The sequence below is a fragment of the Halegenticoccus tardaugens genome, assembly GCF_004116405.1.
GTDB classification, from domain to species: Archaea; Halobacteriota; Halobacteria; order Halobacteriales; family Haloferacaceae; genus Halegenticoccus; species Halegenticoccus tardaugens.
This window is the reverse complement of sequence record NZ_SDIC01000012.1, coordinates 55,717-109,591: the sequence shown is the minus strand read 5'-3', so window position 1 is coordinate 109,591 and position 53,875 is coordinate 55,717. Positions and strand designations below refer to the sequence as shown.

Below are 53,875 nucleotides of genomic sequence, written 5' to 3'. Positions count from 1 at the left end.
AGACGTCGAGTCCCGTGCCGCCCAGCGTGGTGTACTCCATGGGGTCGGATCGACGGGACGCCACAAAAAGACACGCGCCGCGACAGTTCCTCGCGCGCGCCTGACGGTTTAGTCTCTCGCCCTGCCCATCAGTCACCCGACGGGAGCGCGCTCGCACAGGAGGCCCGAACGGGCGGCGTCGGGACGGTTGAAGCGGGCGAAACGCACGTCGGCGACTTCGAGGCCGCGGCCGGCGAGGACCCCTGCGAGGAGTCGCCGGCGCTCTGACCCCTCATCGCCCGCCTTTTTCACGTCCCGTGACTCAAATGATTAACCGGGATCTTCTCGATTCCCTCTGCATGGCACTCTCGCACGAGGACGCTGCCGCGTCGTTCGAGTGGGATATTCCGGAGGAATACAACCTCCCCGCGACGATCGAATCGCACGCCGAATCGTTCGGGGACAGGGTCGCCCTCCGGTTCCTGAGCGACGACGGCCTCGTGGCCGAGATCCAGACGTTCATGAAGGAGGAGACGGCGCCGTACAAGTACCCGCGGCGGATCGAGTTCGTCGACGAGCTCCCGAAGACGTCAGGCGGAAAGATACGCCGGGTCGAACTCCGCGGGCGCGAGGTCGACCGCTTCGGACGGTAGCGACGGGCGGTTCGAGCCCGCTGCGGCGCCGTTCACCCGTCTACGAGCGCCGGGTGGCGATCTTCGCAGAGGCGGACGGTACGGCCGATCGCCTCCCCGTCGCTTCACGCGGATGTGACTTCCGCGGCGACGTGACAGAAGCCGGCGGTGCTCTACTCCGCGTAGCGTTCGCTGTCGGGCGTCGTAGACCGGACGCGAGAATCCGTGACGTGCGTTACAGCCGCTGGAGGTTCTTCGCGCGCGGGCCCTTGTCGGCCTGTTCGATCTCGAATTCGACCTCCTGACCCTCTTCCAGGTCGGGGCCGCCGACGTCCTCCATGTGGAAGAACACGTCGTCGTCCGCGTCGTCGGTCTCGATGAATCCGTAGCCGCCGGTGTCGTTGAAGAAGGCAACCGTCCCTTTCGCCATACGACTTGAGACACGTGAACATCGTGCATAAACGTTGCGGGCGGTCAGGGGTGCGAGAGCGAGAGCACCGACACCCGGCGGACGGCGTCGAAATCGCGGAGTCGGTAGACGAGCGCGCGAACTCGGTCAGCCTCCCCCGCGCAGAACACCGACTCCAGGCACCACTCGCCTTTGTGCACGTGGCTCGTCGTGGTGATCACGTCCTGAAACTCGTGCTGGACGGCGTGCAGTTCGCGGATGACCGGATCGTGCTCGTAGTCGAACGCGACGACGGCGGCGATCGGTCCCTCGGCGGCCTCCAGGCGCGTGTGCGACTCGATGTACTCTTGCATCGCCTCGCGGACCGCCCGCGAGCGGGAGGCCAGCCCCTCCGCTTGCCACACCTCGTCAAACTCGGCGAGCACGTCGTCGGGGACGTTCAGACTCGTTCGCATGCCGCGACGTTGGGGAACCGGCAGCATAACCCCGTTTATTATGTCTTCCGAGGTGTCATCATAACAACCGCTATACGTCGCATCGGCCTACCCTCCGACGCGAATGCTCCACAACGAGTCGCTCGCCGTGCTGCTCGGTGCGATCGCCCTCGGGTTCGTCCACGGCGTCGAACCCGGGCACGGGTGGCCCGTCGCCGCCAGCTACGCGCTTGATCGGTCGAACAAGTGGCTGTACGGCTTCGCGGCCAGCCTCATCCTCGGGGTCGGCCACCTCGTGAGCAGCATCGCGATGGTTCTTGTCTTCTTCCTCGCGAAGGATTACTTCGGGCTCACGCAGGTGAACGACCCGATCGCGCTCGCGCCGGGGGTACGGATCGGCGGCCCCGTCGGCATCGTCGCCGGTCTGCTGCTCATCGCGCTGGGCGTCCGGGAGTATTTCCACGGTCACTCGCACGACCACGGGGAGGGCGCTCACTCCCACGACGGCGGTCGCGAGCACGACCACGATCACGGTCACGCACACGGTCACGACGACCGTGGCGGCCACGACGCCGAGCGCGGATCGGCTCACACGGCGAGCGGATCGACCCGCGGAGGATGGCTCGCACGCGCGAGATCGGTCCTCCCGTTCGTCGGCGGTCGCTCGAACGCGAGCGAGTCCCCCCTCGTCGACGACGCCGAGCCGGCGGACGACGAGCGCGGACTCTGGGAGATCGCGGGGTTCGCGTTCGTCCTCGGGTTCGCCCACGAGGAGGAGTTCGAGATCATCGCGCTCTGTGCCGGGTCGGACCACTGCCTCGAACTGATGCTCGCGTACGCGCTCACGGTCATCGTCGGCCTCGTCGGGCTGACGATGCTTCTCATCGCGGGATACGCACGGTCGGAGGAGCGGGTCGAACGCTACACGGCGTATCTCCCCGCATTCTCCGCGGCGGTCCTGATCGTCATGGGTCTCGGCTTCATCACCGGGGTGCTCTGAGCGACGTCACGCGTTGCGCTGGATGCGATCGAACCGCTCTTCGAAGTTCGAGGAACACGACCCGCAGCAGAAGTGGTACCGCTCGTCGTCGATCAGGAGCGACTCGCCCTCGCTGGTGACGGTGTTTCCGCACTCGACGCACGTCAGCGCGAGGCCGGCGTCGCCGATCGTCGGCGTCCACCGCTCTTCGACGAGGAGGTCGACGTCGACGCGTCGGATCTCGTCGAGGTCGATCGCGTCGGCCAACAGTCCCGTCACGTCGTCGCCGTCGACGAGCGCGCGGACGAGGAGCCGTCCGTCGGCGGTCTGAAAGACGTGCTCGACGCGGTCGAGTTCGGCCAACGCGTTCCGCATCTCGCCCGCCCGCGCCACCGGAACGTCGAGATCGACGAGCACGGGCGTACCGCCGTCGAGCAGCGAGCGGTCGAGGTCGAGCGTGAACGAACGGATGACGCCGATCTCGCGGAGGCGATCGACGCGATCCGAGACGGCCGGCGCGGAGAGGCCGACGCGGTCGGCGAGGTCGCTGTACGGCCGCCGGGCGTCTTCGAGGAGCAGACGGATTATCTGCCGATCCGTCTCGTCGAGGTCGCGCATGGTCTCCGTTTCTCGCCGGCGCGGGAAGGGGTTTTCGACGGCGCTTTGGATTCGAAACTACAGCGGCGTCAGACTTTCTCTCGAAAAGAGAAACCGGAAAAAACGGCGAGCCCGTAGCGTTCGTATGAGCACGACCCTGACCGTCGAGGGGATGCACTGTGGCGGCTGCGAGGGGACCGTCGTCGAAGCACTCGAACGCGTCGACGGCGTCGAGCGGGCGAGCGCCGACCGCGAGTCCGCCACGGCGACCGTCGAGGGGGACGCCGACGCGCGCGACCTCGTGGCCGCGGTGGAGGACGCGGGTTACGAAGCCCGCGCCTGAGAGGGGCGGGAAGGCCTCCGCCCGAGCGAGGTTGCGAGAGGTGGAAGAACGATCAAGGAGGAAACGCGATCAGGAACCCCCTTCGACGCGGACGTCGAACGGGACCGTGATCAAGCGCCCTTCCGGTTTCACCTGGAGGAAGAGCCGGTACCGACCTGCCGTCGGGAACGTCGTTGCGAACCGGACGAGTCCGCTCTCGGGGTCGGTCGCCTCCGGGTGAACGTGCAGGTACGCGAGGTCGCCGTCGCGGAGGGCGACGAGGTGGCCGAGCGCGCCGAGGTACGGATCCAGCCGGGAGGCGGCCTCGCCGCCGCGTCGCGCTTCGAACTCGAGTACGATCTCCTCGCCGGCCGCGATCTCGCCGGCCGCGAGCGACACCGCGTACGCGTCGGCGGCCGCTTCGCGCGTCGAATCGGGAATCGAGTCCACGTCGACCGTTCCCGGGACGAACAGATCGACGCCGAGCGTCGTCGACCGACCGTCGACGCGAACGTCCACGAACGCCCGGTAGACGCCGGGGTCGGGGAGCGTTATCCGCTGGGACCACGTCCCGTCCGGGGCCAGTTCGGGGTGAAGGTGCTGGAAGCGGGTGAGATCCCGCCTGACGAGGATCAGGTGGCTCGACTCGCCGTGCGTCTCTTCGAAGTCCGCGACCGCGCTTCCGTCGCCGTCGCGGATGTGGTACGTCAGCGTCCGCTCGACGCCGGGGTCGAAACGCGTCTCGTCGACGTCCAGCCGAAGCCCGTTCGCGGCCATCGAGAGCCCTCCCGGGAGGGCGTGACCGCCGCGGTCGTCGCCCCGTCGTCGTTCGCGACCGCGGTGCGAGGCCGCTTCTGTCCCATCTTCTCGTCGGTGTCGTGCCGTGTCGTTCATGAGTACGCTATGGACGGCCGCGGTTTCCCCCGTTTCGCCTCTCATCGAAAGGAAATCGGGCGGGGAATTCTTCGGAACGAAAGCGGAAGGGGCGAAGCGGCCGCCTCGAAGCCGCCGAGGCTCGACCGGCGTCTTCGGACCCACCTTCTCACTCGGCCCCCGCGCCGGCCCGAAACCGCTCGTACCGCGCTTCGAACTCGTCCCTGCACGACGGACAGCACAGGTAGTAGCGCTCGCCGTCGAGCCGGAGGGTCTCACCCTCCCGGTCCACCTCGTTCCCGCACTGCGCGCAGGTGAGCGCGAGATCCGTGCCGCCGGTTCCGGGCGTCCACTCGACGTCAGTGAGCACGGTGACGTCGTAATCGACGATCGCCTCCGGCGGCGCGCCGAACGTCTCGGCGAGGAACGCCCGGACGTCGGCCCTCGGCAGCCGGGCCTGGAAGAACACCCGCGGGTCGGAGGCGACGAAGACGTGTTCGACCCCGTCGGCCGCCGCGAGCGCCTCGTGCATCTCGGCCGCGGCGTCGGGCCGCACCGCGAGTTCGACGAGGACCGGGACGCCCCCGCGGAGCTTCGAGCGGTCGAGTTCCAGCGTGAACCGGCGGACGATCCCGAGATCCTGCAGGCGAGTCACCCGATCGGAGACCGCCGGCGAGCTGAGACCGACTCGTTCCGCGATCTCCCGGTACGGCCGGCGCGCGTCTTCGGTCAGCAGCCGGAGTATCTCCACGTCCGTCTCGTCCAGCGTGCGCATACACCTCGTACGCCGGGGAAAGCAAAATCGATTCCGGATATCACCTTATCTCGTGGAGTTAGTCCCGAAGATCACCTAATTATCGAAGGCGAAATCGGCATAACCGTACCGGCCGTTAGTTCGTACGTCGACGCCACGCGAGAGCGACGCGTCGCCGAAGGAGGACCTGGCGCCGACGGGGCGCGCGGCCACGGAGGGACATCATGACAGAAGACGAACACGGACGCGATCGCGGACACGATCACCGCACCGAACGCGAAGCCGAACGTCCGCCGGACGAGGACGAAGGCGAAGGAAACCCGACCGACGGCGATCCCGGAAATCCCGGCGAGCCAGGGCGCGCGGAGGAATCGATGCTCCGCGAGGAGGCGACGGGATCCGACTCACGGGTGGGGTCAGAGCACGGGGGGCGCGACGATCGCGGCCGCCACGCCGGCGCGCACGCCGGCCGCGGGGACCACGCAGGGGACGAGGGCGGAGAACACGCCGGTCACGGCGGCATGCACGCCGGTCACGAGGAGCTGTTCCGGCGGCGCTTTTTCGTCTCGCTCCTCCTTTCGATCCCGGTCCTCGTCTACAGCGAGATGTTGCAGGAGCTTCTCGGCTTCTCCGCGCCGGGGATTCCGGGCGCGGCGTTCGTGAGTCCGCTCTTCGCCGTGATCGTCTTCGCGTACGGGGGCGCGCCGTTTCTGAAGATGGCGGTGCCGGAGGTTCGCGCCCGCGAGCCCGGGATGATGACGCTCATCTCGATGGCGATCACGGTCGCGTTCGCCTACAGCCTCGCGAGCCTCGTCGTCCCGGGGGCGACGGAGTTCTTCTGGGAACTGGTGACGCTCATCGACATCATGCTCCTCGGGCACTGGATCGAGATGCGGAGCGTCCGCCGGGCGTCGGGCGCGCTCGACGAACTGGCGAAACTCCTGCCCGACACCGCCGAACGGCTCACGGACGACGGCAACACCGAGGAGGTGCCCGTGAGCGAGCTGGTCGACGGCGACCTCGTCCTCGTCCGCCCCGGGGCGAGCGTGCCCGCCGACGGCGTGGTCGAGGAGGGCGACTCGGAGGTGAACGAGGCGATGATCACCGGCGAGTCGCGCCCGGTCGGAAAGGAGCCCGGCGACGAGGTCATCGGTGGGACGATAAACGGGGACGGCAGCCTCCGCGTACGCGTCACCGCGACCGGCGACGACACCGCCCTCGCGGGGATCATGCGCCTCGTCGAGGAGGCGCAGTCGAGCAAGTCGCGAACGCAGGTGCTCGCCGACCGCGCGGCGGGGTGGCTGTTCTACGCCGCGCTCGCGTCCGCCGCGGTCACCGCCGTCGCGTGGACGCTGGCCGTCTCGTTCGACGTGACCGTGGTGGAGCGGGTCGTCACGGTGCTCGTCATCGCCTGCCCCCACGCGCTCGGCCTCGCCGTCCCGCTCGTCGTCGCCATCAACACCACCCTCGCCGCCCGAAACGGGATGCTCGTCCGCGATCGGATCGCCATGGAGCGCGCGCGCGACCTCGACGTCGTCGTCTTCGACAAAACGGGGACGCTGACGAAGGGCGAACAGGGCGTCGTGGACGTCGCGACTGCGCCCGGAATCGACGAGAACGAGGCGCTGGCGCTCGCGGCGGCCGCGGAGCGCGATTCCGAGCACATGATCGCCCGGGCGATCCGCGAGGCGGCCGCCGCGCGCGACCTCACGCCGCCCTCGTCGAGCGGCTTCGAGGCGATCAAGGGGCGGGGCGTCCGGGCGACGATCGACGGGGAGGAGGTGTACGTCGGCGGGCCGAACCTGCTCTCGCGGCTCGAACGCGAGCCGTCGCCCGAACTCACGGCTTTCGCGCGCGAGGCCGGTTCGAACGCCCAGAGCGTCGTCTACCTCGTCCGCGGCGGCGAGGCCGTCGCCGCGATCGCGCTCGCGGACGTGATCCGCGAGGAGAGCAGGCGCGCGATCGCGGCGCTACACGACCTCGGCATCGAGGTCGCCATGCTGACGGGCGACTCCGCGGACGTCGCCCGCGCCGTCGCCGCGGACCTCGGCATCGACACCTACTTCGCGGAGGTGCTGCCCGAGGACAAGGACGAGAAGATCGCCGAACTCCAGTCGCGGGGGAGGCTGGTGGCCATGGTCGGCGACGGCGTCAACGACGCCCCCGCGCTCACCCGCGCCGACATCGGCATCGCGATCGGCAGCGGCACCGACGTGGCGGTCGAGTCGGCCGAGATCGTCCTCGTCCAGAACAACCCGCTGGACGTGGTCCGCCTCGTGAAGCTCAGCCGCGCCAGCTACCGGAAGATGCAGGAGAACCTCGTCTGGGCCGCGGGGTACAACGTGTTCGCCATCCCGCTCGCCGCGGGGATCCTCGCCCCGATCGGAATCCTGCTGTCGCCCGCCGTCGGCGCGGCGCTCATGTCGCTCAGCACGGTGATCGTCGCGATCAACGCGCAGTTCCTCCGCCGGGTGGACTTGAGCTTTCCGAGCCTCCCCGGCGCGTCCGGGCGGACGGAGCGCGTGGAGCCGAAGCCGGCGGACTGAGCGACCGCCGGCTTACCCCCGGCTCAACCCTACTCCCGACCCAGCGCGTGAAATTCGTCGTTCGGTCGCACGTCGGCGAACATCGCCATCCGGTTCGAGAGGTTGTAGAAGGCGGTTACGGCGGCGATGTCCCAGATCGCCTCGTCGTCGTAGCCGACCTCCCGGAGCCGGTCGAGGTCTTCCTCGCTCACCTCTGTCGGGCGTTCGGTCAGCTTCACGGCGACGTCGAGCATCGCCATGCGCGTTTCGTCGACGTCGGCGGTCCGGTAGTTGGCGACGAGCTGGTCCGCGAGCGTGGGGTCATTCGCGTAGATCCGACAGAGCGCGCCGTGGGCGACGTTGCAGTAGTAGCAGTGGTTCACGCCCGAGACGGCGACGACGATCATCTCGATCTCCTCGCGGTCCAGCGCCGAGTCCTCGACGAGCGCGTCGTGGTAGCCGAAGAAGGCGCGGAAGTGCGAGGGCTTGTAGGCGAACGCCGAGAAGACGTTCGGCGTGAACCCGGCGCGCTCCGTCTCCTCGTCGATCCGCTCGCGCAGGTCGTCGGGGAGGTCGTCGTAGTCGGGGACGGGAAACCGTCGCATCGCGTCGTCGTCGAGCACCGGTTCGGTCATGCGACGAAGTAGCGCGAGAAGCGACATAAGCGTAGCCGCGGGCGGGTCGTCGAACGGGCGTAGGTTCGCTCGGAGCAACGGCGATTTACCGCGGCGGTTCGAACCGACCGACGAATGCTCTCGAAGGGCTGGCTCGGACGATATCAGATCGGCGTCTACGCGGCCGCGATCCTGCTCGCGATCGGCATCGGAACCGGCAGTCCCGGCTCCGCGTCGCTCTTCGAACCGCTCATCACCCCGGTGTTGGCCGTCATGCTGTACGCGACGTTTCTCGAAATTCCGTTCGTCCGGCTCCGTCGCGCGTTCGCCGGCGGACGGTTCGTAGCCGCAGCGCTCGGGATGAACTTCCTCGTCGTCCCGATCGTCGTCTGGTGTCTTACGCGGCCGCTCTCCGGAGAACCCGCCGTCCTCGTCGGCGCGCTCATGGTTCTTCTGACCCCGTGTATCGACTACGTCATCGCCTTCACCGACCTCGCGGACGGCGACGCGGAGCGGGTCACCGCGGCGACGCCGGTACTCATGCTCGGCCAGTTGCTCTTGCTTCCGGCGTATCTCTGGCTGTTCGTAGGGCCGAACGTCGCGGCGTCGATCGAGGCGGGTCCGTTCGTCGAGGCGTTTTTCCTGCTCATCGCGCTGCCGCTCTCGCTCGCATGGCTCACCGAAATCTGGGCCGAGCGATCCGCGACGGGCGCGCGCTGGCGGGGGACCGTGGGGTGGCTTCCCGTGCCGACGATGGCCGCGACGCTCCTCGTCGTTATCACTTCGCAGCTTCCCAGAGTGCAGGATTCCATCGAGACGATCGTGGCAGTCGTCCCGACGTACGTCGCGTTCCTCGCCGTGATGCCGCTGCTCGGGCGACTGGCCGCCGGTCGGTTACGAATGGACGTCGGCGAGGGCCGTGCGCTCGTGTTCACTGCTACCACCCGAAACTCGCTCGTCGTCCTGCCGCTCGCGCTCGCGTTGCCGGCGGGGTACGAACTCGCGCCGGCCGTCGTCGTAACGCAGACGATCGTCGAACTGGCGGGGATGGTCGTCCTCACGCGGGCGGTGCCGGCGTGGCTCCTGTCGGATCCGCCGAGACCCCTCTCGATTCCGGCTCTCGCGCGGGACGACTGAATCCCCTCGTCGGCGAGGCGGTTTTCGGTCAATCGGTCGGATACGCCCGCTCGAATCGATCGGCCGGCAGCCGGAGTTCGTCGAGGTGCGGCAGGTGCTTGACGTTGTAGACGATCTTCATCTCCTCCGTGGTCGGGGTGCTGACGCAGGAAAGCTGGATCCCGCGGTCGGTCATGTCCGACGGGAGGATGTGGTCGCCGGGCATGTCCAGCCCGCCGTCCACGACCGCGATCGCGCAGTTGGCGCACGCGCCGCCGCGGCAGGCGTACGGCCACGCGAACCCGCGGTTCTCCGCGGCCTCCAACAGCGATTCGTGGGGTTGAACCGACATTCGGCCCCTGTCGGCAGGATCGAGCCCCGCGGCCGAGGCCTTCTCGAAGAGGTTCTCGTCGTCGAGATCCCACCCGTGGTCGTCGAGCACTTCGTAGTTGAGGTACTCGACCCGAGAGACCACCTCGTCGTCGGGGTTCTCGACGCTTTCCGGTCCGACGTCGCGCCCCTCGGGCCGGTATCCGTTGCGAATCTCGTCGTACGCCGCCCGAACCAACTGAAACTCCTGCAACGATCCGCCGTGGTCCGGATGGGCCTCCTTCACCCGCCGTCTGTACGCCTGATCGACCTCCTCGTCGACCGCGTCCTCGTCGATCCCGAGAATGTCGAACGGGGAATCCACACGAGACGATAGGAAAGCGGGAACATAAATCCCCTTCGTCGGCGGCTAAACGATGCCGAGGGCGAGCGCCATCGACGCCGAGGCGACGAACACGCCCAGCGCGAAGAGCAGGTAGTTCGCGACGGGGCTCTTCGCCGGCGTCAGCGAGATCGTGTACCGCTTCCGCGAGACGGGCCAGAGGTAGTTCACGCCCATCGGCGTGAGCGTGTCCGCGAGGAGGTGCGAAAGCACCGTCACGCTCCCGAGGAAGAAGCCGAAGGCGATCGGGTCGACCCCCGGGTCGAACGGGAGCGACGGCGCGAGGACGTGCCCCGCGGCGGCGAAGGTCGCGCCGACGAACCCGGCGAAGAGGAGCGAGTGCGTCGGACCGCGGTGGTCGCAGAAGGGAAGCCGGTGGTCGCAGTCCGGGAGCATCGCCAGCCCCAGCATCACCGCGCCGGTCACGAACGCGAGCGCGATTTCGCCGCGCGTCACGAACAGGTAGCCCACGGGCGCGTAGACGAGAAGGGAGACGCCGTAGTGGCCCAACTGGTACATGCCGGTCGTTTCGCGGACGAGCGACAAAAGCTGGCGGATTCGATTCGGCCGACCCCGCCCGACGGGGGGTCAGTCCGCCTTCGTCTCCGTCCCGCCGACGAACCGGTCGTAGGCGGAGTCGAACTCCTCGTCCGTCTCGGCGGCCGCCTCCCACTCGTCGAGCCCGCGCTCCTCGCGCGTCCCCCGGATGGTGTTGTCGAGGACGAACGCGCTCAGGCCGCCGACGGCCATGCCGGTGCTGCCGATGACGTAGACGACGTCCGAGACGAGCTGCGTCCCGAGGACGGGACCGACCACCGCGACGGTCGCCATCCCCTCGCGGAACGCCTCGGCGCTGCCGACCTCGCCCATGTACGCCGGGATCGCGAGCCCCGCGAACATCGCGAAACCGATGACGAAGACGTTGCGCGAGGAGTCAAGGTCGACGTACCGAAGCTGCGCGAGGCCGACGGCGACGATCTGGCCGAACATGGCGACGAACAGCCCGCCGACGATCGGGTCGGGGATCGTCGCCACGAGCTGCCCGAAGTAGCCGACGAAGCCGACGACGAGCATCACGACCGCGCCGATCTGGACGACGTACCGCGAGGCGACGCCGGTGAGGCCGATCGCGCCGATGTTCTCGGAGTAGGAGGTCGACCCGCCGGTGCCCATGACGCCGGCGAAGACGTTCATGATCCCCTCCATGCCGATGCCGTGGTTGATTCGCTTTTCGCTCGGCGCGCCCAGCCCCGAGAGCCGCGCGACGGCGTGGTAGTCGCCGAAGCTCTCGACCATGGAGGCGGCGACGCCGGCCAGCATCCCGATGACGAACGAGAGTTCGAAGCCGGGCGTCCCCCACTGGAACGGGTAGATGGCGACGACCGCGGGCGCGTCGGCGATCGAGAGCAGATCGACGTAGCCCGGCGTGTCGGGTCCGTAGACGCCCGCGACCGACAGGCCGGCGGCGACGGCGTACGCGGCGACGACGCCGAGGAGCACCGGGAAGAGCTTGAACGCCTCGTGGGTCGTGTCGAGGTACTGCGAGAAGAGCAGGATGAGGAGGACGGTCAGCCCGAGCAGCCACCAGTTGTTCGTCGCGGCCGTCACCTGCGGGACGTTAAAGAGCGACAGGCCGATGAGGGCGATCGTCGGGGCGATGACGACCGGCGAGATGAAGCGCCGGACGCGCCCGAGCAGGCCGAGGTAGCCGATCGCGATCTCCGCGAGCGCGGCGACGATGATCGCGCCCTGTAGCTGGAGCAGCGCGGCCTCCCACGCCGGACCGGCCGGATCGCTCGCCTGCACGACGCCGACGACGGCGAGCGCCGGCGCGAGCATCGAAAACGGCGCGCCCTGCACGATCGGGTAGCGGTTGCCGAACGTCGTCTGCGCGAGCGTCGCGATCCCGGAGACGACGAAGAACGTCCCGACGAACCGCGGGATCACCGACTCGGGCATCCCGAGCGCGCCGGCGAGGATCAACGGGACGGCGATGTTCGCCCCGACCATCGTCAGGTAGTGCTGGACGCCGAGCAACAGCGACGTGCCCAGCGGCGGTCTGTCCTCGATGCCGAACTCCACGAAATCCGATCTCCCCCTGTCGCTCATGGCTGCCCCCGCATTGCCCGATGGTGTTCGACGCGCGGTATAAACTGCTCCGTTCTCCGCCGACGGTGTCAAACGATCGAGAGGCGGCCGGGTGAGCGGCGACGCGGCCGACCGCGTGGGTCACTCCCTCGACCCGACATCCTCGTCGAGATCGGCGGATTCGACGAAGTCCGCGACCTCCTCGCGGGTCGGCAGCGCCGTCATCGCCCCCGCCGCGGTGGTCGTGAGCGCGGCGACGGCGTTGCCGAACGCGAGCGCGTCGGCCAGCGTCTCGCCCCCGGCGAGGCCGGCGACGACGCCGGCGGTGAAGGCGTCGCCCGCGCCGGTCGTGTCGACGGAGTCGACGTCGTAGCCGCCGTGCGTCGCCTCCGTCGTTTCCGTCGCCCACGGCGCGTCGGCCGTCGCGTAGGCGTAGGACCCCTCGCCGCCGAGCGTGACGAGCGCGGTGTGCGGACCGCGTTCGCAGACGGCCCGCGCGAGTTTGGGCGCGTCGCCGTCGAAGCCGGCCTCGCGCAGGTCCTCGGGCGTCGCCTTCACCACGTCGGCGAGCGCGAATCCCTCGCGCGCCGACTCGGCGTAGGAAAACTCGCGCCACCGCTCGGGGCGGGCGTTGGGGTCGAACGACACCGTCGCGCCGGCCTCGCGGGCGCGCTTTGCGAGGTCGAGCGCGGCGCTCCGGGACGGTTCGGCGTCGAGCGAGAGCACGTCGAAGTGGACCCAGTCGAACGCGGCGAGGTCGTCGTCCGGGATCGTCCCCGGTTCCATCCGGGTCTCCGCGGCGCGGTCGCGGTAGAAGCAGAACTCGCGGTCGGCGTCCTCGCCGAGGCTGACGAACGCGAGCGTCGTCTTCGCGTCCGAGTCGCGCTCGACGTAGGCGGTCGACACGCCGCGCTCGGAGAGGGCCCCCGCGAGGAAGTCCCCGAACGGGTCGCCGCCGATCCGGGTCCAAAATTCGAGATCCGCGTCGAGGCGGGCGAGGCCGACGGCGACGTTGGCGGGCGCGCCGCCGGGTCTCCGGGCGAACGACTCGACCGCGGAGAGCGACCCGGTCGAGTCCGGCAGGAAGTCGACGATCGTCTCGCCGGCGACGAGGATGCGTGCCATACGCAGGGACCTCCTCGCCGACGAAAAAGCGTTACCCTTCGAGCAGGGCGTCGAGGCGCTCCTTGCTCGCGCCGACGTAGTCGTACGCGAACGTGAACACTTCGAGCGAGAGCGTCCCGCTCCAGTCGTCCGGCAGGGCGGCGAAGATGCGCTCGAAGTCCACGTCGCCCGCCCCGAACGGGAGGTGCTCGTCCTGCGGACCGCGGGTGTCGTTGAGGTGGACGTGGCTGATGCGGTCGGCGTGCTCCTCGGCGAACGCGGCGATGCCGGCCGAATCGCGACCGTCCATCCGGGCGTGGCCCGTGTCGAGCGTCAGCGAGGCGTCCGTCCCGTCGAGGAGCGCCCCGACGTCGTGGGTGCGAAACAGGCTGCGGGGCAGGTTCTCCGCGCAGATCTCGACGTCTCGCGCTCCGGCGTGCGCGTCGATCCGGCGGACCGAGTCGACGGCGTTCGCGCGCAGGTCGTCGTCGTCCCACGCCGGCGACCACGCGTTCGTGTCGGGGTGCAACACGGCCTTCTCGGCGCCGAGCGCCGCCGCGGTCTCGACGGCGGCTTCGATCTCCCCGATCGATCCCTCGCGGACGTGCTCGAACGGCGATCCGAGGTCGATCCCCCCGAACGGGAGGTGGACGAGCAGGTCGAGGTCGCGCTCCGCGAGCGCGTCGGCGAACGCGTCGCCGTCGGCCGCGAGCCGCCGCCGCTCGCCCGCGCCGTCCATCATCAGCTCGACGAAGTCGAACCCGCGATCGGCCGCGAACGCGGCCGTCTCGATTCGATCCATCCCCAGCTGCGTGACGAAGCCGATCCGCGCGTCCATGACGGTGCTCGGTGCGGGGGCGGCTTAACTCCGCGGGCGCGTTTTCGACCGTCGCCGCGTCGCCCTCGCAACCCGACGCGGCGTCAGTCGCACCCACCGAAGCCTCGGGCGATCCCGACGGATACCTAGAACCGCGAACGGCGCGGAGAAAGTACTATTGTTCGTCGCACATGTTCACCGTGCGATGAAATACGACGAGCTTCAGCGGCTGTACGCCCGCGACGAGTACTACTGAGGGACTGAGCCGAACGAACTCGCGAAACGAGCCCTGGAGTTCGCCTCCGAGGACGCCGCGGTCGCGGTCGACGTCGGCGCGGGCGAGGGCCGCGACGCGGTGTTCTTCGCGGAGCGCGGTCTCGACGTGCTGGCGGTCGACGTCGCACCCAACGGGTTGGAGAAGGCGGATCGACTCGCCCGCGAGCGGGGCGTCGACATCCGGACCGAGCGGGCCGACGTCAACGCGTTCGAACTGGACGAACGGGTCGACCTCGTCTACTCCATCGGCACGATCCAGTACCTCGAACCGGCGAACCGCGAGGAGCGGTTCGAGCACCTCCGGGCGCAGACCGCCCCCGGCGGCGTCCACGCACTATTCGCGTTCGTCGATCACCCGGAGGTTCCGCCCGCGCCCGACTGGGGCGAGAACGAGCACTTCTACGAACCGGGCGAACTCCGCGGGTACTACGCCGACTGGAACGCGCTGTACTCGCGGAAGTTCGTCTTCGACGACGAGTCCGGGGGCGAACCGCACCGCCACGCCGCGGAGGAGTACGTCTTCGAGCGGCCGTGATCCGGACGTTGCCACCGATTCGCACGGCACGGAAGCGTTGATGTCGACCGAGAGCCATCACGTCGCAGTGACATGCCCGGACCAGCCTTCCTCCGCGGCGAGCGGGTCGAACTGCGGACGATCGAACGCGAGGACGTCGCCTTCCTCCAGCGCCTGATCAACGATCCGGATGTGTGGGCCACCATCGGATCGGCGACGCCGAAGAACGGCCCGCAGGAGGAAGCGTGGATCGAGTCGCTCGGCGAGGACGACGGGAGCGTTCGCCTCCTCGTCGCCGTGGACGGCGATCCGGTCGGCACCATCGACCTCGACCTGAACGAGACGTGGGGCGTCGGCGAACTGGGCTACATGCTCGTCCCCGAGGCGTGGGGCAACGGCTACTGCACCGACGCGGTCGAGACCCTCTCGCGCTACGCCTTCGAGGAGCGCCGACTCCACAAGGTCGTCGCCGAGGCGTACGACCACAACGTCGGCTCCCGTCGCGTGCTCGAAAAGATCGGGTTCGCAGCGGAAGGCGTCCACCGCGAGGAGGCGTTCGTCGGCGGCGAGTACCGCGACGTGGTTCGGTACGGTTTGCTCGCGGACGAGTTCGACGGGTGAGCGCGGCTCCCCGAAAGTGCGTCGCACCGGAACGGCGGCTACCGCGAACGATCGTGAACGGTTACGCGGGGCACCGTTCGGACCGTTTCGCACGCGAAACGGCGCGCACCGTTCCGAACGATCTGCGCCGTTTTTCCGGGGAGATCCTGTACGACTCTCCGGGGGTCACGGGGCGACTCCCGCGGACGAACGGCGCGAGAACGGCCGCCGAACCCACTGTCAACCACAGCAATCACGCCCTCGAACCCATCTTTTGCGCCGGTGCTGGATCTCGCTCGTCCCGCTCGAAAGTTCTCGCTCGCCCTTTTCGTGTCCGCCAGGAATCACAGGCCGAGTTCCCGGCCGATCACCAGGTGCTGGATCTCGCTCGTTCCCTCGCCGATCTCCATCAGCTTCGCGTCGCGGTAGAAGCGTTGCGGAGCGAAGTCTTCCGTGTAGCCGTATCCGCCGAGCACCTGCACCGAATCCTCGGCGACCTTTCTGGCCGCCTCGCTGGCGTCGAGCTTCGCCAGCGCCGACTCCTTCGTGACGCTCTCGCCGCCGTCGTACCGAACCGCGGCCTTGTGCGTGAGAAGGCGCGCGCGCTCCGTCTTTCGGTACATGTCGACCAGCTTGTCGCGGATCGCGTCGAACTTCGAGATGGGCCGGCCGAACTGCTCGCGCTCTCTCGCGTACGACGACGCCGCCTCGTAGGCGCCCTGCGCGAGACCGGTCGAGAGGGCGGCGATCGAGATGCGGCCGCCGTCGAGCGTCTTCATCGTCTGCGTCCAGCCCTCGCCCTCCGCGCCGAGCAACCGATCCGCGGGGAGTCGAACGTCGTTCAGCGCGATCTCACAGGTCGGCGAGCAGTTGAGGCCCATCTTGTCCCAGATCGTGGTCACCTCGAACCCGTCGTCGTTTCGCGGGTCGACGACGAACGTCGAGATGCCGTCGTAGCCGGCCTCGGGGTCCGTCACTGCCTTCACGAGGACGGAACCCGCCTCGCTGGCGTTCGTGATGAACTGCTTCGTACCGTTCAGCACGTACTCGTCGCCGTCCCGCTCCGCGACGGTGTCCATGTCGCTCGCGTCGCTCCCAGATCCTGGCTCCGTCAGCGCCCACGCGCCGATCTCCTCGCCGGTCGCGAGCGGACGGAGCCACCGCTCCTTCTGGGCGTCGGTGCCGAACAGTTCGAGCGGCTTGGTGCCGAGGCTGACGTGCGCCGCGTAGGAGAGGCCGATGCCGCCGGAGACGCGTCCGAGTTCTTCCGTGACGAGCGCGTACATGAGCTGATCGCCGCCGAGACCGCCGTACTCCTCGGCGATCGGCACGCCCATCATATCGAGCGCCGCGAGCTGATCGAAGATCTCCGCCGGGAACCGGTGGTCGTTCTCGATCTCCTGAGCGACGGGAGCGATCTCCTCCTCGCAGAACTCCCGAACCGTGTCCCGGATCATCCGATGCTCGGCGGGTAACTCGAAGTCCATGGCAAAACTTGCGCGAGGTGCGTGATAAAGTCAGCGAACGACCGTGAAGGATCGGGGGCGGCCGGCGTCGCTCGGTCAGTCGGAGGAGGGCGACGAGCGTCGAGCGGGCGGCGTGACGACGATCCGCCCTTCGCTGTGGACGACCACCTCGCAGCCGGCCACCTCGAACTCGAGTTGTGCGCCGGTGCGCACCGTCCCGTCGCCCCGCGGTCGAAACACCTGATCGAGCCCATCGGGATCGATCGAGTCGTACAATCTCGCGTCCAGGTGGAGCGGATCGACGCCGACCGCCTCCGCGACCGCTTTCACGACGGCGGTCGACAGCTCCTCGTTCTCTGGAAGCCGTTTGGTTCTGGTTTCGTCATTCATTTGGAATAACCGCCTGTACGATATAGCCTACGGTAAACGATCAAGATATAAATACTACGTGGTCGTCAGGTCGTAAATGATACAGCTTCGTGCCGTAATACGCGCGTTATCTCTGCACTCGGATCAGACCGACACGGTAAATGACGTTTTAGAACAGTATGCATTTCCGAGAGCTGTCCGGATCGCGGGACGGTGTCTCGTCGGAGCCCGGATAGTTATGCCCGCCCCCGACGTACGGTTCTCCATGGAGTTGCGCCGCCTGGTCCGCGGCCACGTCGAATGGCCCCGCCTGGAAGCGGTCGTCCGCGAACTCGCCGAGCGGTACGGCCGCGATAAAGTCCGCGTCGAGTTCCTCGACGCCGACAACTGGCTCTCGACGCCGATGGTCGTCGACGACGAGTGGTTCGTGAAGGTCATCACGCGACAGAACTCCCTCGTACACGCGCTCTTCACCACGGGGCGGAATCTGGGGGCGTTCTCCAGCGGGAGGGAAGGGTTCTTCGGGCACTTCGGGACGCCGGTGCAGATGGCCGAGCACGAGCTGGAGGCGACTCGCCGGATGCGCGAGATCGGCGTCAACGCTCCGAAACCGGTCGAAGCGCTCGAAATCGATGGACTGGGCGTCCTCGTCCTGGAGTACCTCCCGGCGTTCCGGTCGCTCGACGAGCTGACCGCGGCGGAGGAGGCGAACCTCGCGCCGGAACTGTTCGCGGGACTGCGACAGCTTCACGACAACGGCCTCGCGCACGGCGACCTGCGCGCCGAGAACGTCCTCATCCTCGACGACGAGATCTACTTCATCGACGCGACGAGCGTCCGCGAGGACGGCCGCGACGACGCCCGTTCGTACGACCTCGCGTGCGCGCTCGCCGCGCTCGAACCGCTCACCGGACCGACGGAGACGGTCGACGCCGCGCTTTCCGCGTACTCCGTCGACGACCTGCTCGCAGCGCTCGAATTTCTCGACTTCGTCAACATCCGCCCGGATCACGACTTCGACGCGGCGGCGCTCAAAGGCGAGATCGAAAAGCGCGCGTCGTAAACCCTACGTCGAGTCGGACGCGTCGTCGTCCGAGTCGGCCGCATCCGAATCGCCGGGCATCTCCGAATCGTCGGTCGCCTCCGAATCGCCCGACTCGGACAGGTCCTCCCTCGTCTCCGTCTCCTCCATCCCCTCCGCGGCCTCTACCTCTTCGAGCCGCTCCGCTTGCTCGGTCTCGTCGACCCCTTCGTCCTCGACGGCGTCCTCGATCCCTTCCACCTCCGATTCGAGCTCGTCGATCTCCGCCACCTCGATCGTTCGGCCCTCGCGCTCCGCGCGCTCGCGGGCTTCCTCGAGGTGCCGTTCGAGCAGCTCGACGTTCCACTTGTTCGCCTTCCAGACGGCGTCGAACGCCGTTCCGACGACGGGGACGGAGCCGATCACGACGTCCACGCCGACCGTCGCCAGCATCCGGACGATCGTCGTGTACGGAACGCCGAGCCTCGCCGCCTCGGCGACGATGTACATCGACAGCGCGCCGCCGACGAGGTCGCCCGAGACGGGGAGCACGCTCAGGATGGGGTCGAGCCCGACCTTGTAGTTCGTGCCTGGGATCTCCACCGACTCGTCGAGCAGCGTCGCGACCGCCCGCGCGCGACGGAGCGCCGCCTCGTCCACCGCCTCCGGAAGCCCTTCGGGTATCTCTTCGGTCACGCCTCGCCGTCCGCCCCGCTCGTTCATGTGCCTGACGGCCGGTCACCGGAGCTCGACGACGGCCCCGCCCGCGCCGACCGCGACGGACGGCGCGTCGTCGCCGACGCAGACGGCGTCGAGCGGGACGGTCACCGGCGTCGACTGCGCCTCCCAGCCGCCCCGCCGGCGCGCGCAGATCGTTCCCCCGTCGCCGCAGACGAATCCGTCCCGGCCGCGTCGGTCGATCCCCCGCAACCCGCCGTCGCTGGCGTGCGTTCTCGTCCAGACCGAGCCGTCGTACCGGACGACGGTTCCGTCGTCGACCGCGACCTCGACCGCGTCCGGGCCGACCGCCGCGACGTCGACGAACGTCCCGCCCGCGTCGTCGACGCCAATCGCCCCGTAGCGTTCCCCGCCGTCCGTGGTCTCGTACACCGCCGCGTTCGTGTCGCAGAGGAATCCGAGCGACTCGTCGACGAACGCGACGCCGGAGAGGCTCGACCCGCCGCCCGGTTTCGTCGCCGCTCCCCAGCGCACCTCGCCGTCCCGGTACGCGCCGCGGAGCACCGCCCCGGAGCCGTTTATCAAGTAGACGACCTCCTCGCCCGCCGATCCCGCGATCTCGCCGTCAGCCGATCCCGCGGCCTCCTCGCTCGTCGTCTCCGCGGTCCCCCCACCCGCCGAGCGGGCGACGGCGATCCCTTCCCACGTGCTCGTGTTCCCGTTCGGGGCCGAGTAGTCTGCGTGCCGGCCCGTCTCGACGTCGTAGCGCGCGACGACGCCGCCGTCGCCGGCGACCCAGACGGCCCCGCCGTCCCCGTCGGCCGCGTCACCTCCGTCAGTCGCGTCACCGCCGCCGATCGCGTCGACGCCCCGAAGCGAGTTCGACGCCGCCCTCGGACCCCGTTCGAACACCGACCGCCAGCCGTCGTCGTCGCGGACCAGCGCGACGCCGCCTTCTCCGACCGCGACCGCGCGGCCGCCCGCGACGGCGACGTCGAACAGGTCGGCGTCGGTCGGCGCGTCCGCCGCGACCCACCGGGGTTCGGCCGTCGGCTCCGACTCCGGTTCCGTCCGCCGTTTGGGGTCCGATTCCGGTCCCGGCTTCGATCCCGCCTCCGGCTTCGATTCCGACCCCGGCTTCGATTCCGGTCCCGACTTCGATCCAATCCCGGGTTCCGACTTCTGCTCCTCGCCGAGTCGATCCCCCCCGTCGTCGCCGTCCGCGCTCGCGTAGAGGTACAGAAGGGGGAGGACGTAGGCGGCGACGGCCGCCGCGGCGAACCCGCGGTGGACGAACGTGAGCAGGCCGAGGCCGGTCAGCGCCGCAGTCGTCGCGGCGTGAGCGCCCGTCCTGGCGTAGGCCCGGTAGAACTCGCAGAAGTCGCGGAGTCGCGCGGTCGGGGATGGTGCCATCGGTCGGCGGCGGTTCGTCCCTCGCGGTAATCAGACTTTTCGCCGATCGGAGCCGGGTCCGCCGACGCCGACGCGACCGTTTCGCCCGCCGACCGGATGCCTTTTTATTCCCGCTCGCGCAAATTTTACCCCATGAGTCAACAGACAGGCGACGTGTACCGACACTACATCGGCGGCGAGTGGACCGCCGGCGAGGGCGACGAGACGTTCGAGAGCGAGAATCCGGCGACGGGCGAGGCGCTCGGAACCTTCCAGCGCGGGACGGAGGCGGACGTCGACGCCGCCTTCGCGGCCGCGGACGAGGCGTTCGCCGAGTGGCGCGGACTGTCCTACATCGACCGCGCGGAGTACCTCTGGGAGATCTACCACGAGCTGCGCGAGCGGACGGACGAACTCGGCGAGGTCGTCACCAAGGAGTGCGGTAAGGAGATAAGCGAGGGGAAGGCCGACGTGATCGAGGCGTACCACATGGTCGAGTGGGCCGCCGGCGACGCCCGCCACCCGAAGGGGGACGTCGTTCCCAGCGAGATCCCGAGCAAGGACGCCTACATGCGCCGGAAGCCGCGCGGCGTCGTCGGCTGCATCACGCCGTGGAACTTCCCCGTCGCCATCCCCTTCTGGCACATGGCCGTCGCGCTCGTCGAGGGCAACACGGTCGTCTGGAAGCCGGCGGAACAGACGCCGTGGTGCGGGCAGATCATCGCCGAGATGTTCGAGGACGCCGGGATCCCCGACGGCGTGTTCAACATGGTGCAGGGCTTCGGCGACGCGGGGGCGGCCATCGTCGACGACGACCGCGCCGCAACCGTCCTCTTCACCGGCTCCGCCGAGGTCGGCCACGAGGTCGCCCAGAAGGTGGCCCAACAGCCCGGCAAGCTCGCAGCCTGCGAGATGGGCGGCAAGAACAACATCGTCATCACCGCGAACGCCGACCTCGACACGGCGGTCCACTCGGCCGTCATGTCGTCGTTTAAGACCACCGGCCAGCGCTGCGTCTCCAGCGAGCGCCTCGTCGTCCACGAGGACGTGTACGACGAGTTCAAAGAACGGTTCGTCGAGGTCGCGGAGAACGTCTCGGTCGGCGATCCGCTCGACGAGGAGACGTTCATGGGGCCGCTCATCGAGGCCGGCCACGAGGAGAAGGTGTCGAAGTACAACGAGCTGGCGAAGAAAGAGGGCGTGAACGTCCTCGTCGACCGCACCGAGCTGGCCGACGACGAGATCCCGGCGGGACACGAGGAGGGCCACTGGGTCGGGCCGTTCGTCTACGAGGCGGACCCCTACGAGGACCTCCGCTGCACCCACGAGGAGGTGTTCGGCCCCCACGTCGCGCTCCTTCCGTACTCCGGCGACGTCGAGGAGGCTGTCGAGATCCAGAACGACACCGACTACGGCCTCGCGGGCGCGATCATCTCGGAGGACTACCGCGAGATCAACTACTACCGCGACCACGCCGAGGTCGGGCTCGCCTACGGGAACCTCCCGTGCATCGGCGCGGAGGTGCAGTTGCCGTTCGGCGGCGTGAAGAAGTCGGGCAACGGCTACCCGTCGGCGCGCGAGGTGATCGAAGCCGTCACCGAGCGGACGGCGTGGACGCTCAACAACAGCTACGAGATCCAGATGGCGCAGGGGCTCTCCGCGGACATCAAGACGCGCGAGTAGTGAGCGCGGGAAGGGCGGCCGTCCGCGCCGGGGCGGAACGCGGTCGACCGCCCGCACACTCTTTTCGTTGGGCGCACGACCGGTAGTCATGCGGCTCCAACAGCTCCGAGACGATCTCACGCGCCGCGACTGGGACGACGGCGTCGACGGAACCGTCCGCGTCGCGATCGTCGGCGTCGGCCACTTCGCGCGGACGGCCGCCCTGCCCGCGATCGCCGAGTCGGACTACTGCGAGGCGACCGTTCTCGTCAGCGGCTCGGCCGAGAAGGCGAGGCGGGTCGCCGACGAGGCGGGCGTCGAGCGCGCGATCACCTACGACGAGTACGGAGACGGCGTCGCCGCCGACGCCTACGACGCGGCCTACGTCGTCACGCCGAACGCGCTGCACCTGCCGCACGTCGAGGCCGCGGCGGCGCGGGGGAAGGCGGTCCTCTGCGAGAAACCGCTGGAGGCCACGGTCGAGCGCGCGGAGCGCCTCGTCTACGCCTGCGAGGACGCCGGCGCGCCGCTCATGGTCGCCTACCGGACTCGGTTCGACCCCGTCGTCCGCCGCGTCCGCGAGTTCGTCCGGGGGGGCGGCGTCGGCGAACCGATCCAGGTCCACGGCGACTTCACGATCGAGGTGATAAGCGATCGACGCGGCCCCGACCAGTGGCGGCTCGATCCGGACCTCTCCGGCGGCGGCGCGCTGATGGACGTCGGCGTCTACCCGCTGAACGCCGCGCGGTTCCTCCTCGACGCCGATCCCGAGGCGGTGACGGGGACGACGAGCGGCGACGGACCGTTCGCGGACGTCGACGAGCACGTCGCCTTCGGTGTCGAGTTCCCCGACGGCGTGACGGGGGCGTTCACCGCGAACTTCTCCGGCTTCCGGGACAGCCGCCTCTCGATACTGGGCACCGAGGGTCGAATCGAGATCGAACGGGCGTTCGACTACGCCCGTCCGCGCCGGGTGCGGGCCGAACTGGAGGGCGCGCGGATCTCGTTCGACGGCCCCCTGACCGACGAGATTCGAGAGGAGTTCGACTACTTCGCGCGCTGTCTCCTCGCCGGCGAGTCGCCCGGCCCCGACGGGCAGGACGGATTGAACGACATGCGGACGATGGCGGCGGTGTACGAGGCCGCCGAACGCGGCGAACGCGTCGAGTTGTGATCCGCCCCCCTCCGCGGTTCGAGGCGCGTCGCTCTCCGATCGGATGGGCGACTCGCGGAAACTGAACGGAGAGGATGCGAACCGAGGCGAAAGGTGGGGGCGAGTGGAGCGGAAGGTGAGTGCCCCTGCCGGGCTCAGGGGCGCGACCACCGTTCCCGTCCGTCGCGGATCGGCGACCGTTCGGCGGCGCAGTGAACCCCGACACTGCGGTCTGTCGCGTTTGCCGGCGTCGACGAGAAAAGCGTCGAGCGTCCGGCGTCGGGTCTTCGTCGTCTTCAGGAATAAACCCTCCGACAGCGGATTCTCCGGTCGCCGTGACCGACGCGCTCGTCACCGCCGGCGGTCGCCCCACGCCGGGAAGTCCTCGCGCACCCGTTCGACCCGCTCGGGATCGACGTCGGCGGTCACGATTGCGGGCTCGTCGCCGGTGCTCGCGAGGGGGACCCCCCACGGGTCGTACACCGTCGACCGACCGAGCAGCGTCGCGTCCTCGAACGTCGCCGCGCCGTTGACCGCCGCGACGTACAGGAGGTTCTCGATCGCCCGCGCCCGCGGGAGCGTCACCCAGTGTTCGACGCGGGGGTAGGGCCACGCGCTCGGGACGAGGACGAGCGTCGCGCCCCGCTCCGCGAAGTCGCGGTACAGTTCGGGAAACCGGAGGTCGTAGCACGTCGTCATCCCGACGGTGAATCCGTCGAAGTCGACGGTTTCGATGCGCTCGCCCGGCGTGAGCAGGCGCATCTCGGCGGACTCATAGCCGAAGAGGTGGTGCTTTCGGTACACCGCCCGCCGTTCGCCGTCGCGATCGAAGAACACTGCCGTGTTCGCGAGCCCCTCGGCCTCCGGCGTCTCGTGGCCCGCCGCGGCGCTCTCTTCGAGGTCCTCGACGTGACTGCCGGCGAGGAGGCCGACGCCGTGCTCCGCCGCGAGGTCGCCCAGCCGGCGGAACGTCGGGCCGTCGAGTCCCTCCGCCTCGCGGGCGTACGACTCGAAGGCGAAGTAGCCCACGGTGAAAAGCTCCGGGAGCGCCACGAGGTCCGCGCCGGCGGCGGCGGCCTCGGCGACGGTCGCCTCGGCGCGTTCGAGGTTGTCGTCTACGTTGCCGGCGGTCTGGCCGATCTGCGCGAGCGCGAGCTTCATGCCGGCAGCTCCAGTTCCTCTCGAAGCGCGGCTTCGAGGTTGTCCAGCTCTCGGTCGAGGTTGCGCTTGAAGAACCGTTCGACGCCGGGGAGGCGACCGTCGACGACGAACACGTTGTCGAGGCGGCACCCGCCGTCGGTCGGTTCGACGGTGTGCTCGCCGGTCACGCGGAGCGCGCGCGATCGGCCGACGAACCGCACGTATCTCGGCGGGTCGCGGGTGACGTCCTCCGTGTCCACCGCCACCGTCGAACTGACGAGCGGGATCGGGAGGCCGATGTGCCACGTCGCCTTTCTGTCGTCGGTCGGATCGGTTTCGTACTCCTCGACGACGCTGATCGCGCGGGCGCGTTTCTCGGGGTCGGAGATGAACGCCCAGACTCGCTCGGGGTCGGCGTCGAACTCGAAGGTCCGCTGCACACGGACTGTCATGGGTCTCAGTTGGCAGGCGACGGTAAAAAACAGCGGGTGTCAGCCGAGCGTGACCCGCCACGTGGTCGAACGCGCGCGGCCCCACTTTTCGATCTCGACCTCGTCGGTCTTCTCGGCGAGCCGTGGGAGACGGGCCCCGACCTGCTTCGCCGACAGACCGATGGCGTCGGCGATGTTTTTGGCCCGGAAATACCGCTCGCCGCGGGAGACGCTCTCCCGGAGGTGGGCGATAATCCTCTGGTCCTCCTCGGTGAATTCCGTCATCCGAGACGTGGGTAAGCGACTGTCGATATTAACCGTTTCTCGTCAGTCCCAGTACGCCTGCGTTCCGACGACCGCGACGGCCGCCGCGATCATCGCGGCGGCGAAGCCCCACGCCGTCGTGAGCTGATCGCCCGCCGCGAGCATCACCAGCGCGCCGCCGACCGCGAGCAGCGAGAAGAGCACTGCAAATCCGATACCCATGTCCGTCCGGGTCGCCTGCGTCGTCATGGTGGCCACTTCGACGGAGCGCACTTAGTTTATTCGACCGCCTTCGGGGGCGATCGGTCCGCGCCGGCGGCGGACCGGCCGCGGATCGATACCGGACGTCCTTTTCGGTTAGGGTGCGCCTTTACTTCGGACGGGTCTCATTCGGTGGGTACCGACGAACAGATCAATGCACCAACGGATCGACCTCCGACCGGCCGTCCGATCGAGACGACGCGACGCCGCGGCCGAAAGCCGGCCCGCTCCGCGGCGGGAGAGCGTCGCATGAAGTACTTCACCGTCACGCTGCTGCCCGACGCCGGCGGCGTCCACCCGGTCGACAGAATGCTCGCCTCGCGGTCGGACGTCGAACGCGAGGCGCTCTTGCACGTCAACGCGTTCAACGACGGGACCGGGGTGATGGTCTATCGGATCCGCGGCCGGTACCGCGCGATCGCCGACGCGCTCGACGCGCACGAGGAGCTCGTCAGCAGCGACCTCCTCTACGAGGAGAACGACGCGTTTCACCTGTACGTGCACCTGCGTCCGGGGGAGCCTGCTGGATCCCTCATGATGCTCTTTCAGCGGTACGCGCTCATGGTCGACACGCCGATCGCCTTCACGGAGCGCGACGGGTTGCGGACGACGCTCATCGGCTCGCACGAGATGCTCCGGCGCGCGGTCGCCGAGATGCCCGACTCGGTCAGCATCTCCGTGGAGGGGGTGGGCCGATACGTCCCAGACGACCTGCACATCCGCTCCCGGCTGACGACCCGCCAGCTCGAAGTGGTCGAAACCGCCGTCGAGATGGGGTACTACGCGGTTCCCCGGCGCACGACCCACGAGGAGATCGCGCGCCGGCTGGGCTGCGCCCCCAGCACCGTCAACGAACACCTCCGAAAGGCCGAGTCGCGCGTCCTCTCGCAGCTTCGTCGGTGATCGACCCCGCCGCGGAGCGGGATCCCGCGCCCCCTCACCCCGTCTCGTAGGCGCGTGCGTGTTCGAGGAGCACGCCGACGGCCCGCAGGTACAGCGCCGCGTCGTCGCCGCGTTCGACCGCCGCCCCGACGTCGAGCGCCTTCGCGCGCGCCACGATCCCGTCGCGTTCGTCCGACGGAACCGCCTCGTCCGAGTGAAGGTCGAGCAGGAGTCGGGTCTCGTCCGACAGGCGGCCGGAGTCGGCGTCGGCGACGAGGACCCGCCGCGCCGCCTCTTCCCTCGCGGCGACCTCGCGGGGGGCGTACCCGCCGGTGCGTTCGCCGAGCCACGCGCCGGCGAGCGCGACGGCGGCCGCCCGCCGCCGGGCGATCGATCCGTCGGCGACGACGTCGAGGAGCCGCGCGGCGGCCGACGCGCCGGCCCACACGTCGCGCTCGTGGACGGAGAGCAGGGCGTACCGAAGGCGAGCGGTTTCGTAGCGATCCGTCTCTCCCCGATCGAGGAGGATCGCGGCGAGGGCCTCGTACACCCGACGGCCGTCGTCCGGAAGGCGCGTCGCCCCGTCGATCGCGCGTCGGTACGACTCGACCGCCGCATCCGTTTCGCCCAGTTCGGCTCGGGCGTTGCCGCGGTTGAAGCGGGGTCGGGGATCGTCCGGATCGAGCTCGATCGCTCGGTCGAAGTCCTCGATCGCGCGCCGGTGGCTCCCCTGCTCGGCGTAGGCGTTCCCCCGTTCGAGGTACGCGTCGGCGTACGAGGGGTCGAGTTCGATCGCCCGGTCGAGATCGGCGTTCGATCCCGCGACGTCGCCGAGTCGGGCGCGGGCGATCGCTCGGTTGTAGCGGGCGTCCGCGTTCGCCCCGTCGGCCTCGATCGCCCGCGCGTAGTCGGCCAGCGCGTCCTCGGGACCGCTCACCTCGCTCCGGGAGATCCCGCGGGCGTTGTGCGCCTGCGAGTGGCCCGGCTCGCGGTCGATCGCCCGGTCGAACGCCTCGATCGCCGCCTCGTGGTCGCCGGCGAGCGCGAGCGCGGTGCCGCGCTTGTAGTGCGACGACGCGTCCCCCGGGTCGAGTTCGACGGCCCGGTCGTAGTCCGCCATCACCCGCCGCGCGTCGCCGAGCGCGACGGACGCGCTCGCGCGGTTGTGGTACGCACGCGCGTGGTCCGGGTCGAGTTCGATCGCCCGGTCGTACGACTCGACGGCTCCGCCGTACTCGCCGCGCTCCGCGAGGGCGTTCCCGCGATCGACGTGCGCGTCGGCGCGGCCCGGGTCGAGTTCGACGGCCCGGTCGAAGTCCTCGGTCGCCCGTTCGACGCGCCCGGCGGCCAGGCGAGCGCGGCCGCGGGCGAGCAGGGCGGCGACGCGGTCCGGCGCGCCGTCGGTTTGCGGTGGCGTCATACCCCGGTCACCGGTCGTCGAAGTACAGCTCTTTGATCCTGTCGGCCGTCCGTAACGCGAGCGCCTGCCCGGTGTGCGTGGGGTTCGGCCCGCCGCCGCCGTTCGCCATGGCGCTGTGGTCGCCGACGAAGAGCCGATCGACGTCGTACGCCTCGCAGTTCTCGTCGACGACCTCCCCCATGCGCATGGAACTCTGCATGTGGAGGAGAAGCGGCGGCCAGTCCGACCGGTGGACGTGGTGCGCCCCGGCGCTTCGCAGGATGTCGGCCGCGACCTCCGCCATCTCGTCCCGCTTCTCGTCGTCGTCGGGGTGCGGCTCCCACTGGACGAGCGGCACCGGTCCGTGTTCGTCCTCGAACACCGGGTCGAGTTCGACGCCGTTTTCCTTCCGCGGCAGGTCGTCGGTGAGCACCAACACCCCGATCGTCCGTTCGTAGTCCGACATCTTCCGTTTCAGTTCGGTGTCGTTGAGCCGGCCGCGGCTGTCCCACGGCGCGTCGTCGTCGACGACCGTGTCGAAGTTTTACCCCGCCTGACTGAACGCGTAGTGCGCGAACGACGACAGCGCCGGGCTCATGCCGATGCTCTCGAGGCCGCCGACGCCCGGCTTGTCGAACCGCGCGGCGGAGTTTTGCCCGACGTAGGGGGGGACGGTGTCGGTGCCGACGGCGTCCCGAATGGCGTCCTCGTCGAACACGCCGACGACCCAGTCGAACCAGTGCGTGGTGAGCCCCTTCCCGACCCACTCGTTTTCGGGGAGGTCGGAGTTGAGCCAGAGCCGCGGCGTCTCGATGCAGCCGCCGGCCGCGACCACGACCTCGGCGTCGATCGTGCCCGTCTCGCCGGTCCAGGTGTCGCGGTACTCGACGCCGGTGGCGGTCGGCGTCCCGAGGATCCCCTCCGTCTCGACGTTCGTGACGTAGGTGTTCGGCCGGATGGTCACGTTGCCCGTGTCGAGCGCGCGCGGAACCCAGCTGACGTTGCTGGACTTGCGCGCCTTCTCCCTGACGGGCGCTTCGAGCGGCAGCGAACCGCCCTGGAAGTGGTAGCCCGAGAGCGTCGACCCCTCGACGTCGGGGTAGGTGAAGTCGCCCTCGTAGTTGTTCTCGACGCGCAGCTTCTCGTCCGGGTGGGCGATCGCGTTCGGCTGCGGTCTGTACCCCTCGTCGGTGACGTTCTTCTGATCCAGCAGCCCGTAGCCGGCCTCCTCCGCGCCGTGGTAGAAGAGCGCCTCCTTGTCGGTCGTCGGCGCGGGCAGGACGGGCGCTTCCTCCTCGATCAGCTGGTAGTACGGAACGAGGTCGGCGTAGTCGATCGGCCAGTGACCCTGTTCGTCGAGCGCGAGCGGGTACGAGCGCGGGTGGTTCCCGAAGTAGTGGATCGTGGTCCCGCCGACGGCGGCGACCTGCCAGATGAACATGTTCTGGGGCTGGTTTCGGAACCACGGCGCGCGGTCGCGGTCCGCCGGCCCGACGCGGAGTTTCCCCGCCACGGGGTCGTTCGTCTCCTGCTCGCGGCGGTTGAGCTGTTCGTCCATCAGCGAGCCGTTCAGGTCGTCGGGGTCGGAGCTCGCCGTCGCGCCCGGCTCCTCGTGCGGCCTCTCCCACTTTTCGTTGCCGTGCCACGGCCCCGCTTCGAGGACCAGCACGTCGAGTCCGTACTCGCCGAGCTTCCACGCCAGCGCGGGACCGTCGCCACCCGCGCCGACGACGACGACGTCGTGTTTCGATTCGGCCATGTCAGTAGTCGTTCTCCGTGAATCCGTCCTCGTTCAGTTCGAACACGCCGTCGCCCGGGAAATCGCGGAGCGCCGCGTAGCCCGGCGACGGGCCGGGGTATCCGGTCTGGGCGTGGCTCTGTACGTCCTCGACGAGCTCGCGCTCGTTCGGCGGGTCGGTCTTCGTCCCGCCGTAGCCCGACCACTCGCTGTAGTAGCCGAAGTGGACGAACGCGTTGAGCCCGAAGGCGACGAATTTGAGGATTCCGACGTGGGGGAGCACGTCGTCGAGTACGTCGTCGAGATCGTCGACGATCCCGCCGTCGATGATCGACTCGATCGTCCGGAGTCGATCGCGCGGGGCGAGCCTCGCGAAGATCCCCCCGGCCGGAAACTCCCCGACCGCGCGCGGCGCCTCTCGGTTCTTTCCGCGCGCGACGAACTCCGCGGCCACGACGTCGAGTGCGATCCCGATCGCCTCGGCGTAGGGGTAGTTCGGAGACGACCGTTCGAACGTCCCCTCGTCGGTTTCGACCGTGAGCGCGTAGTCGCTCGACAGGAGCGACGAGCGCACCTCGAAGCGCACGACGACCCCGAGGTCGACGTCGAGGTCCGCGGCGCGAACCACCGTGTCGAGCACGTCGTCCGCGAGGCCCGTTCGGATCTCGTGGAAGTTGTTGAACGACCAGACGAGGTAGTCTTCGAGGTCGACGTCCAGCGCGCCCGCCTCGTGCTCGTCACCGAGTTCGTCCGCGAGCGCCGGCGTCGAGGGGACGATCGCGTCGGCGATCGATCGGTACGTGTCCGCCGTGTGCGGGTCGGTCGACGCGCCAGCCTCGGCGACCGCGGCCGCGGGTATCGCGCCCGCGCCGCCGATACCGACGAGTCCGTGCAACACCGAGCGTCGGGAGACGCCGATCCGCTCTGGATCTGGGTGGGTCATATCGTGCGACGTGATATCACCTCACGAAATTGTTATTGATTGCCCCGAATAGATTCGGCTAATTAAGAATGTGTTCGGAATTTAGGCTCTCGAACGCGCGAACGAACCGGTCGATCGTCCGCTCCGACAGTCACCGGATCGGAGGGATCGCCCGTCGCCGGCGCGACCGGCCCGCAGGACTCGGGCGAATCCTGCGCGCGCCGATAGAGTTTTGTTCGGGACGGGCCGTAAGGAGAACGTATGCAACGGAGTACCCAGTCTCCTGATCGAGTTCTCCCAGCGTGATGGAACCCCCGTTTCGGCCACGGCGGACGGCGAAACCATTCTGGTCCGACTGAACGGGCGGACGTGCGAACTGTCGAGGGCCGACGCCGCCGACCTGCAGGACGCGATCGGCGCGGCCCTGACGGAAAAGCGCGAGTTCTTCCGGACGGCCGGCGAGCACCGCGACGACGGCAGCTACGTCGTCTCCCGTCGCGGCGCCGAGTCGACGGGCAACGCCAAGGTGTTCGCGGGCTTCGACGCGCTGCGGCGGTTGTTCGACCGGCTGCCCGAGGAGTTCACCGCGGAGGACGTCGGCCGCACCGGCATCACCGGGTCGCGCCGGCACATGTTGATCCGCCACTTCGGCGAGCACCCGGCGTTCGACTGCGAGATATCGAGCCGGAATCCCCTGACGGGCAGGAAGAAGACCCCGACGGCGGGTTTGGAGGCGGAGGTGGAGGCGGTCGCCGACTGAGCGGCGGGGACGACCGTGTTCAGGTGATCGTGACGTGTTCGCTCTCCTCGTTCAGCGCCAGGTTCGCGGCGATCTCCGCGTTCCGCATCGCGTACTGGGCGGTCTGCTGGAGGCTCACGAGCACCTCGCGGATCTGCAGCAGTTCGCGGTTCGACATCTCCGGGAGGTCGCCGAGGATGTCCTTCTCGCGGTCCGTGATCTCGCGGAAGAGGTGTCTGACCTCGACCGTGAGGTCGTAGTCGCGGTCGACGACAGACCGGACGGCCTTGACCGTGATCTCGTCGACCTGGTCCGTGTACTCGCGGATGCGCCGCATCGTCGCCGAGTCGATGTCGAGGGTGTGTCCCTCGGTGTTGAGGACGATTTCCGCGATGTCCTCCGCGTTGTCGGCGGTGAGTTCGAGGTTCTTCGCCACCGACCGGTAGCCGATGAGCGGGAACCCGGATTCGAGGCCGACGGCCCGACAGAGGTTCGGGTTCTGGTAGGCGGTGAAGATCAGCCGGAGCAGCAGGACGAAGATCTTGTTCGCCTGTCGCTCGCGGTTGAGCGCGCGCTGTGCGAGGTCGGGGTTGCCGTGCGCGAGCGCCTTCACCGCCTCCCCGCGCATCGTGCTCCCGGTGTTCTCCAGCCGTTCGAGGAGGTTGTCGAGTGTGAAGTCCTCCGGGTCGACCGAACACCGGATGGCGATGCTCTCGGGCGTCTCCTCGATGACGCCGAGCCCCATGAGCTGCGTCTCGGCCTTGTACACCGCGTTGATGTGCTCGCTGTCGAGCGCGCCGTCTTCCTGCTGGACGTGGATGACGCGGCGACCGAGGACGTACTGCGCGACGATGGCGCGTTCGAGCGCGTCGGCGTCGAGGTTGTCCGCGTGGATGACCGCCTCGGAGTCCTCCGTGCTCGCCGACTCGGGCAGCACGGTGAGCGTCCCCTTCCCACCCATCCGGATGGAGACCTCGTCCCCCTTGTTCACGCCGTGTTCCTTCGCCCACTCGGCGGGCAGCGTCATCGCCAGCGTCGACGGTCCCAGTCGCTGGACCTTCCGCGTTTCCATGCCAACCTCTATCCCTGCAATGACCTTAATCTTCACTGTACGTCGATTATACGTGTCAAAAGAGGTGAAGTGTGATTAAACGTGTCCGAAGCGCGCGGCCGCCGCCGATCCCACGTGATCGCGCCGGTGGGATCGCCGCGGCGGCCGTCAGTCGATCCGCATCATCCTCCGTTCGAACCGGCCGACCCGGACCTTCGTCCACCCGCGAAGCGCCTCGTCCAGCGCCGGATCGTCGGTGTCGACCCGGAGGACGCCGAGGTCGTCGAGCTTCGCGCGCGACGCGACGACCTCCACGTCGCAGCGGCGGATCACGTCCGGCGAGAGCTGCGGGTTGCCGCGGCCGAAGACGAACCCCTGCCCGCCGATGGGGGAGACGACGACCACGTTTCGCTCGCCGAGCGCGTCGAGGATCTCCGCCTCGCTCCCGTCGCGGACGAGCACCTCACCCTCGCGCCACACGTCAACCCCGAGCGGCGATCCCTCGAATCCCAGCGCCCGCTTCACCGCGCCGACGGTGCTACCGGGACCGAGCACGTACGTGACCCCCGGTTCGACCTCGGCGGCGACCCCCGCGGCGAGCGCCTCGACGGTTCCGCCGCCGAGCTGCTTCGACGACTGGAGGTCGTCGGCCACGGGGACGCGCGCCACCGCACGAAGCTCGGGGCGCACCTCGCCCGCGCGGTAGTCGTCCTCGTCGATGTCCATCACCTCGCGCGCTTCGGTCCGGTCGAACGCCGCCGCGACCTCGCCCGCGTCCTCGGGCGAGACGGCGAACACGGAGGAGTACACTTTGACCCCCGCGGGGACGCCGAGCATCGGGGTTTCGCTCCCCCCCAGCGCGTCCGCGACGTCCGCGGCGGTCCCGTCGCCGCCGACGAAGAGGACGAGGTCGACGCCGCGGTCGAGGAAGGCCTCGACGGCGCGTTTCGTGTCCGCGGCGGTCGTCTCCTCGTCGTCGGGTCGGCCGACGACGTCGGGATCGAGGCCCGCCTCGCGGGCGGCGCTCTCACCCATCGGTCCACCGTAGGAGAGGATCTCGGCGTCCGGCGCGTTCGCGCGGAGCGCGGAGAGGGCCCGCCGGGCGCGCTCGGGCGCGCGCGGCTGCGCCCCCCGGGCGCGCGCCTCCTCGACCTTCCCGTCGGTCCCCTTCAGTCCGACCCGACCGCCCATCCCCGCGACGGGATTGACCACGACGCCGATTCGCATGTGCGGACGTGAACGCGGGGAGGTCAAAAGCGCCGCGGGTCCGGCGGCGGGAGGGGAGAGTGCGGACCGTCCGTCCGAGACCGTCCGCGGTCGCCGGATGTTCAAGCTTTAAGCGCCCGCCCCGGCTACCCCCGCACATGATACCGCTAGCAACGACCGGGGAGGCCCTTCCCATCGCCGAAACGGGGGCCGTCGTGCTGCTCGCGAGCCTGCTTCTCACCGTCGTCTGGCTGCTCTATCTCTACCGGTAGCGCGCCTCACGCCCCGTCTTCGACGAGATCGACCCGCTCGCGGAGCCACCCGGCCGCCCGTTCGGCCGTCTCCGGGTCGGCCGCCGTGACCTTCAGCCGGACGTTCTCGCCGGGGTAGCTCCCGACCGTCACGTCGAACGCCTCCCGAACCCCACGAATCCGGTCGAGGAGCCCGCTTTCGGGCTCGCTCGTGACGACCGTCTCCGAGTACGTCGGCGTCCCCTCGAACTCCCCTTCGACCAGTTCGAACATCGCCTTCATCTCCGCGGGGACCCCGGGGAGGACGTACACGGACTCGACGACCGCGCCGGGCGCGACGCCGACCTCATTCGGGAGCACCCGCGCGCCCGCCGGCAGGTGCGCCGTCCCCTCCGCGAGGTTCTCCGCGACGTAGCCGCCGTGCTCCGTGAGCCACTCGACCGCTTCCGGGTGTTCCTCGACCGCTCGGCCGACCGCGGCGGCGACGCCCTCCATCGTCAGGTCGTCGTGCGTCGGGCCCAGCCCGCCGGTGACGATCACCGCGTCGTACTCGGCGAGGTACTCGTTGACGACGCGGGCGACGTCGGCGACCCTGTCCGGAACGGTCGTCACGCGCTCGACCGCGACGCCGCGCTCGCCGAGCCGCGTTCCGAGCCACGCCGCGTTCGTGTTCACCGTGTCGCCGGCTAACAGTTCGTCGCCGACGGTGACCACCGCTATTCGCATGGTCCGACGGAGGGGCGTGACGGGTAAAAGCGCGCCGACCGGCGCGCCGACTGCCGGTTCCGGCCGGTTCGCTGGTCGCTACTTCATACCGGGCGGCGGACCCCGCCCGAAGTCGTCGTCGTCCACGTCGACGTCGAGCCCGAGTTCTCGTCGCTCCTCTTTCAGTTTCTCGATCTTCCGACGGTAGTAGAACAGCCCGCCGACGCCGACGAGGCCGAGCGCGACGGCGATGCCGCCGAAGATCGTGAGGTCGCGTTCGAGGTAGAACCGGACGGCGATCGAGTCGGCGTCGACGTTCTCCCACGTGATGTGAACCCGGTTCCGGTCGTCCGTGGTCGTCTCGTAGTCGTCCGGGATCACGCGGCCGAACAGGAAGAAGTCGACCTTGCGGTCTTCGGGCAGCACGACCTCGTAGGAGCCCTCGACGAACGTCGGCAGGGTGAACTGCTTGGGCGTGCTGTCCGCGGTGAACGCGAGCTTTCCGGGGGCGTCGTCGGGTCGATCCGTCGGCAACGTTACGACGACCGCGTCGTTCGTCCGCTCGACGCTGCCGCCGTGTTCGTCGAATTCGGACCCCCTGATCACCGTCCCGTCGGGGTACCGGTACCGGACGGCGGAGACGGAGATGGCGTTCTGTCCGCCGAAGCCGTCCTCCCGGTAGAGCTCGATGCGGTCGTCCTGCACGCGGTAGACGGCGAGAAACTTCGCGCCGTCCGTGATCGTGATGTGCGCGTTCGCGTCGCTGTTCCAGCCGGCCTCGTAATCGTACCCCTCGGGCGGGTTCTCGTTGAGCTGGTCGTCCTCGACGGGATCGGCCCCGAAAAGTCCCGTACAGCCCGCCGCGAGAACGAGCGCGGCGAGACAGGCGACGCCGAGAACGAGGCGGCGGTTCATGTGATGACGCAGCGAAGCTCCGCCGGGAGGTAGCGTCCGATGCTCGCGAGCAACCCCGGCGGATCGGTGTCCTCGCCGCAGACGACGCTCTGTTCGAGCAGGCCGAGCCGCTCCACGGTGACGATGTCGCGCGCGTGGCCCGCCCGGTTCACCGTCGCGCGCACCTCGCCGCGGGTCGCGCTGTTCACGTTCACGCGGCCCGGGCCGCGCGTCCAGCCGTACAGCCGATCGCGCTCCTCGTCGGCGAGCCGCGACGGCTCGCCGTACACGAACGAAAGCGGGACGTGCTGGACGAGGCCGAACCGCTCGCGGATCTGCACCGGCGATCCCCGCCCGAGACCGAGCTCGTCGGCGGGAATGGTGACCTCTCGGCCCGCGTCGAGGACGAGCCCCTCGTCGTCCCATCCTTCCAGCGTGCCGACGTACGTTTCGCCCGCTTCGAGGCGCGACGGGATCTCGCCCCACCGCTCGCGCAGGAGGTTCCGCGCGACCGCCTCGTCCGCCCCCGAGACGGTGACCGAGACGAACTCGTCGTGGCGGACCCCGATCTCGTACTCGACGTCGAGTTCGCCGAGGTCGTTTTCGACCATCGACGCGAGACCGTCGAGCGCGCGTTCGCGGGCGTCGCCTCCCACGTAGCACTTCGTTGCGAGTACGACCATTAGCCCGTGACGTCGACGTTCAGTTCCCGGCGGAGTTCGTCGATGCGGCGCTCCATCGCCTCGACGAGCCGCGAGTTGTCCATCGCCTCCAGCGGGGAACCGCACTCGGGGCACTCGAACCCGAAGTCCATCGCCTCGCCGAACTCGAAGCGGATCGAGTCGATCTCACAGAGGTAGAACTCGTGGGTCCGCTCGTACTCCTCGCGCTCGTCCAGCGCGTCGAGGAGGCGGTACATCTCATCTTCGAGGTTCTCCGGGATGTTCTCGTACTCGAACGTCCAGAGGTAGGTGAGCCACCCCGAGTCCTCGTCGCGGACGCGGCGGTAGGACGCCAGATCGTTCTCGTAGAGGATAAACAGGGCCCGACGAACGTCGTTGAGTTCGAGATCGAGCTTCTCGGCCAACTCCTCGTCCGTGACCTCGCCGTCCGGCGGCGCGGCCGCGACCGGCATCCCCGTCGGTCCAACCAGCTCGTGGAGGTACTTCTGGATGACAGGGTCGTTCAGCAGGTCCTCAAAAGCCATTGCCACTAGGTGGGCCGTAAAGGAGTTTAAAGCCACCGGATGCTCGGATCGGTCAGTTGCACCAAGTGCGATCCGGCGGGCCGCCCGACCTCGAGTCGACGGCACGGCGCTCCGTCTCGCGCTCGCGTTCGCCGGGAGTCGCGCCCGATCTCGCTTCGCACTCGACGCAGACGGCGGTTCGGGTCGGCTTGCGGGCGAACTTGACGTTCTCCGGGGCGACGTCCTCGCCGTCCGTCGTCCGTTCGAGCGCGATCGTTATCCGGTGGATCGTCTCACGACCGCACCGGCGGCACGCTTCCAGCGTTTCGTTTTGCGCGAGGTCGTTCTGATTCACTCCTCGTTTCTCCTCGTGATCGGTTTCGTTCTCGCCGGCGTGCGATCGATGTCGACGCGAACGGCGCGCGAACGACGAGTATGCGCGCGGCGGGTGATCACTACGTGGAGAGTGACCGCCGAAATCGCATAAGCACTACACCCAAAATATTGCAGTCGGATATCTGTCACTCTGACTCGCCGAAGAGCGCGGCCAGCAACTTCCGTTCGCCGAGACGGACGTGCTGGTGGAACGTGGACGGACACACGCCGAGCGAGTCGGCGACCGCCTCCCCGGAGTTGTCTCGGGGCCACTCGAAGAAGCCGGAGTGAAACGCCGCTTCGAGGGCCGCCCGCTGGCGTTCGGTCAGGTCCTCCGCGACGGTCCGTTCGACGCGCTCCGGGAAGTCCTCCGAACGGGACACCCGTCGCTGGGTCACCGTCTCGACGTCGGGGTACGCGTCGCCGACGGTGTCGACGACGGACCGGACGTCCGCGCTCGGCGGCAGGTGGACGGTCATGCGGTAGTCTCCGTCCTCGATGGCCGCCTCGTCGACGTAGCCGCCGTGGGAGGTGACGACGGAGACCACCGGCGGATCGGCGAGCCGTAGTTCGAAACCGACGTCGCCGAACTCCCGGCGAAGCACCGACACGTCCTCCCAGTGGGGAAGCCGCTCGACGAGCGCTTCGAGGGCGTCGATCGCGTCGTCGTCGGTGGTCCCGTATTCGAGGAACGTCCCGTCGCCGACCGGAACCGTGCTGTCGAAGGTGACCGTTCCCTCCGCCGGCGTCGAAATCCCCAGGACGTCGAGCACGTTCTGGAGGCGGAACTCGATCTCGACGACGTCGTCGCCCATCAGGGCTCGCTTGCGCTCTATCGCCGCGATCGCGTGGCCGACGAGCTCTCCCAGCTGACCGACGACCGCCCGCTCTTCGTCAGCGAACGCGCCGGAGCGAGCCGCGTACACCCCCAGGAGTCCGTAGAGCGTCCCTTCGTGGACGATCGGGATCACGGCCACGGACCTGTACCCGTACTCGCGGGCGTGCTCCCGCCACGGCTCGAAGTCCGGATCGGCGAACGCGTCCCGAACGATCTGCATCTCCCCCGTCTGGGCGGCCCGACCGGCCGGTCCTCGGCCCGTCGCCGCACCCGGATCCACGGAGAGGGGGATCTCGTCGAGGTAGCCGTCGACGCCGGCTTCCACCCGCGGCCGAACCGACTGCGTTCTCGGGTCGATCTCGCAGATCCAGGCGAACCGGTAGGATTCCGAAGAGGCCAGTCGTTCGCACACCACCCGCTCGATCTCCTCGCGGGTGGACTGTCCCACGAGCGCCTCGTTGATCTCGCGGACGACGCCGTTCACGTTGACGAGCGCCGCGAGTCGCTCGCGCTGCCGTTCGAGTTGTCGCTCCCGGCGCTTTCGCTCCGTGACGTCCTGCGTCATCACCATGCCGGCGAACACCTCGTCGTCCCCGTCAATCACGGGGATCGTCCACGCCCGAAACGACCGCTCGCCCAGGTCGAACGCGTAGGTGTTCGTCTCGCCGTCCAGCGCGGCGCGGTAGTTGCGCACCACCTTCTCACGCGTCTCGGGATCGGGCGACAGCGACCCCGCCCGCTCGCCGACGGCCTCGCGCTTTTGCGCCTCGTCGAAGATCGACCCTTCGAGGAGCGTGTATCGCAGTTCCTCGTCGAACAGCGCCACACCACCGTTCGGGAAGTGCTCGGCGAGCGTGCGGTAGCGCTGCTCGGACTCCTCTAGCGCCCGTTCCCGCGTCTTCCGTTCCGTGACGTCGTGAAAGTATACCGACAGGCCCGTCTCGGAGGGGTACGCCCGGACCTCGAACCACGCGCCGAGCGGTTCGTAGTACTCCTCGAAGGTCACCGGTCGCTGGGTTCTCATCGCGCGTGCGTACTCCTCCTCGAAGGTCGATCCGACCGATTCCGGGAACTCCTTCCAGAGGCTGTCGCCGATCAACTCGGCTTCGGTCTTCTCCAGGAGATCCTCGGCTCGCTCGTTGGCGTAGGTGAACCGCCACCGGTCGTCGACACCGAAGAACGCGTCGTCGACGCGATCGAACGCGTCCTCCAGCTCGCGCCTGAGGTCGTCGCGCTGTCGTTTCAGCCGGCGGGTGCGCTCCTTGCGTTCCGTGACGTCCTCCGCGGCGACCACCGTTCGATCCGGCTCCCCGTCGCGCGTCGGGAGGGGCGCGGCGTTCACCGAAAACCACGTCCGTTCGCCGTCTCGATCGACGGCCAACTCGGCGTTGTACACCGGCTCGCCCGTCTTCCGCGCCCGCTGCGTCGGACGCTCCTCGAAGGGGACGGGCGACCCGTCGGCGTCGTACACCTCGACGTCCCGCAAGTCGCACCCCTCGATCACCTCGTCCGCGAGCGACTCCGTCATCGCCTCCGCCCGCGCGTTCGTCCGCTCGAGGCCGCCGTCGTGGGAGACGATCCCGAGTCCGATCGGGCTCGTCTCGAAGATCCGCTCCACCAACTCTCGCTCCCGTCGGAGTTCCCGTTCGCGGGCCGTTCGGTCGGTGACGTCGCGGCACACGTACAGGACGGCTCCGTCTCCGACGGAAACCGGTCTGACTGTGATCCACAGGTGGTGCTCGTCCCCCGCTTTGTCCGTTACCGTCCGCTCGACGTCGGAGCGTTCGCCCGTCTCCTCGAGCCCCTCCGTCGAGATCGGATTCTCGCCGAGCAGCGCGTCGACCGTCCCCATCTCGGCGACCTCGTCCGCCGTGTACCCGAAGATGAAGTGGACGTTCGGGCAGACGAACGTGAACGCGCCCTCGTCGTCCGTGACGAACACCGTGTCGGTGAGGTTTTCGAGGGCGATTCGGTAGTGTTCCTCTCGACGCTTCGCGATCCCGCCGGAGGTCCGCGCGTCGGGGCCCCGGAGCGGTCGCCACCAGATCCGTCCGCGAGCGCCGACCTTCTTCGTCGAGAGTTCGCCCCGCTCCGCGAGTCGATCCAGCCTGTTGTACGCCGTGCGTCGGCTGCACCCGAGCGCGTCGGCGACTTCGACCGTCGTTAGCGGCTCCGAGTACGTCTCCGGCCCGTCGAAAACGGAACGGAGTTCTTCGAGGGCGTCGGTGGAACTACCGGAAGTCACACCGCGAGTCTCGGTCGCCGCCGACAAAACGGTTTCCGTCAACGGAAACGAATGACTGCTTCGCAGACGGTCGGCGTTCAGTCCGCCGTCGTCGCCTTCTCGCGCTCCCCTCGCGATTCGAAGAACGACACGTAGACCTGCGCGAGGAAGACGACGGAGAAGACGGCGTTGAGCACCGTCGTGTAGCCGCTCGGGGCGGTTCCCCCGACCTGTCCCTGCTGGGGGATCAGTCCGAGTCCCGCCCAGGCGTAGTGGACGATCAGCCCCGAGACGGCGGCGGCCGCGAAGATCGAGACGAACAACGCGGCGGCCAGCCGCGCGCCGTAGAACTTCCGGTACATGTTGACGATGTGTGGCACGATGAGGTCGGCGAAGATGAACGACATCACGCCGCCGAAGGGGATCCCGTTCTGCCAGAGCACGAGCGCGAAGGGCACGTTCGCGACCGAGCAGATGAACGTGAGGACGCCGACGGCGACGCCGATCACGCAGCCCAAAAGCACCCACGCGAGCGTTCCCTCGGGCGCGAGGGTGAAAAGTCGCGTCCAGAACGACGCCGGAACGAACGCCTTGATCAGGCCGGCCACGACGAAACCGACCGCGATGTCGGTCCACAGCATCGACCACTCGTTCATCGCGTTCCGGAACGTCCGCCGCCAGCCGCGCGCCGTCAGCAGCTTGTCGGTCCAGTCGTTCGCCTCGGCCCAGTCGTCGCCGTCGTCGCCGTGATCGTGGTCGCCGCCGTGGTCGTGACCACCGTCGTCGCCGAGGTTTCGAACGTGCTCGCGCGCGCGTTCGAACCACTCGTCCGGGACGGCGTGCGCGAACGCCGCGGCGAGGAGCAGGATGAGCACCGCGCCGCCGAAGAAGTCGGCGGCGACGAACTGCCAGCCGAGCAGGATCCACATGACGAGCCCGATCTCGACGACGAGGTTGGTGCTCGCGAACTGGAACGCCGCGAGCGAGGCGGCCGGCGAGGCACCCTTCTCGTACAGCGACTTCGTCGTCGCCACCGCGCCGAACGAACAGCTGGACGAGAGGAACCCGAAGAACGATCCGAGCCCGATCTCGCGCACGCCGCTGCCGCCGAGTACGTCGACCATCTCGTCTTGACTGACGAACGCCTGCACCGCGCCGGCGACGGTGAATCCCAGCACCAGCGCCCACCACGTCTTCCACGTCATCTCGCTCACGAACCACGCCGCCTCGACGAGCGACCCTGTGACGCTCATGCGACCGTGTAATCGGGCCTCGCTTTACCCGATTGCGGCTAACGACTCCGGCATTCGCACCGGGGTGAGTTTGGAATTCACACCGATTCGGGATAGGGATCCGACAGTTCGAAATCGCCGGGCCGCGATTCCGGGACGAATTCGGCGAATCAGGGCCTCAATACGCCGATTTCGGCCGTCAAACGGCTGCGGCGTCGGGATTGGCGCGTCGTCGACAGTATCGAAAACGTGAATACCGCCTGCCGACTAACCATCCAGTCACGGATGCAACGCGGCATCGAATCCGCCGGCGAGCGCGCGCGCAGATCGGACGGACTGACGCGGTAGACACGGAGATCGAGAGATCGCCGCCCAAATCGGTGAAAGAGCACAACATGGCTGTTACTAACGCCGTACTGATTACCGTCGATTCCCTCCGCGCAGACGCGGTGTCCCCGCGATCGGACAGCGAGAAGACGCCGGTCATCGGCGAGCTGGCCGAGCGAGGCACCGTGTTCACGAACGCGTTCGCGCACGGAAACTGGACGCCGTTTTCGTTTCCGAGCATCCTCTCGTCTTCGCCCGTGTTCGTCGAGAGCGGGAGCATCGGCGCCGGGGCGCGGACGATCGCGGAGGCGCTTCGGTCCGAGGGCGTCGCCACCGCCGGATTCAACGCCGCGAACGGATTTCTGACCGAACACTGGGGGTACGACCGCGGCTTCGACGAGTTCGAGACGTTCGTCACCGGCTCCGAAACGAGCCCCTACAGCAAGTACCTCGCCGCGCACCCGACGGTGCAGGCGTGGCTCCAGCTCGGCGCGTCGCCGTTCTACCGCATCGCCAGACGTCTGCGAGGGGAGGCCGACGACGAACAGATCACGGACACTTCGCGGTTGCTCGACGTCGAGCGCCGCGCCAAGGCGTTCATCCGCGACGCCGACTCGCCCTTCTTCCTCTGGGTCCACTACATGGACGTCCACACGCCGTACTTCCCCGCCCCGCGCCACCTGCGCGAGGTCTCGCCCCGCCGGCTGAGTACGCTTCGGATGTTGCGGGCGCACGCGAGGACGGGCCTCGGGCTGGCGGTCGACGACCGAACGTTGAGCGACCTGAAGGCGCTGTACGACGGGACGATCAGGCAGGTCGACGCGAGCATCGGTCGGCTCCGCGCCGCGCTCGCTGACACGGGCGCGGCCGACGACACGTTGCTGGTCGTCGCGGGCGACCACGGCGAGGAGTTCCTCGAACACGGCCACCTCGCACACTATCCGAAACTGTACGAAGAGCTGATCCACGTCCCGATGATCGTGGACTCCCCCGAGGGGGGCGCGCAGGCGCTGCGCGAGAACGTGGGTCTCGAATCGATTCCGCCGACGATCTGCGACGCCCTCGGCGTCGAGCCGCCGGACGCCTGGGAGGGCGCGTCAGTGTACCCCGCGGTGCGCGGCGAGACGGATCTGGAGACCGATCCCACCGTCTCCGTGACCGTTCAGGGCGAGCAGACGACCCAGCAGCCGATTCCCCGGCGACCGGCCGACGGCGACGTGCTCGTGAGCGCGCGCACGGAACGGTGGACCTACATCAAGAACACCGCGACCGGCGATCGCGAACTGTACGACCGGCGGGCCGACCCCGGAGAGCAACGCGACCTCGTCGATCGATCCGATCGTGAGGCCGACGAGGCGAGGGTGGCGCTGGACCCGATCGTGGACGCGCACGCGGAGCGGATCGAACGGGAGAGGGCGAACGCCGACGCGGACGACTCGGTTCCGGACGACGTGTCGGACCGACTCACGGCGTTGGGCTACCAGTGAGCCACCGATGAGCCCGGAACTGCCGCGACTCGACCGGTGCGTCGACGATCGTCGGATCGCGCGACTGCTGAGATTCTTCAGCGTCGGCTCCGTCGCGGCGGGCTTGCAAACGGTGCTGCTCTGGTTCTTCGTCGACGTCGCGGGGCTGTACTACCTCGTCGGGGCCGTCGTCGCGATCGAGATCACGATCGTCGCACAGTACGTCGCCAACAACGTGTGGACGTTCAAACGGGTGCGCCACGCCACCAGGGGCGAATACCTGACCGGGCTGTTCAGGACGAACCTCGTCCGGGGATCCGCGATCCCGATCCAGGTCGGCCTGCTGTACGCGCTCGTCGCGTGGGGAGGGCTGGAGTACCTCGTGGCGAACGGCGGCGCGATCTTCGTCTCCGGCTTCTACCGGTACCTCCTCGACACGCGCTGGACGTGGGGGGCGTGAGGGGACGTCTCCGATCTCTTTCGCTCACTCCGACGCGTCGTCGGCCGCTTCGACGCGCTTGCCCGTCGCCTGCGGGATCACCCGCCGCTCCGCGTCGGTCCACTCGCGGTCGAGTTCCCGACCGTCGAACAGGCGGTCGAGGAAGACGGCCAGCGCGGCGACCTCCGAGTGCGGCTGGTTCGTGACGCCGACGTTCCAGTCGGCCGCCTCGTACACCTCGAACGGCACCTTCCCCGCGCCGACGACGACGAGCAGCGGTCCCTCGGCGTGTGCCTCCCTTACGTCAGCCGCCGCGTCCTCCACGCGCTCGCCGTACATCGTGAGGTGGACGATCGTCCCCTCCCAGTCGCGCAGGAGCGGTCGGTACGACTCTCTCACCTCCACGTCGAAGGGGCCGCCGAAGCGCGCCGTGATGTCGGCGACGGTTTCGGCCGACTGCCCCGCGTCGCCGACGAGGATCGCCCGGTCCGCGCCGAGCGCGCGCGCCGTGAGCGCGACGTGCGTCGTCATGCGGTCGTCCCGCCCCGGTCTGTGCCCGAGCCTGAGGACGACCACTTCGTGCTCTCCCTGCATGAACGAACCGAACGAGCCCGCGGGTTAGGGGGTTTCGTTTTCGTCGACGGGGTCGCCGGCCGCGGCCTCTCGGACCGCGTCGAACACGCGGTCGACCAGCGCCGGGTCGTACGTCCAGAAGCCGTAGAAATCTCCGGGTCCGACCTCCTCGGCGACCAGCGCGCACTCGTACATCGGGTTGCCGCCCCCGTCGTACGCGACGAACCAGACGTCCGCGAGTTCCCCGTCGGCGAGCCGGTGGACGACCACGCCGGGAACGTCGGGGGGGTCCCAGTCGGCCCGTCCGTAGACGTGAACCGACAGTCCGGGGAGCGAGGCGAGTTCCCGGTAGACCGGGAGCTGACGCCGCATCGCAGACAGCGACTGGAACCCGGCCGAGAGCGTCCCGCGCCCGACCCGCGCGGCGCGGTCCTCGAACTCCCGCGACGCCGCGAGCATCTGCCGGCGATCGAACGAGGAGAAGACGGAGTCGTCGAGCAGTTCGAGGAGGTAGTGGAGGTCCGCCTCGGCGAGCTTGCGCCGTCCCGGATCGCGGATTCGCGGCGACTGGAGGGCGGCCAGCGCGCCGACGCCGACGCTCCCGAGGTACTCGTCGCCCTCGCTGACGACGACGAACTCCTCGTAGCCGTCGCGCGGGAGCCGCTCGTACTCGACGGAGACGTGCCAGTCGTCGAAGTACTCGGCGAGGCCGGGATCCGGCTCGTGCGCGAAGATCGTGACCGTCTTCCGGCGGGATTCGAGGTCGCGGATGAGTTCCTTCAGGGACATGGTTCGACCTCCGTGCCGCGGCGGGCGGCGCGGGGAGAGCGATTCGCGGGGCGTAACCGAACGATCCGCGGTTCACGATACGGCGCGCGAGCGCATGAACGTTCAGTCGCGCTCGGATCGCGGGGATCAGACGGAGAAGGACGCCTCCGCTTCGAGGTCGACGCCGTCGGCGGCGAGGACGCCGACCGCGACGTACGAACCCGGGGTCGGCTCCTCCCACTCGCCGTCGTAGCGCGCCCGTTCGCCCGAGTCGAGCGTCTCCGAGGCGAGCACCTGCGTGAACATCCGGCCGTCGCTCCAGCGCCAGACCTCCTCGCCGTCGGACCGGACGACGAAGTCGGCGCGCCGGCCGTCGCGGAACGAGAGGGTGATCGGGTCGTCGCCCGCGTTCTCGACCGCGAGGGCGAATCGAACGCGGTCTGCGGACGGCGTGACGGACAGGGTCGCGTCGAGCATGCTCCGACGGTCCGCCGGCCGTCCGTATAATTCCCGCGGCCCGCGTCGCGGACGTCGTCGAAGCGGCGACGAAACCGGACGGACCCCGCGAAGGACTCTCAGAGCCCCACCGCGGCCGCAGCGTCGAGCAGGCCGTCGCCCTGCTCTTCGCTCGACAGGCCGACGTCCTCCGCCGTCCCGCGGAGACGGTCGCGGGCCTCCGCGTTCGTATCCCCCTCGGCCATCAACAGCGCCCCCGCGCCGGCGACGTGCGGGCACGCCATCGACGTGCCCGAAAACGTGTCGTATCCGCCGGGAATCGTCGAGTACACGTCCTCGCCGGGGGCGGCGAGTTCGATCTCCGGACCCGTCGAGGAGAAGTCGGCGAGCGAATCGTCCTCGCTGGTCGCGCTGACGGCGACCACCTCGTCGTAGGCGGCCGGGTAGCCGACGCAGTCGGAGCAGGGGCCGTCGTTGCCGGCGGCGGCGACGAGGAGCACGCCGCGGTCGTACGCGTAGACGCAGGCGTCTTTCAGGGCTTCGGATCCCGAACTCGCGCCGAGGCTCATGCTCGCCACGTCGTACCCCTGGTCGGCCGTCCACTCGACGCCGGCGGCGATGTCCGAGAAGGTACCGCTCCCGCGCTTGTCGAGCACTTTGACGGCGTGGAGCGTCGCCTCGGTCGCGACGCCGACGACGCCCTCGTCGTTGTCGACGGCGTCGGCGGTGCCGGCGCAGTGGGTGCCGTGATCGTTGTCGTCGTCCCAGCTCTCGTTGCAGCTGTTGTCGTTCCCCGAGAAGGCGCACGTGATCCCGCCCTCGCCGCACTCGACGAACGCCTCGCCCTCGCCGAGGTTGTCGACGAGGTCGGGGTGGTCGCTGTCGATCCCGGTGTCGATGATCGCGATGTCCGCCCCGGAGCCGGTCGAGCCGTCGTCGTGGGCGACCGGCGCGTCCACGCGATCCACGCCCCACGGGACGGTCTGCGCGAACGCCTGCATCGTCCCGTTCTCCTCTACGTACCTGACGTCCCCCCGGTTTCGGAGCCCCGGAATCGCGTTCTCGTTGACCGAGATCGTCATCGCGTCGAACGCGAACTCGCGGTGGATCGACGCGGCCTCGCTCGCCGCCGCGCGGCGGCCGCTCTTTCCGGCGAACCCGACGATCACCTCGACCGTGTTCCCCTCGGACGCCGACGCGAGGCGGGTGATGCCGCCCAACCCCGCCGTACCGCCGACCGCTTTCAGAACGTTTCGCCGCGTCGAACCATCACTATTTCGTAACATTGCGATCAAGATGAATTACATTCAGTATTAAATATTACTCTTAAAATTTCGGGTATCATTAGTAAACACCGATTGCGGTGGTTCGAGTTGAGTCGGCAGCGAGCGCAACGGACACGCCTTTATCGGTACGCCCGCTACGGAGGGTGTGCAGATCGTCGGCTACGACGCGCTGGACGGCGGCCTCCTTTTGAGCGACGCCGACGCTCGCGGGATCGGCGCTCGCGGGGCCGACGGTCCTCCGACGGGCGCGGATCGGACGGGTTCCGGCGACGACGGGGCGGCCTCCGCCGTCGAGTACGTCCCCCTCGACCCGGGGACGGAGCTATCGTACGCTCTGCTCGACCGCCACTGCGCGGGCACCCTCCACGAGGGCGAGCACGTCGCTTGCGACGCGTCCGACGCGCCGTACTGCCACGACCACCGGCGAACCTGGGTCTGCGCCCGGTGCACCGGGACGTGCCTGAAAGACGAGATGGACTGCTTCGACGACCACGCCGTGTACCTCGCGGCGTTCGCGCCCGAGCGGTTCAAGGTCGGGGTGACGAAGCTGTGGCGGCTGGAGACGCGCCTCCGCGAACAGGGCGCGGATCGGGCGGCGCACGTTCGGACGGTGGAGGACGGCCGAATCGCCCGCGAGATCGAAGCCGGGATCGCGGAGACGATCCCCGACCGGGTTCGCGCGCCGGCGAAGCGGCGGGGGCTCCACCGGATGGTCGACGAGGACGCGTGGAGCGCGCTCCTCGACGGCTTCGACCCGATCGAGACGTTCTCGTTCGACTACGGGCTCGACCTCGACGCCCGACCAGTGGCAGAGACCATCGCCGCCGGGACCGTCCGCGGCACGAAGGGGCGCTTGCTCGTGCTCGATCGCGCCGGCAGCACCTACGCGGTGGACCTGCGCGACCTCGTGGGCTACGAGGTCGAACCCGGCTCCGACGCGCGGGACCTCCAGTCGAGCCTCGGAGCGTTCGGGTAACCGGGCGTTCTCGACCGCGAGCAACAACCCTTTTCGGGCTGGCTTGCGAACCCATAGCTATGCCCGAAGACGAACCAGGTGACGAGGCGTCGACACCGGAGCCGGAACCGGAGCGAGAGTCCGAATCCGACGCGGGGCCCGAGGCCGACTCGGGACCGGAGCCGGAGGGCGAGGAGAAGTCCTTCCGCGAGCGCGTCGAGGAGATCCGCGAGCGACGCGCGCAAGAGCGCGAGGAAGGGGAGGAACCGCCGAGCCCGGAGGACGTGATGGGCGGTCCCGGCGGCGGCCCCGGCATGGGCGGTAACCCGTTCGCGCAGATGATGAGCGGCATGATGGGCGGCGGCCCCGGCGGTCCCGGTGCCATGGGCGGCGGGCCGCCGGGCGCGGCGGGCGGCCCCGGCGAGCGCGAGAGCGACGTCGGCAACGAGGAACTCGTCCGCGAGGTTCGCCAGCTCCGCGACGAGGTGCGCGACGCGACGCGACAGCTCCAGCGCATCGCGCAGGCGCTCGAAGACGGCAACGGGTGAGAACGAGCGGCGTCGAGGTGCGGACGACGCCGACCGACGAACCGTCGAAGGCGGTCCGCGCCGTCGTCCATCTTTTCTACCGCACCGCCGCGCTCACCGCTACTGCACCGCCGCGTACACCTCGACCAGCCTGTCGACCGCGTGCTCGACGCTGATCTCGGCTCGACGATCCAGACAGCCCTCGCGCAGGCGATCGCGCTCTTCGATCGCTCGCTCGATCGCCGCGACGAACCCGGCCACGTCGCCGGAGTCGAAGTGGTAGCCGGTGACGCCCTCGACGATCGTGTCGGCGAGCGCCCCGCGGTCGACGCCGACGACGGGCGTGCCGCAGGCGTTCGCCTCCAGCGCGACGAGTCCCTGCGTCTCGACGGGGCTGGGGAACAGAAACGCGTCGAGCGCCGAGTAGAACGCCGGCAGCTCCTCGCGGTCGAGGAAGCCGAGAAAGCGCGCGTCGACCCCGCGGCTCTCCGCCCGGGCTGCGAGGTGCGGCCGCGCGGGCCCGTCGCCGCCGAAGACGAGCGTCGCGTCGACGTCCGCGCCCGCCACGGCGTCGACGGCGTCCGAGAGGCACTTCTCGAACCCGTGCCGGCCGGTGTACCCGAGGAGCGCGCCGTCGCCGAGGTCGTGTCGCTCTCGGAACGTGGCGTCGTCCACCGGACGGAACCGCTCGACGTCGACGCCGTTCGGGACGACCCGAACGGGCGCGTCGACGCCGACGGCGTCGAGCAGGTGCCGCCGCGTCGACTCGCTCGGGGCGATGATCGCGTCGGTTCGGTCGAAGAACCACCGCTCGTACCGCTCGCTCAGCCCCTCGATCCGCGTCTCCAGCCGCTCTCGGGAGGTCAGGTACGAGGCGTACTCGCCGGTCGGCGTGTGGTAGGAGGCGACGAGCGGCGTTCCCTCGCGCTTGGCGAGCCGCATCGCGCCCAGTCCGAGGGCGAAGGGGGTGTGGGCGTGGACGACGTCGGCGTCGCGGACGCTCTCCGGAACCTTCGGCAGGCCGAACCGGAACCCCTCGTAGAACGGAAACGGGAGGCTTCGGATCGGATACTCGCCGCGGCCCGGTTCGTACCCGTCGGCGGCGGGGTAGACGACGTCCATGCGACCGCCGCGCGCCCGCCAGCGGTCGCGCCACGTCTGCACCGTGTAGGTGACGCCGTTGACCGTCGGGAGGTAGGTGTCCGTGAAAGCGACGACCGCGTCCATTACCCACGTTTCGCGGAGGCGGATTTAATCGCTTGCCATCTGGTTCACTCGCCGGTCACCGCGGGGCGCCGCCCCCGGTTCGCACCGCCGCGGCGTCGGCGTACGCCTCCACGAGCCGTTCACCCAGCCGGTCGAGGCCGTGTTCTTCGGCGGTCTCGCGGGCGTTCGCCCCGAGTCGCTTCCGAAGCGCCGGGTCGTCGGCGAGGCGGTCGAGCGCCTCGCGGAACTCCGCGCGGGAGGAACACAGGAGGCAGTCGTGGCCGTCCGCGTAGAACTCCCTGAACACGGGGATGTCCCGGAGGACGACCGGCTTTCCGCAGGCCATCGCTTCGAGGACGACGAGCCCCTGATTCTCGACCTTCGTCGGGAAGAGGAACACGTCGCCCGCGCCGAACGCGCCGCGCTTGTCGTCGATCCACCCCGTGAACGTGACGTTCTCCGGCGGGTTTTGCGTCCAGTATCTGACGGCCTTCGAGGCGTGCGGCCCCGTGTCGTAGGCGCCGAACCACGCGAACTCGTGGTCGGTCTCGCGCGCCAGCCGGCAGAAGGTCGTGAGTCCCTTCCGCTCGAAGACGCTGCCCACCGCGAAGACGAGCAGGCCGTCGAGGTCGTATTGCGTTCGATAGGCGTCCCGGAGGTCCTCGAAGCCGCGGAGGGCGTCGACGTCGACGCCGTTGCTCACCGGTCGGATCGGCGCGTCGACGGGGTACGATTCGAGCACGCGCTTCGTGTACTCGCTCGGACAGAGCACGAGGTCCGCCTGCGAGTAGAACCACCGGAGGTACCGGCCCAGCGCGGGCCCGATGGCCTCCGAGCCCCGGAAGCTCCCGGCGAAGTCCTCGCGGGTGACGTGTGCGTGGAGCACGAGCGGCTTGTCGTGGTACCGCGCGTGCCGGGCCACGGCGAGGCTCCCCGGCCCGATGAGGTTGCAGTGGGCGACGTCGAAGTCGACGACCGGGTTGCGGAGTCGGAGCGCGTTGCCGGGGATCCGCAGGAGGTTCCCTCCCCGCCACGGCGTCGTCACGACCTCGACGTCGGTCGTCGAAAGCGCCGCGCGCTGTTGGTCCACCGCGGTCCCGATCCCGCTGCGGTCGAGGCGGGAGGCGAGTTCGAGGTAGTTCAGGACGCGCATCGCGTCGCGTATCTCGGGTCGGACGCATTACTGTGCCGACTCTCGGCCGTCGAATACGCGCGGCGACGTCGCTTCAGGTTCGACGAGCGGTACGGGTGGATATACAGATAGCTTTCTAGATATCTATTCAAAAATATCCACCTCGGTCGTCGGCTCGCTGTCGCAACGCCTTTACCCGCCCCCCGCGCCCACCCAAACCGGACCATGCCGAGCATCGCGGAGGAGCGCATCGACCGCCTGCACGCGCTGGCGAGGGAGGCCGCCGCGGCGCGCGAGGACGACCGCGCCCGCGAGTACGTCCGCCTCGCGCGGCGCATCGCCGAGCGCAACCGCTGCGGCCTTCCCCGCGAGTTCACGCGCTTCACCTGCGACGCCTGCGACGCGTACCTTCGACCCGGCGCGAACGCCCGCGTCCGGCTCCGCCCGGGTCGCGTCGTGATCCGCTGTCTCGACTGCGGGGCGACGAAGCGGTACCCGTTCGAGTGAGTAGCCGGTCCGCGCCCGACGACGCGCGGCTCGGGCGCCGGATCGCGCCCGCGACGCGGAACGAAAATACAAACGTTCAACCCGCTCCGCCCGATACGAGTGTCCGACATGAACAGACAGGAGCTGCGAAAGGAGGCGCACGACCTCGACGTGACCGTCTGGGTCGGAAAGAGCGGCATCGGGGCCGTGCGCGACGAGCTGGACGACCAGCTCGGCGAGCGGGATCTGGTGAAGGTGAAGTTCCTCCGCGCCGCCCGCGGGCGCACCTCGACCGAGGAACTCGCCGACGAGCTGGCCGAGGAGGTCGACGCCGAGCTGATCGAGACGCGCGGCAACACGGCGGTCTTCTACCGATGACGATCCCGCTGCAGACGAACACCGCGATCGGCGACCTCCTCGCGAGCCAGAACGTCCCCGGCGCGGGGCCGATCGGACAGACGCTCTCGTTCGTGCTCGCATTTATCGTGGTCTACTTCGCCGGGCGGATCCTCGTCCTCCCGCTCCTCGACCGCGTGCTCGACTCCCGCGGGCTCGAAGTGCACGCGAGAAGGCCGCTGAAGAAGATCGCGGGCGTCCTCGTCGTCTTCGTCGCGGTCGCCGTCGCGTTCGGGTTCGCCAAGTTCGGCAACTTCCTGCAGGCGCTCGCCACGGTCGCCGCGGCGGCCACGCTCGCGGTCGGCTTCGCGATGCAGGACGTGATCGCGAACTTCGTCGCCGGCATCTTCATCTTCACCGATCGACCGTTCCGCATCGGCGACTGGATCGAGTGGGACGACAACGCCGGCATCGTCGAGGACATCAGCTTCCGCGTCACGCGCGTCCGGACGTTCGACAACGAACTCCTGACGGTTCCGAACTCCCAGCTCACCGACGACGTCATCAAGAATCCCGTCGCGAAGAACAAGCTCCGGCTCAAGGTGCCGTTCGGCATCGGCTACGACGACGACATCCACCGCGCGACCGACATCATCGTCGAGGAGGCCGAGGCGCACGACGGCGTCCTCGACACCCCCGAACCCTCGGTTCGGCTCACCGAACTCGGCGATTCGAGCGTCGTCCTCCAGTCGCGGATCTGGATCGCGGAGCCGAGCCGCGCGGACTTCGTGAAGACCCGCGGCGAGTACGTCACGGCGGTCAAGGAGCGGTTCGACGCCGAGGGGATCGACATCCCCTACCCGAACCGGACGCTCTCGGGGACGGTCGATCTGGCCGGCCTCGACCGCGTAACCAGCGTCGCGAACGACTGAACGGCGTTCGCCGCGAAGGTGAAACGACTGAGCGGTCATCACCGCGAAGGTGGGACGACTCAGCGACGGTCGTCACCGCTCAGTCGTCCGTCGCCCCCGACTCGTCGCCGCCGTCCGCGAACGCCCGGGCGCGCTCTTGCTTCTGTCCGAGCCAGTTCCACTCCCTCGTCCGAAGGCCGTACCGGCCGATATTCCACGGATCGTCGCCCTCGACGACCGGCCCCTCGTACCACGACTGCACCATGTTCAGGAGCCAGATGAGGTTCCCGAGACCGATCATGAACGCGCCGACGGTCGCGATCTGGTGCAGTTCGAGGAACTGCGGGAGGTAGGTGGCGTACCGCCGGGGCATCCCCCCGTAGCCGAGCAGGATCATCGCGAAGAACGTGACGTTCGTCCCCACCATCGACAGCCAGAAGTGCCACGCTCCGAGCCGGCGCTGGTACATCCGTCCGGTGACCAGGGGGAACCAGTAGTACGCCGCCGCGAACGCGGCGAACGAGATGGCCCCCGAGACGATGTAGTGGAAGTGACCGACGACGTAGTAGGTGTCGTGGAGCACGAGGTCGACCGGGATCGACGCCAGGAACACCCCCGTTACCCCCCCGATGACGAAGTTGGCGACGAAGCCGACGCAAAAGAGCATCGGGGCGGTGAGGCGGATCGAACCGTTCCACATCGTGGTGATCCAGTTGAAGGTCTTGACGGCGCTCGGGATGGCGATCGCGAGCGACACCGCCATGAAGCTGGCGCGGAGGCGGGGGTCCATGCCCGTCGAGAACATGTGGTGGGCCCAGACGCCGAACGAGAGCACCCCGATCGCCAGCGTCGAGTACACCACGAACTTGAAGCCGAACAACCGTCGTCCCGCGAATCGCGGGAGGACGAGGCTCACGACGCCCATCGGCGGGAGGACGATGATGTAGACTTCGGGGTGGCCGAAGAACCAGAAGAGGTGCTGCCAGAGGAGCGGCGAGCCGCCCTCGACCGCGAAGAACGTCGTCCCGAGGTTGCGGTCGAGAAGCAGCATGGCGATCGCGCTGCCGAGCACCGGAAACGCGAAGAGAATCAGGCCGGACTGCGTCAACACCGTCCACGAGAAGATGTCGAGGTTGGCCCAGGTGACCTCCTCCGCGCGCTCGGAGAAGATGGTGGCGATGAAGTTGATCGCGCCCATCGTCGCGCTGATCCCCGACAGGTGCAATCCCAGGAGCATCAGGTCGACGCCGAGGCCCCCGACGGGATCGTTTCCGACGCCCGCGGAGAGGGGCGTGTACAGCGTCCACGCCGTCTGGGCGGGTTCGATACCGGCGGCGGAGGCGAGGGGGAGGAAGAAGAAGCCGGCCCAGATGAGGAGCGTCGCCGGCGGGAGGAGCCAGAAGGCGATGGCGTTGATGCGGGGGAAGGCCATGTCGTCCGCGCCGATGACGAGCGGCACCAGATAGTTGCCCAGCGCGGCGATGACGGGCGTCGCGTAGAGGAACAGCATCGTGATGCCGTGGGAGGTGAGAAGCCCGTTGTAGAGGTTGTTCGTGAGGAGCGTCATCTCGGGGTCGAAAAGCTCCGCCCGCATCAGGAGCACCGACGCGCCCGCCCAAAACAGCGTGACGGTGGAGAAGACGAAGTAGAGGATCCCGATGTCCTTGTGGTCGACGGTCGTGAGCCACCGGATGAGGCCGGACGGCTTCTCCTCGTACAGGCGCTCGCGTTCCGTCGGGGTCTGCACGCCGCCGGCGACGGCGGGCGTCGCGGAGACCCAGTTTTCGACTCTGGCGAGCCAGACGACGACGGCGACGAGGAGCAACCCCATCAGCACCGTCAGCGCGAGTTCGTAGTTGACCATGATGTGGTTACGCGGGGCCGCGGGGCGGGCGTCCGTTCCGACCGCGACGCGGGGAGCGTGGCCACACGTCGGCGTTCTCTCTCGGCACCGACGAGGAACGGAATCGCACGGTACGGGCCCTCCTTCGTGCCGTTTCGTTGGTATCGCACCGGCAAAAGGGTTATCAGAAATCGTACAGAAAATCGGCGGAAACGAAGAGTCCGGTTCGCGAGCCGAAGCCCGAGCGATCGGAAGAACGGACGACCCGCCGGAACTTCCCGACAGAATGACCGCCGTAAGAAACGATTTCACCGAATGTGTGAAATAGTCTCTCGCATGC

Annotated in this window: 60 protein-coding genes and 1 pseudogene (2 of these 61 running past the window's edge); 20 read left to right on the top strand and 41 right to left on the bottom strand. The window is 68.8% G+C overall.

The genetic code is table 11. The features are described 5' to 3' along the window. Positions 1-40, bottom strand: partial view of an aldo/keto reductase gene (locus tag C3L37_RS23745; RefSeq protein WP_129117015.1) — the 5' end (the start) only. The gene continues 935 nt to the left of window position 1, outside the view; only the first 40 of its 975 coding nucleotides appear in the window; the start codon lies at positions 38-40; the stop codon falls past the left edge of the window. A gap of 92 nt (positions 41-132) precedes the next feature. Next, positions 133-291, bottom strand: coding sequence for a hypothetical protein (locus C3L37_RS24640; protein ID WP_164974860.1), 159 nt, complete (start codon positions 289-291; stop codon positions 133-135). Between the two features lie 179 nt (positions 292-470). On the opposite strand from C3L37_RS24640, the pseudogene C3L37_RS23740 reads away from it, so the two are divergent. Continuing rightward, positions 471-632: pseudogene (locus tag C3L37_RS23740) on the top strand (AMP-binding enzyme); the annotation flags it as partial. Positions 633-846: 214 nt separating this feature from the next. Here C3L37_RS23740 and C3L37_RS23735 read toward each other — a convergent pair. Together C3L37_RS23735 and C3L37_RS23730 are read right to left on the bottom strand one after the other, a co-directional pair. After that, the gene (locus C3L37_RS23735) at positions 847-1,041 is read right to left on the bottom strand and encodes a cold-shock protein (RefSeq protein WP_129117014.1); all 195 of its coding nucleotides are present in this window, start codon (positions 1,039-1,041) and stop codon (positions 847-849) included. A 44-nt stretch (positions 1,042-1,085) separates the two neighbouring features. Continuing rightward, a complete protein-coding gene (locus C3L37_RS23730; RefSeq protein WP_129117013.1) occupies positions 1,086-1,475 on the bottom strand; it encodes a CopG family ribbon-helix-helix protein in 390 nt (129 codons plus the stop codon). 103 nt (positions 1,476-1,578) lie between these two features. Between C3L37_RS23730 and C3L37_RS23725 the strand changes: the two genes are divergently transcribed. Beyond that, on the top strand, positions 1,579-2,454 hold the full coding sequence (locus C3L37_RS23725) for a hypothetical protein (protein ID WP_129117012.1): 876 nt from the start codon (positions 1,579-1,581) through the stop codon (positions 2,452-2,454). 6 nt (positions 2,455-2,460) lie between these two features. Here C3L37_RS23725 and C3L37_RS23720 read toward each other — a convergent pair whose 3' ends face one another. Then, entirely contained in the window at positions 2,461-3,051 is a 591-nt protein-coding gene (locus tag C3L37_RS23720) for an AsnC family transcriptional regulator (RefSeq protein ID WP_129117011.1), read from the bottom strand. A gap of 124 nt (positions 3,052-3,175) precedes the next feature. On the opposite strand from C3L37_RS23720, the gene C3L37_RS23715 reads away from it, so the two are divergent. Beyond that, positions 3,176-3,373, top strand: a complete 198-nt coding sequence (locus C3L37_RS23715; RefSeq protein WP_129117010.1) for a heavy-metal-associated domain-containing protein — start codon at positions 3,176-3,178, stop codon at positions 3,371-3,373. Positions 3,374-3,442: 69 nt separating this feature from the next. On the opposite strand, the gene C3L37_RS23710 is transcribed toward C3L37_RS23715, so the two are convergent. Beyond that, entirely contained in the window at positions 3,443-4,246 is an 804-nt protein-coding gene (locus tag C3L37_RS23710) for a hypothetical protein (protein WP_228546452.1), read from the bottom strand. Between the two features lie 148 nt (positions 4,247-4,394). Beyond that, a complete protein-coding gene (locus C3L37_RS23705) occupies positions 4,395-5,039 on the bottom strand; it encodes an AsnC family transcriptional regulator (RefSeq protein WP_449267292.1) in 645 nt (214 codons plus the stop codon). Positions 5,040-5,203: 164 nt separating this feature from the next. Between C3L37_RS23705 and C3L37_RS23700 the strand changes: the two genes are divergently transcribed. Beyond that, positions 5,204-7,525 (top strand): heavy metal translocating P-type ATPase, encoded by a 2,322-nt coding sequence (locus C3L37_RS23700; protein WP_394345827.1) that lies wholly within the window; start codon positions 5,204-5,206, stop codon positions 7,523-7,525. A 29-nt stretch (positions 7,526-7,554) separates the two neighbouring features. On the opposite strand, the gene C3L37_RS23695 is transcribed toward C3L37_RS23700, so the two are convergent. Beyond that, a complete protein-coding gene (locus C3L37_RS23695) occupies positions 7,555-8,139 on the bottom strand; it encodes a peroxidase-related enzyme (RefSeq protein ID WP_129117008.1) in 585 nt (194 codons plus the stop codon). Positions 8,140-8,253: 114 nt separating this feature from the next. Between C3L37_RS23695 and C3L37_RS23690 the strand changes: the two genes are divergently transcribed. Then, complete coding sequence (locus C3L37_RS23690; RefSeq protein WP_129117007.1) at positions 8,254-9,255, top strand: arsenic resistance protein; 1,002 nt, start codon at positions 8,254-8,256, stop codon at positions 9,253-9,255. Between the two features lie 28 nt (positions 9,256-9,283). On the opposite strand, the gene fer is transcribed toward C3L37_RS23690, so the two are convergent. The 5 genes from fer to C3L37_RS23665 form a co-directional block, all read right to left on the bottom strand. After that, a complete protein-coding gene (fer, locus tag C3L37_RS23685) occupies positions 9,284-9,928 on the bottom strand; it encodes a ferredoxin Fer (protein WP_129117006.1) in 645 nt (214 codons plus the stop codon). 45 nt (positions 9,929-9,973) lie between these two features. Next, entirely contained in the window at positions 9,974-10,465 is a 492-nt protein-coding gene (locus C3L37_RS23680) for a metal-dependent hydrolase (protein ID WP_129117005.1), read from the bottom strand. 69 nt (positions 10,466-10,534) lie between these two features. Further along, a complete protein-coding gene (locus C3L37_RS23675; RefSeq protein WP_129117004.1) occupies positions 10,535-12,055 on the bottom strand; it encodes a uracil-xanthine permease family protein in 1,521 nt (506 codons plus the stop codon). Between the two features lie 120 nt (positions 12,056-12,175). Next, a complete protein-coding gene (locus C3L37_RS23670; RefSeq protein ID WP_129117003.1) occupies positions 12,176-13,159 on the bottom strand; it encodes a carbohydrate kinase family protein in 984 nt (327 codons plus the stop codon). A 31-nt stretch (positions 13,160-13,190) separates the two neighbouring features. Beyond that, positions 13,191-13,976: a sugar phosphate isomerase/epimerase family protein gene (locus C3L37_RS23665; RefSeq protein WP_129117002.1), complete on the bottom strand. Its 786-nt coding sequence runs from the start codon at positions 13,974-13,976 to the stop codon at positions 13,191-13,193. Positions 13,977-14,244: 268 nt separating this feature from the next. Between C3L37_RS23665 and C3L37_RS23660 the strand changes: the two genes are divergently transcribed. Then, positions 14,245-14,766, top strand: coding sequence for a methyltransferase domain-containing protein (locus tag C3L37_RS23660; protein ID WP_228546455.1), 522 nt, complete (start codon positions 14,245-14,247; stop codon positions 14,764-14,766). 72 nt (positions 14,767-14,838) lie between these two features. Then, positions 14,839-15,366 carry a GNAT family N-acetyltransferase gene (locus C3L37_RS23655; protein ID WP_129117001.1) on the top strand — a complete coding sequence of 176 codons (528 nt, stop codon included), beginning with the start codon at positions 14,839-14,841 and terminating at the stop codon, positions 15,364-15,366. A 323-nt stretch (positions 15,367-15,689) separates the two neighbouring features. Here the strand turns inward: C3L37_RS23655 and C3L37_RS23650 are convergent, their stop codons facing one another. Beyond that, the gene (locus tag C3L37_RS23650) at positions 15,690-16,832 is read right to left on the bottom strand and encodes an acyl-CoA dehydrogenase family protein (protein WP_129117000.1); all 1,143 of its coding nucleotides are present in this window, start codon (positions 16,830-16,832) and stop codon (positions 15,690-15,692) included. Between the two features lie 75 nt (positions 16,833-16,907). After that, positions 16,908-17,201, bottom strand: a complete 294-nt coding sequence (locus tag C3L37_RS23645; protein WP_129116999.1) for a HalOD1 output domain-containing protein — start codon at positions 17,199-17,201, stop codon at positions 16,908-16,910. Between the two features lie 244 nt (positions 17,202-17,445). Between C3L37_RS23645 and C3L37_RS23640 the strand changes: the two genes are divergently transcribed. Then, the gene (locus C3L37_RS23640; protein ID WP_129116998.1) at positions 17,446-18,243 is read left to right on the top strand and encodes an RIO1 family regulatory kinase/ATPase domain-containing protein; all 798 of its coding nucleotides are present in this window, start codon (positions 17,446-17,448) and stop codon (positions 18,241-18,243) included. Positions 18,244-18,246: 3 nt separating this feature from the next. Here the strand turns inward: C3L37_RS23640 and C3L37_RS23635 are convergent, their stop codons facing one another. Together C3L37_RS23635 and C3L37_RS23630 are read right to left on the bottom strand one after the other, a co-directional pair. Continuing rightward, positions 18,247-18,897: a DUF4112 domain-containing protein gene (locus C3L37_RS23635; protein ID WP_228546451.1), complete on the bottom strand. Its 651-nt coding sequence runs from the start codon at positions 18,895-18,897 to the stop codon at positions 18,247-18,249. Positions 18,898-18,939: 42 nt separating this feature from the next. Then, a complete protein-coding gene (locus C3L37_RS23630; protein WP_129116996.1) occupies positions 18,940-20,292 on the bottom strand; it encodes a hypothetical protein in 1,353 nt (450 codons plus the stop codon). Between the two features lie 132 nt (positions 20,293-20,424). Between C3L37_RS23630 and C3L37_RS23625 the strand changes: the two genes are divergently transcribed. Together C3L37_RS23625 and gfo6 are read left to right on the top strand one after the other, a co-directional pair. Next, positions 20,425-21,954: an aldehyde dehydrogenase family protein gene (locus C3L37_RS23625; protein ID WP_129116995.1), complete on the top strand. Its 1,530-nt coding sequence runs from the start codon at positions 20,425-20,427 to the stop codon at positions 21,952-21,954. 88 nt (positions 21,955-22,042) lie between these two features. Beyond that, positions 22,043-23,107, top strand: a complete 1,065-nt coding sequence (gfo6, locus tag C3L37_RS23620) for a D-xylose 1-dehydrogenase Gfo6 (RefSeq protein WP_129116994.1) — start codon at positions 22,043-22,045, stop codon at positions 23,105-23,107. Positions 23,108-23,437: 330 nt separating this feature from the next. On the opposite strand, the gene C3L37_RS23615 is transcribed toward gfo6, so the two are convergent. Genes C3L37_RS23615 through C3L37_RS23600 form a run of 4 tightly spaced genes read right to left on the bottom strand, consistent with a single transcriptional unit; the run spans position 23,438 to position 25,170 of the window. Next, positions 23,438-24,247: a nitrilase-related carbon-nitrogen hydrolase gene (locus C3L37_RS23615; protein WP_129116993.1), complete on the bottom strand. Its 810-nt coding sequence runs from the start codon at positions 24,245-24,247 to the stop codon at positions 23,438-23,440. Then, positions 24,244-24,678: a CoxG family protein gene (locus tag C3L37_RS23610; RefSeq protein WP_129116992.1), complete on the bottom strand. Its 435-nt coding sequence runs from the start codon at positions 24,676-24,678 to the stop codon at positions 24,244-24,246. Before C3L37_RS23610 ends, C3L37_RS23615 begins: the two co-directional genes overlap by 4 nt. A 39-nt stretch (positions 24,679-24,717) precedes the next feature. Next, the gene (locus C3L37_RS23605) at positions 24,718-24,942 is read right to left on the bottom strand and encodes a DUF7123 family protein (protein WP_129116991.1); all 225 of its coding nucleotides are present in this window, start codon (positions 24,940-24,942) and stop codon (positions 24,718-24,720) included. A gap of 42 nt (positions 24,943-24,984) precedes the next feature. Then, positions 24,985-25,170, bottom strand: a complete 186-nt coding sequence (locus C3L37_RS23600) for a DUF7525 family protein (RefSeq protein WP_129116990.1) — start codon at positions 25,168-25,170, stop codon at positions 24,985-24,987. Positions 25,171-25,431: 261 nt separating this feature from the next. Here C3L37_RS23600 and C3L37_RS23595 point away from each other — a divergent pair, with 261 nt between their 5' ends. Beyond that, positions 25,432-26,085, top strand: a complete 654-nt coding sequence (locus tag C3L37_RS23595) for a helix-turn-helix domain-containing protein (RefSeq protein WP_129116989.1) — start codon at positions 25,432-25,434, stop codon at positions 26,083-26,085. A gap of 34 nt (positions 26,086-26,119) precedes the next feature. On the opposite strand, the gene C3L37_RS23590 is transcribed toward C3L37_RS23595, so the two are convergent. From C3L37_RS23590 to C3L37_RS23580, 4 genes are all read right to left on the bottom strand, one after another. Continuing rightward, the gene (locus tag C3L37_RS23590; protein WP_129116988.1) at positions 26,120-27,484 is read right to left on the bottom strand and encodes a tetratricopeptide repeat protein; all 1,365 of its coding nucleotides are present in this window, start codon (positions 27,482-27,484) and stop codon (positions 26,120-26,122) included. A 7-nt stretch (positions 27,485-27,491) separates the two neighbouring features. Beyond that, positions 27,492-27,929: a GMC oxidoreductase gene (locus C3L37_RS25230; RefSeq protein WP_228546450.1), complete on the bottom strand. Its 438-nt coding sequence runs from the start codon at positions 27,927-27,929 to the stop codon at positions 27,492-27,494. Between the two features lie 78 nt (positions 27,930-28,007). After that, complete coding sequence (locus C3L37_RS23585; RefSeq protein WP_228546449.1) at positions 28,008-29,222, bottom strand: GMC family oxidoreductase N-terminal domain-containing protein; 1,215 nt, start codon at positions 29,220-29,222, stop codon at positions 28,008-28,010. Between the two features lies 1 nt (position 29,223). Further along, positions 29,224-30,144, bottom strand: coding sequence for a hypothetical protein (locus tag C3L37_RS23580; protein WP_129116987.1), 921 nt, complete (start codon positions 30,142-30,144; stop codon positions 29,224-29,226). A 355-nt stretch (positions 30,145-30,499) separates the two neighbouring features. On the opposite strand from C3L37_RS23580, the gene C3L37_RS23575 reads away from it, so the two are divergent. Continuing rightward, positions 30,500-30,883 (top strand): DUF7528 family protein, encoded by a 384-nt coding sequence (locus tag C3L37_RS23575; protein ID WP_129117067.1) that lies wholly within the window; start codon positions 30,500-30,502, stop codon positions 30,881-30,883. 19 nt (positions 30,884-30,902) lie between these two features. On the opposite strand, the gene C3L37_RS23570 is transcribed toward C3L37_RS23575, so the two are convergent. From C3L37_RS23570 to C3L37_RS23530, 9 genes are all read right to left on the bottom strand, one after another. Then, positions 30,903-31,934, bottom strand: coding sequence for a phosphate signaling complex PhoU family protein (locus C3L37_RS23570; RefSeq protein ID WP_129116986.1), 1,032 nt, complete (start codon positions 31,932-31,934; stop codon positions 30,903-30,905). Between the two features lie 147 nt (positions 31,935-32,081). Then, positions 32,082-33,140: an ATP-NAD kinase family protein gene (locus C3L37_RS23565; protein WP_129116985.1), complete on the bottom strand. Its 1,059-nt coding sequence runs from the start codon at positions 33,138-33,140 to the stop codon at positions 32,082-32,084. A 257-nt stretch (positions 33,141-33,397) separates the two neighbouring features. Further along, positions 33,398-34,096, bottom strand: coding sequence for a competence/damage-inducible protein A (locus tag C3L37_RS23560; protein WP_129116984.1), 699 nt, complete (start codon positions 34,094-34,096; stop codon positions 33,398-33,400). A gap of 78 nt (positions 34,097-34,174) precedes the next feature. Further along, entirely contained in the window at positions 34,175-34,990 is an 816-nt protein-coding gene (locus tag C3L37_RS23555; protein ID WP_129116983.1) for a DUF5803 family protein, read from the bottom strand. Then, a complete protein-coding gene (locus C3L37_RS23550) occupies positions 34,987-35,652 on the bottom strand; it encodes a DUF2110 family protein (RefSeq protein ID WP_129116982.1) in 666 nt (221 codons plus the stop codon). The genes C3L37_RS23555 and C3L37_RS23550 overlap by 4 nt, the downstream gene beginning before the upstream one ends. Next, positions 35,652-36,176 (bottom strand): transcription factor, encoded by a 525-nt coding sequence (locus tag C3L37_RS23545; protein ID WP_129116981.1) that lies wholly within the window; start codon positions 36,174-36,176, stop codon positions 35,652-35,654. Before C3L37_RS23545 ends, C3L37_RS23550 begins: the two co-directional genes overlap by 1 nt. 52 nt (positions 36,177-36,228) lie before the next feature. Beyond that, the gene (locus tag C3L37_RS23540) at positions 36,229-36,510 is read right to left on the bottom strand and encodes a DUF7835 family putative zinc beta-ribbon protein (RefSeq protein WP_129116980.1); all 282 of its coding nucleotides are present in this window, start codon (positions 36,508-36,510) and stop codon (positions 36,229-36,231) included. A gap of 166 nt (positions 36,511-36,676) precedes the next feature. Beyond that, positions 36,677-39,613: a bacterio-opsin activator domain-containing protein gene (locus tag C3L37_RS23535; protein WP_164974859.1), complete on the bottom strand. Its 2,937-nt coding sequence runs from the start codon at positions 39,611-39,613 to the stop codon at positions 36,677-36,679. A gap of 77 nt (positions 39,614-39,690) precedes the next feature. Further along, positions 39,691-40,845: a permease gene (locus C3L37_RS23530; protein WP_129116978.1), complete on the bottom strand. Its 1,155-nt coding sequence runs from the start codon at positions 40,843-40,845 to the stop codon at positions 39,691-39,693. Positions 40,846-41,219: 374 nt separating this feature from the next. Here C3L37_RS23530 and C3L37_RS23525 point away from each other — a divergent pair, with 374 nt between their 5' ends. Further along, positions 41,220-42,638: a sulfatase gene (locus tag C3L37_RS23525; protein WP_129116977.1), complete on the top strand. Its 1,419-nt coding sequence runs from the start codon at positions 41,220-41,222 to the stop codon at positions 42,636-42,638. A gap of 7 nt (positions 42,639-42,645) precedes the next feature. Continuing rightward, on the top strand, positions 42,646-43,077 hold the full coding sequence (locus C3L37_RS23520) for a GtrA family protein (RefSeq protein WP_129116976.1): 432 nt from the start codon (positions 42,646-42,648) through the stop codon (positions 43,075-43,077). A gap of 24 nt (positions 43,078-43,101) precedes the next feature. Here the strand turns inward: C3L37_RS23520 and C3L37_RS23515 are convergent, their stop codons facing one another. The 4 genes from C3L37_RS23515 to C3L37_RS23500 form a co-directional block, all read right to left on the bottom strand. Then, positions 43,102-43,650 carry a tRNA (cytidine(56)-2'-O)-methyltransferase gene (locus C3L37_RS23515; RefSeq protein WP_129116975.1) on the bottom strand — a complete coding sequence of 183 codons (549 nt, stop codon included), beginning with the start codon at positions 43,648-43,650 and terminating at the stop codon, positions 43,102-43,104. A gap of 24 nt (positions 43,651-43,674) precedes the next feature. Then, entirely contained in the window at positions 43,675-44,418 is a 744-nt protein-coding gene (locus tag C3L37_RS23510; protein WP_129116974.1) for a DICT sensory domain-containing protein, read from the bottom strand. 126 nt (positions 44,419-44,544) lie between these two features. Beyond that, positions 44,545-44,874 carry a BsuPI-related putative proteinase inhibitor gene (locus tag C3L37_RS23505; RefSeq protein ID WP_129116973.1) on the bottom strand — a complete coding sequence of 110 codons (330 nt, stop codon included), beginning with the start codon at positions 44,872-44,874 and terminating at the stop codon, positions 44,545-44,547. Between the two features lie 98 nt (positions 44,875-44,972). Further along, positions 44,973-46,139: a S8 family peptidase gene (locus C3L37_RS23500; protein ID WP_129116972.1), complete on the bottom strand. Its 1,167-nt coding sequence runs from the start codon at positions 46,137-46,139 to the stop codon at positions 44,973-44,975. 145 nt (positions 46,140-46,284) lie between these two features. Between C3L37_RS23500 and C3L37_RS23495 the strand changes: the two genes are divergently transcribed. Further along, on the top strand, positions 46,285-47,115 hold the full coding sequence (locus C3L37_RS23495) for a DUF2797 domain-containing protein (RefSeq protein WP_129116971.1): 831 nt from the start codon (positions 46,285-46,287) through the stop codon (positions 47,113-47,115). Positions 47,116-47,174: 59 nt separating this feature from the next. Beyond that, positions 47,175-47,642, top strand: coding sequence for a hypothetical protein (locus C3L37_RS23490; RefSeq protein WP_129116970.1), 468 nt, complete (start codon positions 47,175-47,177; stop codon positions 47,640-47,642). A 99-nt stretch (positions 47,643-47,741) separates the two neighbouring features. On the opposite strand, the gene C3L37_RS23485 is transcribed toward C3L37_RS23490, so the two are convergent. Further along, the gene (locus tag C3L37_RS23485) at positions 47,742-48,848 is read right to left on the bottom strand and encodes a glycosyltransferase (protein WP_129116969.1); all 1,107 of its coding nucleotides are present in this window, start codon (positions 48,846-48,848) and stop codon (positions 47,742-47,744) included. 55 nt (positions 48,849-48,903) lie between these two features. Beyond that, complete coding sequence (locus C3L37_RS23480) at positions 48,904-49,980, bottom strand: glycosyltransferase family 4 protein (protein ID WP_129116968.1); 1,077 nt, start codon at positions 49,978-49,980, stop codon at positions 48,904-48,906. A 204-nt stretch (positions 49,981-50,184) separates the two neighbouring features. Here C3L37_RS23480 and C3L37_RS23475 point away from each other — a divergent pair, with 204 nt between their 5' ends. The 3 genes from C3L37_RS23475 to C3L37_RS23465 all read left to right on the top strand — a co-directional run bounded on the left by C3L37_RS23475 (position 50,185) and on the right by C3L37_RS23465 (position 51,713). After that, positions 50,185-50,466 carry a ribonuclease P protein component 4 gene (locus C3L37_RS23475; RefSeq protein WP_129116967.1) on the top strand — a complete coding sequence of 94 codons (282 nt, stop codon included), beginning with the start codon at positions 50,185-50,187 and terminating at the stop codon, positions 50,464-50,466. A 108-nt stretch (positions 50,467-50,574) separates the two neighbouring features. Beyond that, positions 50,575-50,823, top strand: a complete 249-nt coding sequence (locus C3L37_RS23470) for a YhbY family RNA-binding protein (RefSeq protein WP_129116966.1) — start codon at positions 50,575-50,577, stop codon at positions 50,821-50,823. Then, positions 50,820-51,713 carry a mechanosensitive ion channel family protein gene (locus C3L37_RS23465; RefSeq protein WP_129116965.1) on the top strand — a complete coding sequence of 298 codons (894 nt, stop codon included), beginning with the start codon at positions 50,820-50,822 and terminating at the stop codon, positions 51,711-51,713. Before C3L37_RS23470 ends, C3L37_RS23465 begins: the two co-directional genes overlap by 4 nt. A gap of 79 nt (positions 51,714-51,792) precedes the next feature. Here C3L37_RS23465 and C3L37_RS23460 read toward each other — a convergent pair whose 3' ends face one another. After that, on the bottom strand, positions 51,793-53,523 hold the full coding sequence (locus C3L37_RS23460; protein WP_129117066.1) for a cbb3-type cytochrome c oxidase subunit I: 1,731 nt from the start codon (positions 53,521-53,523) through the stop codon (positions 51,793-51,795). Positions 53,524-53,871: 348 nt separating this feature from the next. On the opposite strand from C3L37_RS23460, the gene C3L37_RS23455 reads away from it, so the two are divergent. Then, positions 53,872-53,875, top strand: partial view of a hypothetical protein gene (locus tag C3L37_RS23455; protein WP_129116964.1) — the 5' end (the start) only. 380 nt of this gene lie beyond the right edge of the window; the window shows 4 of its 384 coding nt (coding positions 1-4); its start codon is at positions 53,872-53,874; its stop codon lies beyond the right edge, outside the window.

Excerpts from the sequence above, each read along its gene's own strand:
- C3L37_RS23475 (WP_129116967.1), top strand. The coding sequence starts at position 50,185 with ATGCCGAGCATCGCGGAGGAGCGCATCGACCGCCTGCACGCGCTGGCG.
- C3L37_RS23460 (WP_129117066.1), bottom strand. The coding sequence starts at position 53,523 with ATGGGGTTGCTCCTCGTCGCCGTCGTCGTCTGGCTCGCCAGAGTCGAA.
- C3L37_RS23590 (WP_129116988.1), bottom strand. The coding sequence starts at position 27,484 with ATGACGCCACCGCAAACCGACGGCGCGCCGGACCGCGTCGCCGCCCTG.
- C3L37_RS23510 (WP_129116974.1), bottom strand. The coding sequence starts at position 44,418 with ATGTCCCTGAAGGAACTCATCCGCGACCTCGAATCCCGCCGGAAGACG.
- C3L37_RS23625 (WP_129116995.1), top strand. The coding sequence starts at position 20,425 with ATGAGTCAACAGACAGGCGACGTGTACCGACACTACATCGGCGGCGAG.
- C3L37_RS23585 (WP_228546449.1), bottom strand. The coding sequence starts at position 29,222 with ATGGCCGAATCGAAACACGACGTCGTCGTCGTCGGCGCGGGTGGCGAC.
- C3L37_RS23480 (WP_129116968.1), bottom strand. The coding sequence starts at position 49,980 with ATGCGCGTCCTGAACTACCTCGAACTCGCCTCCCGCCTCGACCGCAGC.
- C3L37_RS23465 (WP_129116965.1), top strand. The coding sequence starts at position 50,820 with ATGACGATCCCGCTGCAGACGAACACCGCGATCGGCGACCTCCTCGCG.
- C3L37_RS23645 (WP_129116999.1), bottom strand. The coding sequence starts at position 17,201 with ATGAATGACGAAACCAGAACCAAACGGCTTCCAGAGAACGAGGAGCTG.
- C3L37_RS23610 (WP_129116992.1), bottom strand. The coding sequence starts at position 24,678 with ATGACAGTCCGTGTGCAGCGGACCTTCGAGTTCGACGCCGACCCCGAG.
- C3L37_RS23715 (WP_129117010.1), top strand. The coding sequence starts at position 3,176 with ATGAGCACGACCCTGACCGTCGAGGGGATGCACTGTGGCGGCTGCGAG.
- C3L37_RS23485 (WP_129116969.1), bottom strand. The coding sequence starts at position 48,848 with ATGGACGCGGTCGTCGCTTTCACGGACACCTACCTCCCGACGGTCAAC.
- gfo6 (WP_129116994.1), top strand. The coding sequence starts at position 22,043 with ATGCGGCTCCAACAGCTCCGAGACGATCTCACGCGCCGCGACTGGGAC.
- C3L37_RS23490 (WP_129116970.1), top strand. The coding sequence starts at position 47,175 with ATGCCCGAAGACGAACCAGGTGACGAGGCGTCGACACCGGAGCCGGAA.
- C3L37_RS23665 (WP_129117002.1), bottom strand. The coding sequence starts at position 13,976 with ATGGACGCGCGGATCGGCTTCGTCACGCAGCTGGGGATGGATCGAATC.
- C3L37_RS23725 (WP_129117012.1), top strand. The coding sequence starts at position 1,579 with ATGCTCCACAACGAGTCGCTCGCCGTGCTGCTCGGTGCGATCGCCCTC.
- C3L37_RS23580 (WP_129116987.1), bottom strand. The coding sequence starts at position 30,144 with ATGACCCACCCAGATCCAGAGCGGATCGGCGTCTCCCGACGCTCGGTG.
- C3L37_RS23530 (WP_129116978.1), bottom strand. The coding sequence starts at position 40,845 with ATGAGCGTCACAGGGTCGCTCGTCGAGGCGGCGTGGTTCGTGAGCGAG.
- C3L37_RS23615 (WP_129116993.1), bottom strand. The coding sequence starts at position 24,247 with ATGAAGCTCGCGCTCGCGCAGATCGGCCAGACCGCCGGCAACGTAGAC.
- C3L37_RS23695 (WP_129117008.1), bottom strand. The coding sequence starts at position 8,139 with ATGACCGAACCGGTGCTCGACGACGACGCGATGCGACGGTTTCCCGTC.
- C3L37_RS23675 (WP_129117004.1), bottom strand. The coding sequence starts at position 12,055 with ATGAGCGACAGGGGGAGATCGGATTTCGTGGAGTTCGGCATCGAGGAC.
- C3L37_RS23680 (WP_129117005.1), bottom strand. The coding sequence starts at position 10,465 with ATGTACCAGTTGGGCCACTACGGCGTCTCCCTTCTCGTCTACGCGCCC.
- C3L37_RS23640 (WP_129116998.1), top strand. The coding sequence starts at position 17,446 with ATGGAGTTGCGCCGCCTGGTCCGCGGCCACGTCGAATGGCCCCGCCTG.
- C3L37_RS23630 (WP_129116996.1), bottom strand. The coding sequence starts at position 20,292 with ATGGCACCATCCCCGACCGCGCGACTCCGCGACTTCTGCGAGTTCTAC.
- C3L37_RS23655 (WP_129117001.1), top strand. The coding sequence starts at position 14,839 with ATGCCCGGACCAGCCTTCCTCCGCGGCGAGCGGGTCGAACTGCGGACG.
- C3L37_RS23515 (WP_129116975.1), bottom strand. The coding sequence starts at position 43,650 with ATGCAGGGAGAGCACGAAGTGGTCGTCCTCAGGCTCGGGCACAGACCG.
- C3L37_RS23720 (WP_129117011.1), bottom strand. The coding sequence starts at position 3,051 with ATGCGCGACCTCGACGAGACGGATCGGCAGATAATCCGTCTGCTCCTC.
- C3L37_RS23555 (WP_129116983.1), bottom strand. The coding sequence starts at position 34,990 with ATGAACCGCCGCCTCGTTCTCGGCGTCGCCTGTCTCGCCGCGCTCGTT.
- C3L37_RS23730 (WP_129117013.1), bottom strand. The coding sequence starts at position 1,475 with ATGCGAACGAGTCTGAACGTCCCCGACGACGTGCTCGCCGAGTTTGAC.
- C3L37_RS23525 (WP_129116977.1), top strand. The coding sequence starts at position 41,220 with ATGGCTGTTACTAACGCCGTACTGATTACCGTCGATTCCCTCCGCGCA.
- C3L37_RS23735 (WP_129117014.1), bottom strand. The coding sequence starts at position 1,041 with ATGGCGAAAGGGACGGTTGCCTTCTTCAACGACACCGGCGGCTACGGA.
- C3L37_RS23500 (WP_129116972.1), bottom strand. The coding sequence starts at position 46,139 with ATGTTACGAAATAGTGATGGTTCGACGCGGCGAAACGTTCTGAAAGCG.
- C3L37_RS23560 (WP_129116984.1), bottom strand. The coding sequence starts at position 34,096 with ATGCGAATAGCGGTGGTCACCGTCGGCGACGAACTGTTAGCCGGCGAC.
- C3L37_RS23550 (WP_129116982.1), bottom strand. The coding sequence starts at position 35,652 with ATGGTCGTACTCGCAACGAAGTGCTACGTGGGAGGCGACGCCCGCGAA.
- C3L37_RS23650 (WP_129117000.1), bottom strand. The coding sequence starts at position 16,832 with ATGGACTTCGAGTTACCCGCCGAGCATCGGATGATCCGGGACACGGTT.
- C3L37_RS23600 (WP_129116990.1), bottom strand. The coding sequence starts at position 25,170 with ATGACGACGCAGGCGACCCGGACGGACATGGGTATCGGATTTGCAGTG.
- C3L37_RS23570 (WP_129116986.1), bottom strand. The coding sequence starts at position 31,934 with ATGGAAACGCGGAAGGTCCAGCGACTGGGACCGTCGACGCTGGCGATG.
- C3L37_RS23710 (WP_228546452.1), bottom strand. The coding sequence starts at position 4,246 with ATGAACGACACGGCACGACACCGACGAGAAGATGGGACAGAAGCGGCC.
- C3L37_RS23595 (WP_129116989.1), top strand. The coding sequence starts at position 25,432 with ATGAAGTACTTCACCGTCACGCTGCTGCCCGACGCCGGCGGCGTCCAC.
- C3L37_RS23545 (WP_129116981.1), bottom strand. The coding sequence starts at position 36,176 with ATGGCTTTTGAGGACCTGCTGAACGACCCTGTCATCCAGAAGTACCTC.
- C3L37_RS23565 (WP_129116985.1), bottom strand. The coding sequence starts at position 33,140 with ATGCGAATCGGCGTCGTGGTCAATCCCGTCGCGGGGATGGGCGGTCGG.
- C3L37_RS23690 (WP_129117007.1), top strand. The coding sequence starts at position 8,254 with ATGCTCTCGAAGGGCTGGCTCGGACGATATCAGATCGGCGTCTACGCG.
- C3L37_RS23605 (WP_129116991.1), bottom strand. The coding sequence starts at position 24,942 with ATGACGGAATTCACCGAGGAGGACCAGAGGATTATCGCCCACCTCCGG.
- C3L37_RS23700 (WP_394345827.1), top strand. The coding sequence starts at position 5,204 with ATGACAGAAGACGAACACGGACGCGATCGCGGACACGATCACCGCACC.
- C3L37_RS23670 (WP_129117003.1), bottom strand. The coding sequence starts at position 13,159 with ATGGCACGCATCCTCGTCGCCGGCGAGACGATCGTCGACTTCCTGCCG.
- C3L37_RS23505 (WP_129116973.1), bottom strand. The coding sequence starts at position 44,874 with ATGCTCGACGCGACCCTGTCCGTCACGCCGTCCGCAGACCGCGTTCGA.
- C3L37_RS23520 (WP_129116976.1), top strand. The coding sequence starts at position 42,646 with ATGAGCCCGGAACTGCCGCGACTCGACCGGTGCGTCGACGATCGTCGG.
- C3L37_RS23470 (WP_129116966.1), top strand. The coding sequence starts at position 50,575 with ATGAACAGACAGGAGCTGCGAAAGGAGGCGCACGACCTCGACGTGACC.
- C3L37_RS25230 (WP_228546450.1), bottom strand. The coding sequence starts at position 27,929 with ATGTCGGACTACGAACGGACGATCGGGGTGTTGGTGCTCACCGACGAC.